This window comes from Vibrio mimicus CAIM 602 (genome assembly GCF_000338875.1).
In the GTDB taxonomy this organism is placed as follows: domain Bacteria; phylum Pseudomonadota; class Gammaproteobacteria; order Enterobacterales; family Vibrionaceae; genus Vibrio; species Vibrio mimicus.
This window is the reverse complement of the sequence record NZ_AOMO01000045.1, coordinates 1-40,689: the sequence shown is the minus strand read 5'-3', so window position 1 is coordinate 40,689 and position 40,689 is coordinate 1. Positions and strand designations below refer to the sequence as shown.

Annotated in this window: 30 protein-coding genes and 3 pseudogenes; 17 read left to right on the top strand and 16 right to left on the bottom strand. The window is 47.6% G+C overall.

What is annotated here, in order from left to right:
• Window positions 1-177: DUF2750 domain-containing protein (locus D908_RS04960; protein WP_005526026.1), on the bottom strand; the 177-nt coding region annotated here is incomplete at its 3' end.
• Window positions 178-314: 137 nt separating this feature from the next.
• Entirely contained in the window at window positions 315-1,220 is a 906-nt protein-coding gene (locus D908_RS04965) for a manganese-dependent inorganic pyrophosphatase (RefSeq protein ID WP_005526024.1), read from the bottom strand.
• Between the two features lie 246 nt (window positions 1,221-1,466).
• On the opposite strand from D908_RS04965, the pseudogene D908_RS0119730 reads away from it, so the two are divergent.
• Both D908_RS0119730 and rsgA read left to right on the top strand, forming a co-directional pair.
• Window positions 1,467-2,676 (top strand): annotated as a pseudogene (locus tag D908_RS0119730) (putative manganese transporter).
• Between the two features lie 329 nt (window positions 2,677-3,005).
• Entirely contained in the window at window positions 3,006-4,067 is a 1,062-nt protein-coding gene (gene rsgA, locus D908_RS04970; protein WP_005526022.1) for a ribosome small subunit-dependent GTPase A, read from the top strand.
• 145 nt (window positions 4,068-4,212) lie between these two features.
• Here rsgA and D908_RS04975 read toward each other — a convergent pair whose 3' ends face one another.
• The 5 genes from D908_RS04975 to focA all read right to left on the bottom strand — a co-directional run bounded on the left by D908_RS04975 (window position 4,213) and on the right by focA (window position 11,635).
• Entirely contained in the window at window positions 4,213-5,949 is a 1,737-nt protein-coding gene (locus D908_RS04975) for a glycoside hydrolase family 36 protein (RefSeq protein WP_005526020.1), read from the bottom strand.
• A 207-nt stretch (window positions 5,950-6,156) separates the two neighbouring features.
• Window positions 6,157-8,619 (bottom strand): trimethylamine-N-oxide reductase TorA, encoded by a 2,463-nt coding sequence (torA, locus tag D908_RS04980; protein ID WP_005526018.1) that lies wholly within the window; start codon window positions 8,617-8,619, stop codon window positions 6,157-6,159.
• Window positions 8,620-8,642: 23 nt separating this feature from the next.
• Complete coding sequence (gene torC, locus D908_RS04985) at window positions 8,643-9,827, bottom strand: pentaheme c-type cytochrome TorC (protein WP_000838526.1); 1,185 nt, start codon at window positions 9,825-9,827, stop codon at window positions 8,643-8,645.
• 46 nt (window positions 9,828-9,873) lie between these two features.
• Entirely contained in the window at window positions 9,874-10,056 is a 183-nt protein-coding gene (gene torE / locus D908_RS04990) for a trimethylamine N-oxide reductase system protein TorE (RefSeq protein WP_001286268.1), read from the bottom strand.
• 736 nt (window positions 10,057-10,792) lie between these two features.
• Entirely contained in the window at window positions 10,793-11,635 is an 843-nt protein-coding gene (gene focA, locus D908_RS04995) for a formate transporter FocA (protein ID WP_000349976.1), read from the bottom strand.
• A gap of 280 nt (window positions 11,636-11,915) precedes the next feature.
• On the opposite strand from focA, the pseudogene D908_RS05000 reads away from it, so the two are divergent.
• The 9 genes and pseudogenes from D908_RS05000 (at window position 11,916) to D908_RS05040 (ending at window position 18,064) form a co-directional block, all read left to right on the top strand.
• Window positions 11,916-12,148: pseudogene (locus D908_RS05000) on the top strand (TIGR02647 family protein).
• A gap of 109 nt (window positions 12,149-12,257) precedes the next feature.
• A complete protein-coding gene (locus D908_RS05005; RefSeq protein WP_005526012.1) occupies window positions 12,258-13,088 on the top strand; it encodes an NAD(P)H-binding protein in 831 nt (276 codons plus the stop codon).
• Complete coding sequence (locus D908_RS05010) at window positions 13,081-13,725, top strand: YdcF family protein (protein ID WP_005526009.1); 645 nt, start codon at window positions 13,081-13,083, stop codon at window positions 13,723-13,725. Before D908_RS05005 ends, D908_RS05010 begins: the two co-directional genes overlap by 8 nt.
• A gap of 79 nt (window positions 13,726-13,804) precedes the next feature.
• The gene (locus D908_RS05015) at window positions 13,805-14,020 is read left to right on the top strand and encodes a hypothetical protein (RefSeq protein ID WP_005526007.1); all 216 of its coding nucleotides are present in this window, start codon (window positions 13,805-13,807) and stop codon (window positions 14,018-14,020) included.
• Between the two features lie 196 nt (window positions 14,021-14,216).
• On the top strand, window positions 14,217-16,094 hold the full coding sequence (locus D908_RS05020) for a sensor domain-containing phosphodiesterase (protein WP_005526004.1): 1,878 nt from the start codon (window positions 14,217-14,219) through the stop codon (window positions 16,092-16,094).
• A gap of 124 nt (window positions 16,095-16,218) precedes the next feature.
• Window positions 16,219-16,764, top strand: coding sequence for a septation protein A (locus D908_RS05025; protein ID WP_005526002.1), 546 nt, complete (start codon window positions 16,219-16,221; stop codon window positions 16,762-16,764).
• Between the two features lie 109 nt (window positions 16,765-16,873).
• A complete protein-coding gene (gene yciA / locus D908_RS05030) occupies window positions 16,874-17,293 on the top strand; it encodes an acyl-CoA thioester hydrolase YciA (protein ID WP_000195246.1) in 420 nt (139 codons plus the stop codon).
• 74 nt (window positions 17,294-17,367) lie between these two features.
• Window positions 17,368-17,664, top strand: coding sequence for a YciI family protein (locus D908_RS05035; protein ID WP_000270412.1), 297 nt, complete (start codon window positions 17,368-17,370; stop codon window positions 17,662-17,664).
• Window position 17,665: 1 nt separating this feature from the next.
• A complete protein-coding gene (locus tag D908_RS05040) occupies window positions 17,666-18,064 on the top strand; it encodes a GspS/AspS pilotin family protein (RefSeq protein WP_005525999.1) in 399 nt (132 codons plus the stop codon).
• A gap of 78 nt (window positions 18,065-18,142) precedes the next feature.
• Here the strand turns inward: D908_RS05040 and metE are convergent, their stop codons facing one another.
• Entirely contained in the window at window positions 18,143-20,428 is a 2,286-nt protein-coding gene (gene metE / locus D908_RS05045; RefSeq protein WP_005525998.1) for a 5-methyltetrahydropteroyltriglutamate--homocysteine S-methyltransferase, read from the bottom strand.
• A 396-nt stretch (window positions 20,429-20,824) separates the two neighbouring features.
• Between metE and metR the strand changes: the two genes are divergently transcribed.
• Window positions 20,825-21,742, top strand: coding sequence for an HTH-type transcriptional regulator MetR (gene metR, locus D908_RS05050; RefSeq protein WP_000571230.1), 918 nt, complete (start codon window positions 20,825-20,827; stop codon window positions 21,740-21,742).
• Window positions 21,743-21,748: 6 nt separating this feature from the next.
• Here metR and D908_RS05055 read toward each other — a convergent pair whose 3' ends face one another.
• Entirely contained in the window at window positions 21,749-21,949 is a 201-nt protein-coding gene (locus D908_RS05055) for a DUF4250 domain-containing protein (RefSeq protein ID WP_000366102.1), read from the bottom strand.
• A gap of 115 nt (window positions 21,950-22,064) precedes the next feature.
• Window positions 22,065-22,751: a hypothetical protein gene (locus tag D908_RS05060; RefSeq protein ID WP_005525995.1), complete on the bottom strand. Its 687-nt coding sequence runs from the start codon at window positions 22,749-22,751 to the stop codon at window positions 22,065-22,067.
• Window positions 22,752-22,984: 233 nt separating this feature from the next.
• On the opposite strand from D908_RS05060, the gene D908_RS05065 reads away from it, so the two are divergent.
• Complete coding sequence (locus D908_RS05065) at window positions 22,985-25,744, top strand: M16 family metallopeptidase (RefSeq protein ID WP_005525992.1); 2,760 nt, start codon at window positions 22,985-22,987, stop codon at window positions 25,742-25,744.
• 63 nt (window positions 25,745-25,807) lie between these two features.
• Here the strand turns inward: D908_RS05065 and D908_RS05070 are convergent, their stop codons facing one another.
• Window positions 25,808-28,267: an EAL domain-containing protein gene (locus tag D908_RS05070; RefSeq protein ID WP_005525989.1), complete on the bottom strand. Its 2,460-nt coding sequence runs from the start codon at window positions 28,265-28,267 to the stop codon at window positions 25,808-25,810.
• Between the two features lie 293 nt (window positions 28,268-28,560).
• On the opposite strand from D908_RS05070, the gene D908_RS05075 reads away from it, so the two are divergent.
• A complete protein-coding gene (locus D908_RS05075) occupies window positions 28,561-30,915 on the top strand; it encodes a YgiQ family radical SAM protein (RefSeq protein WP_005525987.1) in 2,355 nt (784 codons plus the stop codon).
• Between the two features lie 44 nt (window positions 30,916-30,959).
• On the opposite strand, the pseudogene D908_RS0119720 reads toward D908_RS05075, so the two are convergent.
• A pseudogene (locus D908_RS0119720) lies at window positions 30,960-31,545 on the bottom strand (LysE family translocator).
• Between the two features lie 107 nt (window positions 31,546-31,652).
• Here D908_RS0119720 and D908_RS05080 point away from each other — a divergent pair.
• Entirely contained in the window at window positions 31,653-32,096 is a 444-nt protein-coding gene (locus D908_RS05080) for an Lrp/AsnC family transcriptional regulator (RefSeq protein WP_000373561.1), read from the top strand.
• 70 nt (window positions 32,097-32,166) lie between these two features.
• Here the strand turns inward: D908_RS05080 and mukB are convergent, their stop codons facing one another.
• Genes mukB through cmoM form a run of 4 tightly spaced genes read right to left on the bottom strand, consistent with a single transcriptional unit; the run spans window position 32,167 to window position 39,473 of the window.
• Window positions 32,167-36,642: a chromosome partition protein MukB gene (mukB, locus tag D908_RS05085; RefSeq protein ID WP_005525984.1), complete on the bottom strand. Its 4,476-nt coding sequence runs from the start codon at window positions 36,640-36,642 to the stop codon at window positions 32,167-32,169.
• Window positions 36,639-37,361: a chromosome partition protein MukE gene (mukE, locus tag D908_RS05090; RefSeq protein ID WP_005525982.1), complete on the bottom strand. Its 723-nt coding sequence runs from the start codon at window positions 37,359-37,361 to the stop codon at window positions 36,639-36,641. The genes mukB and mukE overlap by 4 nt, the downstream gene beginning before the upstream one ends.
• Window positions 37,342-38,679, bottom strand: a complete 1,338-nt coding sequence (mukF, locus tag D908_RS05095) for a chromosome partition protein MukF (RefSeq protein ID WP_005525980.1) — start codon at window positions 38,677-38,679, stop codon at window positions 37,342-37,344. The genes mukE and mukF overlap by 20 nt, the downstream gene beginning before the upstream one ends.
• 11 nt (window positions 38,680-38,690) lie before the next feature.
• Window positions 38,691-39,473, bottom strand: coding sequence for a tRNA uridine 5-oxyacetic acid(34) methyltransferase CmoM (gene cmoM, locus D908_RS05100; RefSeq protein ID WP_005525979.1), 783 nt, complete (start codon window positions 39,471-39,473; stop codon window positions 38,691-38,693).
• Window positions 39,474-39,589: 116 nt separating this feature from the next.
• Between cmoM and elyC the strand changes: the two genes are divergently transcribed.
• Both elyC and D908_RS20610 read left to right on the top strand, forming a co-directional pair.
• Window positions 39,590-40,426 (top strand): envelope biogenesis factor ElyC, encoded by an 837-nt coding sequence (gene elyC, locus D908_RS05105; protein ID WP_005525977.1) that lies wholly within the window; start codon window positions 39,590-39,592, stop codon window positions 40,424-40,426.
• A 134-nt stretch (window positions 40,427-40,560) separates the two neighbouring features.
• Window positions 40,561-40,689 (top strand): IS4/Tn5 family transposase DNA-binding protein (locus tag D908_RS20610; RefSeq protein ID WP_005525975.1); only part of this gene is annotated, 129 nt, incomplete at its 3' end.

The following is a 40,689-nucleotide window of genomic DNA, read 5'->3' as shown; positions in this document are numbered from 1 at the left end:
TGGCCACACAGGTACACAATCTTCTTCTTCGGTATTGAGCATTACGCAGCCGTGTTCGTCTTTTAAAATCCACACTTGCTGATTGGCTACAATCTCTTTCAAGCAGTAGTTGAATCGTTGCTCTTGGTCATATTGGTTGATGAGCGCCATTTGCTCTGCAGTTAATGGATTGGACATTTTCTTTCCCCATAGGAATTAGCGGCTCTTTTTGAGCGATGGAATTGCAGGACAATACCTACAACCAGAGATAAAAAACGCCCACGGCATACTGACGTGAGCGTTGCTTAAGGAGAATGTTAACCGCGAAGTGGCGATCAAGCCAGTTCCGTTTGCAGCCAAGGCCAACCTTGTTTCTTACGGCTGAGGGTATTTTCCATCATCAGTACGCCGTCTTTTTCATGCTTAGCCAGTTTTTCTGACCATTCACCTTTAAACAGCAGACGAGTTTGTGCTGTGGTGATGTCAGTCAGCATCAGCGCCGCTAACGCGAGTGACTCTTCATCACAACGACGTTGCAGATCAGCTTCGAGAGCATCAATCATATCCGCAACTTGCTCTAATGTGGCAAGTTCAACCTGACCGACTACCAAATCACGACCATTGAATGGGTAAGCTTTCAGATCTTTTTCAACCAGTTGTGCTGCGCTTAAACCTTCAATGTCGGTTTTCGCAATCAACAGCGCTTTGATAAAGCCTTCAAGATCGGTGATACCCGCCAATACTGCTAGCTCAGCAACGGCGTCTCTGTCTTTTTGAGTACAAGTTGGTGATGCAAAGCCAACGGTGTCAGACAGAATGGCTGAAATCATCAGTAGCGCTAGTGGGCGAGTGATTTCTGCGTTTTCCATCTTAAAGAGATTGAACAGAATCGTGCTGGTACAACCCACAGGCCAAATCCACGCTTCCAGTGGATTCACCGTCATCACATCACCTAAACGGTGGTGATCGACAATACCGAGGATCTCAGCTTGGTTTAGGTCATCCGGTGCTTGCGCTAAATCGGTGTAATCCACTAACCACACTTGCTCGCCTGCAACGCTGGTACGTAATTCAGGTTGCTCAACACCTGCAACATTCAGAATGTGTTGAGTTTCACGATTAATCTCGCCTTGGCGTACTGCTTTTGCTTCCAGACCACGCGCTTTTAAAAGTTCAGCGGCGACTAGAGCGCTACAAATACTGTCACTGTCTGGGTTTTTATGACCAACAACTAAAATCATTCTATTACCTATTTTTTCTCTTTTGACATTTTTACCTTTCCTACTTGAGGTGGCAGCGTGTTTTGCTGTCATTTCATGCAGTTTGGCTTCGAAGGCGTAAACAAAGGGTGCACTCTACTCAATTTAATATTTTCTTCATGGTGCTAAATCAAAAAAACCTTTTTCTTCCAATAACTCGCTTGCAGATGAGAACCAATCTCAACTATATTATCGATAATAGTTCTCATTTAATCATTCGGTACTTCTATGAACTCGATAAAATGGCCTTTATCAGAAAAACATCGCGTCATCGCGTCGCAGTTTAACCTGAAATATAAGCGGCTGATTCTACCTATTGCGCTCTTGATGTTGCTGATGAGTGATAACACTCGCCATGTCACCGTACAGACCTTGTCCGATTCCTTTTGGGCAGTCTCTACCTATGTTGCTCTTACATTAGCCATTTATCACGCAGTCTCTCGTTGGTTAGACGGCACACATGCTTTAGTCAGTGCCTATCATAACTCACGTAACCTACAGGTTGGGATAGCGGCATTATTAGGGGCGCTCCCCGGTTGTGGTGGCGCGATTGTCGTTACCACTCAGTTTGTCAGCGGTAAAGTCGGATTCGGTGCTTTAGTGGCAGTATTAACGGCAACCATGGGTGATGCTGCCTTTCTATTACTGGCCAGTCAGCCTGTGACTGGACTGAAGGTGATCGCAATTGGCGTGGTGACAGGTTGTATTACCGGTTTGGTGATTAATGCACTGCATCGCGATGATTTTATGCGCCCAGCAATCACTCAACTCAGCATACAACTTCGCGCCTCTTGTTGCTCAGAAAGAAATGAAATGTCATCCAAAGCCATTAATCTGCAAGGTCAGTTTTGGAAATATCTGTTATTGCCTGCTTCCGTCGTCGCGGCCGCATCCTCACTGCAAATCGACTTAAATCAGGTGTTAAATCTACCAGCAATGACCATTGAATGGCTTGGAGCCATGCTAGCCGTAAGCAGCATGCTGCTGTGGGCGTTGACCAAAGAGATCCAAGATTACCAATCAACCGTGAGTGAGGACGATAAAATCCGCTCATCACACCCCATGCAGAAAGCCGCTCAAGATACCAACTTTGTCAGTGCTTGGGTGATTATGGCGTTTCTCGCCTTTGAACTAACGCTGCACTTCACCGGATTTGAGATTGGAGCCGATTGGGGCAAGTGGGGGGGCTTGGCTACCCGCATTCGGTATTGTGATTGGACTTTTACCTGGCTGTGGGCCGCAAATTCTCGTCACCAGTTTGTATCTCTCTGGCGCGTTACCCTTCTCAGCACAGCTCTCCAATGCCATTTCCAATGATGGTGATGCCCTCTTCCCTGCCATTGCTTTAGCACCAAAAGCCGCATTGATGGCAACACTGTACTCTTCTATTCCAGCCGCTATTGTTGGATATGGTTACTTTTGGCTATTTGAGATGTAAAAAACAGGAATCAGAGGACGTAGAGTCCTCTAATCTCATGTGACTTTGCTATCGAAAGTAGCATCCGACTTTGCTCTTTTGGGCATACAACGTATACTCACGCAGTTTCTATCACTAACTGGAGGAATTCTGATGATTGTAACTAACCAAATTCAAAGGGCATGGTTGGGTTAACGGAAAGTCCGTTTTCAATTCTTTTATCGCAATACGCGACTTTTCCCTTCCCTTCTCAATTTGCCCGGTCAAACCGGGGTAATTCTATTTAATCAACGAATTAAACCCTGAAGCTATTACTTAGTGGGTGCTTTCGCGCGCCGGGAAAATTCGCAATGAACAACAAAATGACTTCTTCTCAGCCTTACACATTGACGCAACTTGGCTGGAAACCATTTTTTCAACAACAACTGACACTCGAAGATTACGAGAATACGCAAATCTGCCGAATCGTCGCTCATCATCGCAGTGGTTATCAGCTTTGCAGTGAACAAGGTCGTTTTCATCTCGCTATTCATCATGCTCAACCGAAAATGACGGTGGGTGATTGGATTTTGCTGGATGAAAAACAACAGTTTAAGCGCCTGCTTGAACGCCAAAGTGAACTGACTCGAAAGGCCGCTGGCAGTAAAGTGGCGGAGCAGTTGATCGCCACCAATGTCGATACACTGTTTATCGTCTGCTCACTCAATGATGACTTTAACCTCAGCCGTATTGAGCGCTATCTCAGCATCGCCAAAGAAGCGCAAATCGAACCTGTGGTGGTACTGACCAAAGCTGATTTATCTGAACAAGCTGACCAAAACATCGCGCAAGTTCAACAACTCAGTGCAACGTTATTGGTGGAAGCAGTGAATGCACTCGAACCTTCCAGCGTAGAGGCACTGCGGCCTTGGTGTGCTAAAGGTAGAACGGTCGCGTTTATTGGTTCTTCCGGCGTCGGTAAATCTACACTGACCAATACCTTGCTTGGTGCAGAAACCCAAGAAACAGGTGGGATTCGTGAAGATGACAGCAAAGGCCGCCATACGACCACAGCGCGCTCCGTTCACATGATCCCTGATGGTGCGCTGATCATCGATACACCGGGAATGCGTGAACTCCAACTTGCCGACTGCGGCGAAGGGGTTAGCGAGACGTTTTCAGAAATAGAAAGCTTAGCGCAGCATTGCCGTTTTAAAGATTGCCAGCACCAGCAAGAGCCGGGGTGTGCAGTTCAACAAGCGATCGACAATGGCACCTTGGAAGCAAGGCGCTTACAAAACTATTTTAAGTTACAGCGAGAGCAGGCTTATAACTCCGCCACACTGGCTGAGCAAAGAAATAGAATGAAGCAATTTGGGAAAATGTGCCGTCATGTGCAAAGTGACAAACAAAAACTCAAAACCAGCTATTAACCTCAACGATACCCAAACGACTTGGAGTTGCAGCTTTAAGTAGGAAGGATATAAAAGCAACCTTTGCATACCCAAATGGATATTCACTCCCTTCGGGTATGCAAAATTGCTGTTTTATCCAATCTTTAGTTTGGCTTCATGATCACTAACCCACAGTGAAAATTGCTCGGCTTTGTAACCCCTTCGCCAGATTAACAATCAACAGCTTGGTAGGTTCAGGGCTGAGTTGCTCGCCACTCCAATAGTCATACCACTGCACCGGATGATTAGCGACCAAGGTAAACTCTTGCTCTTTGCCCTGAAAATTAAACAGACAATGCAGATCATTTTTATCGGTCAGCGGTAAGAAGGCATGGCGCATACTCAATGAAGTGATCTTGGCAGCCTTCTGGCTGTATTGAAAACGCTTGAGTAACCGTTTAAGGCTCTGCTTCGCAAACGGTGTCAGCTTCGGAAGTGGGTCACCCGACAGCAGTAAGCCACCACTGGCTAACAGCAAATTACGATGAAACTCATAACTGGAACGATCGGCACTTTGGTTTGGTAACGGAGTGAGAGTTAAGCAATCCGGGTCAATTTGCCACAGTTGCCTGTGCTGCCAACTGCGCATTAACGTTTCACGGGCAATTTGGCAAAAGCGATCAGCATTGCGCTCAACATCGTCAGACACCCGCATCGCGTCGACCAATCCAAGTGATGGCCACATAGGCGCATTACAACCCAGTAGCCAAGCATCTCCTGCCCCTTCGGCTATCGCTTGCATGCCCATTCGATACGCTTCTACACCCGTAATGCCAGATTGAAAACGCTGACCTTGCAAGGTTCCCCAATAGTTCGCATCAAGCTTAAATAGCTCAACACCCCATTCCTCACGCAGGGTTTTGACCACTTGAGTGAGGTGCTCTTGTACATCAGGATGTGAACCATCCAACACGTACCAAGGCGTACGGCGCCAACCCCCATAAGTGATTTCTTCTGCTTTTAGCGGCTGACCTGCGGCATTTTTCACAAACCAATCAGGATGCTGACGAAAAACCGCTGAATTCGCTTCAGCGATAAAAGGTGCAAGCCAAATGGCTGGCTTTTTGCCTTGCGCACGAATATCGGCAATCACTTGCTGAATACCACAGGGAAACTTTTGTGATGGCGTGAGCCAATCACCCATAAACGCTTGGTAGCCGTCATCCAATAGCACCCATTCCAGCTCAGGGTGACGCTCTGCCAATACCGCCACGTTATCTTTGATGTCTTGTTCGGTGACTTCTGCATAGTAGGCATACCAAGAACACCAACCCATAGGTGCGGGGTCATTAAGGTGTGGTCTTGGCGGATGATGACGAGCAATCGCCTGTGCATACGCATGGTAAAGTTCCGACATTGATTCGCCTTCTAAGCAAATCACTGATTCCAACTGATTGGTGACCCAGTCTTGCGGACGCGTTTCCTCACCATCAATAAAAGCACTTAAGACCCAATGTTGGGGATGACGGTGCACTTCAAAAAAGCCCGCAAAACGCTGACAAGAGGTGAAACCAAACAGCAGATAGCGACCAGCGGCCTCAATCATCAGAGTGTTGTAAAAACGCTTCGGTGCATCATGCGGGTAGATTCGGTAGCTGAGGTTGTTATCCGGACAACGCCCAACTTCTTGGACTTGGTTTAATGTCCCAGATGCTTGTGACAGCATCTGAAAACCATCACCGACCAAGCGCGCATCAGACTCCACATCCAGTAAGGTGCTGAACAGTGGATAACGGCGCTCAAAAGGGCGATTGTGCAACCCGATATACTGCGCGGAAAGCTCATTGCCTGCGATATCCAGCTCAATATCCGTTTGCTGCACGAGGATCTCTCGACCGTTGGCTAATCTTAGGCTACTCATTGACTCTCTCCTCTTTACCCTGAGTGTCTGACCAATCGCTTACGCATTACGTTAGTCGGTTCACGTTTTGCGTTATCCAACAGTGTCCACCTGTTTGATTGGCGACAGATTAATCGGATTCGCAAGAAAAAGAGAAGAAAAAAGCCAGCGACGAGCGCTGGCTTGAGGGTTAACACGCAAATTGTGTTATGAGAAATCTCTTAGTGATTAGATCACTTCGATCGGGCCACCGAATGATGTCACAGGTGGAACTTCACCACGGAATTTCTCGAAATCCACGATACAGGTGTTTGCAGAAGTCGCTTGCGCCAGCTCTGAAGTACCCAGATCCAGTGTTAGTGTGTTTGGATCACCGTAAGTACAGATTGCACCCACTTTCTCGCTCAGAGGACCATACCAAGCACCCTCTTCGATACGAATCACGCCGCGTGGGTAGCTTTCACTCAGCACTGCACCCGCTAATAACTGACCACGGTCGTTGAATACGCGCACCAAGTCACCATCTTTGATGCCTTTCGCTTTTGCATCAATTGGGTTGATGTAAACAGGCTCACGACCTTGTACCGCGTAAGTGGCACGGAACGCTTCAGCTTCACACATTTGTGAGTGCAGACGCTTATCCGGGTGACATGATTGCAACCAGAACGGATATTTCTCAGAGCCTGGACCACCGTGTGAACGTTCAGTTTTCTCGAACCACATTGGGTGTTCTTGGCAGTGTTCATAACCGTAACGACCGATCTTACGTGAGGTAATTTCGATAAAGCCAGAAGGTGTACCCAGTGCATTGATCTCAGGATCTTGACGGAAATCGGCATGGCGAACCCAAGGAGTACCTGTACCGAAATCAAGGAAGCCTTTCTCCCAGAACTCTTCGAATTCTGGCATTTCAAACTTACCTTCGTTGGCTTTCTTACATTCGTCATACAGTGAGCGAACCCACATCATCTCATCCATATCACGGGTGTACTCTTTTTCACGGCCGAAGCGACGAGTCAGCTCAGTCATAATTTCAAAGTCAGTACGTGACTGGAACAATGGGTCAACCAGACGATGCATCGCAATCAGGCCTTTACCCGAGTATGAACCGTAAGAGTCGATGTCGTTACGTTCCCACTGAGTACAAGCTGGCAGTACGATGTCAGAGAAGCGACAAGTTGCCGTCCAGCTGAAATCGATAGTCACAACGGTCTCCAGTTTCTGGAACGCACGCTTCATCTTGTTGCGGTCTTGATGGTGGTGCCAAGGGTTACAACCCGAAATCACCATCATCTTGAAGCCCGGTAGAGTCACCGTGTTACCATTGTGGTTGATCTTCTTACCCGGTTCCATGATGGCATCAATCCAACGAGCTACCGGAATAGTACGGCTGTAACCGTTGAAGTCATTGTTGTCCCACTTTGGTTTCGCACCTTGATCTAGGTTACGCGGGAAACCACCAGGGCCAGCAAAACCGGTTGAAGGCACGCCGATACCTGAATAGTGGTGACCGTAAGAGATACCACCGCCCGGCAAACCGATTTGACCGATCATCGCCGCCAGTACCGCACCCATCCAGTAAGGTTGCTCACCGTGTTCTTGACGTTGGATACACCAACCGAACAGCAGCTGAGTACGGCCATTCACCAGCATACGGGCGAAATCACGAATCGCCTCTGGCTTCACGCCACAGATTTTCGCTGCCCACTCAGGGGTTTTCTCAACTTTGTCTTTGGTCTTGCCTTGTACGTACTGAATAAAGTCTTCAAAGCCCAGACAGTAAGTTTCAATAAACTTCTTGTCATAGAGGTTTTCTGTGTACAGCACATGAGCAACAGCCAGCATGAACGCCACGTCAGTTTGTGGGTTGATGTACAGGTGATCATTTTGCAAGAAACGCTGAGTTTTGTTCTTCACAGGGTCAACAGAAACAACGTTGATCTCGCCTTTAGCCACTTTCTCTTTCAGTTGATCCAGATAGCCGAAAGACTGGTGCGTTTCACAGTTCCAACCTACTTGCAGGTTTTTCACTGGGTCGTTCGCCCACAGAATGATGTTGTCAGAGTTTTCTAAGATCTCAGTCCAAGAAGTACCTTGTGCGTAAACTTCGGTAGAACCCAGTACGTAAGGCATGATGGTTTGACCAGCACCCGTAGAGTAATCCCCTACTTTGGTGATGTAGTTACCATGCATACCCACTGCACGTTGCATCATTGCAGTACAGTTGTGGAAAGCACCTGTTTGGTTCCAACCGGTTTGGCCAGCATGCAGTGCCCAAGGGCCATACTGCTTTTGAACTCGCTCTAACTCACGGTAGAACAGGTCAATCGCTTCATCCCAAGTCACGCGGATAAAACGGTTGTTACCGCGCGTTTCAGCGCTGTATTTGTGCTTTTTCAGCCAGTCCAGACGTACCATTGGGTAACGCACGCGAGATGGGCTGTACAGAATACCTTGAATACCGTTCAACATTTCCGTTGGGTGGGTATCCAGCTCCAACGCTTTAAGTTCTTGAACCTTACCGCCGTAGATGTGGGCGCGGAATGCGCCCCAGTGAGAACCGGATACTTTCCAAGTTCCAGTAGTTTCTGCCGCTTGGGCAGAAACTGAGGTCAGTAAGCTTGGGCCAATAATCGACGCCGCACTGGTGGTTGCGACACCTTTCAGAAAACTTCTTCGTGTAATCGCCATGTTATGACTCCGTATGACGTTGCTTAGTGATGGCCTTCAGCGAAATCTGAAGAGTGTTTTTGCAGGTACTTCAATACCAGCGCTTCACTGTCGGTATCGAAGTTGACGAATGCCAACATACCGTCGAACATGCCAGGCCAAGTGTTCGCATCAAAGTGCGCTTCATCAGGTTGGGTGTGACATACAGAACAGTTGGTTTTGTACGCTTCACGTGCTTTTTCCCAAACTGGGTTGATGTCGTTCAGCATGGCTTCTTTTTTCATCCACACTTTCGCGCTAACTTGCTCCCATGGCAAACCAGTCAAATCATCAACCTTCTGCTCACCTGTAGTCACAATCGCATCAGACATTGCTGCATCTTTTAGAAGCGACGCCACTGCGATGTTCATACCGAAGTCTTCTTGAATCACACGACCGAAACCTTTCGATTTACGCCAGCCGTTGATCTCCACTTGCATCATGTCGCCTTTTTCAGCCAGCACTTTCACTTCAGAGGCTGGATTGAGCAGACCTGCTTCAACTTTGCCTTGTTCATCTTCATACACAGGTAGGAAACGAACGCTGACCAGAGTTTCACCGTTGGAGTATTTGGTGTTCGACGCCATACCTTCCAGTTCACCAATCAAGCCGCTTGAGCTATCCATATTTTTCGGCAAGTTATGCGCAATGCCTTTGTGACAATCGATACAGCTTTGATCGCGCTCTGCCGCTTGCTTCATTTGAATGCGTGCAGTCGCAGACATTTGATCAAAGTCCATCGAGTCGTAGTTGTGACAGTTTTTACACTCAAGGGATTTATTGGCAGCGAAGCGATCCCACTCATGTTTAGCCAGCTCAATACGACGCTCTTCAAACTTCTCAGGCGTTCCTAAATCACCAAAGATTTGGGCAAACACTTCTTTAGATGCCTGCATCTTACGTGCGATTTTCGCCGTCCACTCATGTGGAACGTGACAATCAGGACAAGTAGCACGCACGCCTGAATGGTTTTTCCAGTGCACTGTGGTTTGAAGTTCTTGGTACACGTTGTCACGCATGGTGTGACAACTGATACAGAACTCTTCGGTATTGGTTGCTTCCAAAGCCGTGTTAAAACCACCCCAGAAAATCACCCCGGCAATAAAACCACCGAGAGTCAGTACACCCAAGCTAATGTGTACCGCGGGACGCGTCATGGTGCGCCACATTTTCAGAATTAAAGATTTCATACTTTCTTCTCTTAACTATGTCATTCAACAGTAGAAACGGATGTGGTTAAAAACCGCCATGTACGCCCGGAGGACCGAATACAAACATCTGCAGCATCCACACAATGAATCCATATCCACCAACGAAAGCCACGCTTAAGATGGGAAAGAGAACCACAGTGATGAAGAGGAATGACTTCCACTCCAGAGAGCGTTTTTCACCGCTTTCGACTTTATTAACATCACTCATACATTTGCCTACTATAATTGCCGGATTTTTCGCTAACCCTGTTCCCCAGAGTCACCACAAATCAAGTTTAATTAAGACAAATGTTAGACCATACAATTAATAGGGTTCAATCGAAATACGCATTACAACCCTTGTTATCCAACACTTTTTTGAGTTAGAACGGAGATGTGTCTGATTAAAAAATCAGATGAAAAAATATGAACAGTTATGACAAATTAATATTGTTTTTAGAGTGTTAAAATAAAACAATTTATAAACAAATATCCATTTTAGTGATGAGAACATTTTCCATTCAGCAATAAAACGGCCCACGAAATGTTAATGACTGGCAGGAGTAATTGATCGCACTTTGTAAACGAGTTGATATGCATTGTTTTTTGACTCAAAGCACACTTGCACATTCCAACTCATTATCTTTATGTGGATTTTCTTAACGGTGAAACAGATCCATAAGTGTTGCATTTCAGCGTTTTGAACTGTTCCAAAAACACGCAAGCTGCACAATAAACGTGCACCAATCATCAAACAATTCAATCTGATAAGGTTACACACGGCGTTTGCTCTGAGTTATCCACAGAAAATGTGGATAAGGCTATGACGATCCAAAAACCACTGCACCAGTAATGAGAGCCCCTTCGCTCTATGCTGGCTAATGAAAAAGAGGGATAAAAAAATCCCCGAGCAAAGCTCAGGGATGATTGGAAATCTTAGATTGGTCAGTTTGTGTTATTACCCATTAATCTTTGAGGTAGATAAGCCAGTACCACATTCCCACAAACACGCCACCGCCAACAATATTACCGAGAGTCACAGGGATCAGGTTATTGACGATAAAGTTGACGAAATTGAGATCGGCATAGCTGGCAATATCAGCGCCAGTCATCGCCCAAAAGCTTTCTGGAGCAAAATACTTGATGCCAATCGCCATCGGCACCTGAAACATGTTAGCAATGCAGTGCTCGAAGCCTGAAGAGACAAACATAGCAACGGGCAGAATCAACACCATGACTTTGTCTGTTAATGAACGAGCGCTAAAGGTCATCCATACAGCCAAGCAAACCAGAATGTTACACATCAAACCCAATGCAAAAGCCTGAATAAAGGTGTGATGCAGCTTATGTTGCGAAATCGCCATCGCATTCAAACCAAGCTGGCCACCATCTTCCATAAACTGACGTGTGGCGAGCATGATGAATACCAAGATGATCGAGCCACAGAGGTTACCGAAGTAAACCACTGTCCAGTTTCGTACCAACTCTCTCCACGAGATCTTGCCACTCGCTTTCGCAACCAGGATCAAAACCGAACTGGTAAACAGTTCACCGCCTGTGATGACGACCAGAATCAAGCCTAAGCTGAACGCCAAGCCACCGAGCAGTTTCGTCACCCCGTAAGGCATATCATGCCCACCTGTGGTTACTACGGTATAGAAAACAAACGCAATACCAATTTGAATGCCTGCTGAAATCGCAAGCAAGAAAGATTTGTACGCGGCTTTTTTGGCTTTGCCCTCACCCGTAATCGCAGCACGTTCTGCCATTTGTGGAGGGAGTAAAGAATCGAATTGGTTATGATCCATGAGTTTGTTACATTTTGACACACAACGGAAGAGGTGGCGGATAATCGCTCTATTTCCTCTTTAGTTCAAGGGCTATTTGTCATGTTCACGAAAAATGTTTATAGCGCGAGCAAGAACCCATCCTCCTTCGATTTAAGCGCTTTCACTTAAACATTTTTGTCACCTTTGCGCTGAAAAAAGCACCAGATCGGGTGAAGCTAACAGTTCTGCTCGCATAACGTTGCTTGTTGTATCGGCACAGCTATTGTTGCGACAACAATAGCTTAAAAAGGTAATGGCCATGAAATTCACTCAACAACATATTGATGAGCTTAATTTACTGCTGCAATTTGATTTGAGCAGCGCAGCCACAGGAATCAAAGTGCGCCACGATGCATCAGAAGCCGTGCAAGCTGCAGTGACCCGCTTGTATAACAAAGGCTTATGTACACAACCCGATGGCGGTTACCTCACCGATGAAGCATCGAAATCGCCGAACACGCAGACCGCGTACTGCGCGTATTAAACGCTTAACCCTCCTTTCAATGAGCGCTTTTCAGCGCTCATTGCATTTCTACCCCTAGTTTAACTGTGTTACGGTAGCAGTCCTCAATCGCTCTTATATTGAATAAAGGATGGATCGATGAAAAGAGTCGCTGTGATTGGTGCAGGATGGCTAGGCTTACCACTGGCACAATGGCTTAAACAACAAGGCCATGTTGTGTACACGACGCGCACTACCCTTGAGGGTACCAAATCGGTTCAGGCGCAAGGGTTAGAAAGCTTTGTTTGCCAACTGGATCAACCGGAAGGTTTAAGTGATGCGTTACTTGAGCGGCAATGCGATACCTTGATTGGTTGCTTCCCACCGGGATTTCGCCAAGGTGCAGGTGAGCAATACGCTAAACACTGGCAATCTCTAGCTCATCAGGCTAAGCAAGCCAACATTAATAAACTGATTATGATCAGCTCTACCTCGGTTTATCCTGACATTGCCAAGCCGATGAATGAAAAGGATGCTTCTTTAGCACTCGCTCTCGATAACTCGGCGTTTGATGCAAAAGCTCGCACCTTGCTGAAAGCGGAACAACATGTCATCACTTCCGGTATCGATTACACCATAGTGCGTTGCAGTGGTTTGATTGGCCCCAAGCGCCATCCGGCACGTTTTGTCAGCAAGATGTCGCAAGTCAGCCGACTCGCTCCTGCCAATATGCTTCATCTTTATGATGCCATCGGCATTGTGAACTTTGCTCTGGATCACCTCTCCTGCTCGATTGTGAATGCCACAACGCCAAACACCGTAAGCAAAGCAGAATTTTATCAGGCCGCACTGGATGCCGTAGGCAGTGAGGTATCACTCCCCGCAGTTTGTGATATCGAAGACAAACGCATTTTATGCGACAAATTATTGGCATCGGGTTATCGCTTTCACTTCACTCATACATTAGAGGCTCTGCACGGCGATGAGTAAGCGCTTATATCAACATATTGAAACCCTGTGGCACTACTTGCAGCTCCATCAGCAACCTGAATCGGCGGATGTGATTTTAGTATTGGGAAGCAATGATGTGCGCGTGGCAGAACATGCGGCAAAACTCTACCACCAAGGCATAGCGTCTTGTGTGCTGTTCTCTGGCGGGCTTGGGCGCTTTACTCAAGGCGTATTCCAGCATACTGAGGCGGAGACTTTTGCCGCTATCGCTAAAGAAGCGGGCGTACCTGAACAGGCGATTTTGCTTGAGACACAATCCACCAACAGTGGTGAAAATGTACGTTTCAGCCACCAACTGCTAGCGCAAAAAGCTCAACCAATCAAACGGATCCTACTGGTACAAAAACCTTACATGGAGCGTCGCGCTTATGCGACTTTTATGAAACAGTGGCCAGATTCAATCGAAAGTGTGCAGATCACCTCACCCGCTAGTAGTTTTTTTGACTATTTAACATCGGAACTTACTAGTGATTTTGTATTGAATGCCATGTTGGGTGATTTTGAACGTATCCGGGATTATCCCGCGTTAGGCTTTCAAATCGCTCAGCCGATTCCTGAACAAGTCACGCAAGCGTATCAAGCATTACAGTCATTCAAAATCGATCCTGAAATGTGATTGCTTTGGCATCAAATTTGCTTATTCATCAGGGTTGGAGTGACCTCCGTTTTCCCATTTGCAAGATAGGAGTCTGATTATGGAATTGCAACGTCACCACTGCTACGACCTAATTCACATTGGTATGCGTGAATTACTTGAAGATCGTATGGGCTACTACTCTGCACTCGATTATCAGCAGACCTTATATGGTATGACAGGGAAATCCAGTTGCTTAACCATGTCGGATGATGAACTAACTTCAACTTTAGAGGCATTAAAAAACGAAGGATACTTAGTCGATTTAGGCACTTAATTGCTGCGTTGATTAGACTTTTTTCGAAACACCATCCCCATATTGATAGGCGTTCGTGGGAAGAACCAGTGATGGTTGAGCTATTTTTATTCAACACCTTAAGGTGCATTTCAATTCGTCATCTATAATCAAGACTATCACTAACGCCGTTAGTGAAAAAACAAGAATTGAATAACCCAAAGGTGGAACAAAATCTATGCCGCCTATCAATACTCAATTGATTGATGTCCCTCAGAATATGTTGGACTCTTGGCAAGAGATCGTCGACCTCATTGCCGACATTACTCAATGCCCTGCTTCTCTTATCATGCGAATTCATGAACATGATATTGAGGTCTTTACTAGCAGCCGTTCTGCTGGAAACCCATACCCCCCAAAGGCAAGAGACAATTTAGGCCACGGTTTATATTGCGAAACGGTGGTCAGAGAGAGGCGTATGTTGGATGTGCCTAACGCGCTTGCCGATCCAGATTGGGATCACAACCCAGACATAAAACTAGGAATGATTTGCTACTGCGGTCTGCCCGTGTTTTGGCCGGATGATTCCGCCTTTGGCACCATTTGTATTCTGGATAGCAAAGAAAGGCACTTTGACGACAGAGTTCACTCACTGCTTTCGCGTTTTCAATCGGCAATAGAAGGACAACTCGAAACACTGTATCACAAAGCAGAATTACGCAAGCTTAATCAAGAGCTGGAACAAAAAGTTGTCGAACGTACTCAGACTCTTGCAGATTTGAGTACCAAATTGCTCAAAGAGATTGAGCAACGTACCGTGGCGGAAGACTATCTGGATTTTCACCGCCATTATGACCCGCTGACTAAACTCCCCAACCGAGTAACCCTGAGTGAACGCCTGCAACCGGAGTTGAAGAAAATTTCCGATGACCAACAAATCACGTTGATTTACTTCAGCCTGCGGAACTTTAAATCCGTTAACGACAGTTATGGCTATCAAGTTGGTGACCAAATTTTATCCGCCTTATGCCAACGTTTAAGCCATAACTTGCCCGAAAACTGGCTATTAGCTCGAATCGTGGGCTCTGAGTTTGTTTTAGTGGCTCGCCATAAACGCAACCAAGCAGAAACGAAAAAAGTCATCTCTCGAGTGGTTCAGGCTTGTACTCTGCCTTTCAACACCAACAACTTGAACATTACGCTGCAATGCCATTTGGGCATAGCTTTGGCCCCCATGGATGCGACCGATTCACTAAGCTTCATTCAGCGTGCCAGTTCCGCAATGAGCTTGGCGAAAAAAGAAGGCATTCAAGTCTCCTTCTTCAATCTGGCGGCACAAAAAGCAACGGAAGAACGCTTACAGCTGGAATCACACTTGCTACACGCACTGCGTCTGGGTGAGCTTGCCGTCCACTTCCAACCGATCATCGACTTAAAACAAAATGGCAAAGTGATTGGAGCGGAAGCGCTATTGCGCTGGCACAATCCACAGCTTGGGAATATTCCGCCAGATCATTTTATTCCTTTAGCCGAAAGTAATGGCCAAATTATTGAGATTGGTTATTTCGTTCTTCATCAAGCACTTAAGAATGCCTCCGAATGGTGTAAATTGACCACCAGCCCGTTCAAAATTGCGATTAACATTTCACCAATCCAATTTCGTGAACACCGCTTCGTTGAGTACCTGAAAGACTTAATGACCCTGTACCAATTACCTCCCGGTGCTATTGAGCTTGAGCTGACTGAAGGCATCTTGCTACAAGATGAACACTATGCACAGGGCGCATTAGCCCAGCTACGCCAGCAAGGCATCAGCATTTCACTGGATGATTTTGGTACCGGCTATTCGTCACTGAGTTATCTGCAAAAGTACTCATTCGACACCTTAAAAATTGACCGTAGTTTCATCAATCAGTTGGAGTATAACGAGCAAAACCGAGAGTTAACTCGTGCGATTATTGCCATGGCGCATAAACTCAACATGGCAGTGATTGCCGAAGGCGTCGAAAAAACCTATCAAGAGGACTTTGTAAGGACTGAAGGATGTAACTTCGCGCAAGGCTTCTTATATGGTAAAGCGATGCCTGTCGATGAGTTTACCAAGTTGCTAACCTAAACTTCATAGCGCCACAAAATGGGATCGTAAAAGGTAGAGTTAATTGCTTCCCGAAATGTTATGTCTATTCAGCTATGACAACTTTGGTTAGACTGTCGCCACTCATTTGACTGGACGTAACAAAATGAAACAACTGCTCGACTTTATTCCGCTGATCATCTTTTTTGCCTTATATAAGTTTTACAACATCTATGTGGCAACAGGTGCCTTGATTGTGGCCACAGCAGTACAAGTGGTCGTCACTTATGCCATGTACAAGAAAGTGGAAAAAATGCAGCTCATCACCTTTGTCATGGTGGCTCTGTTTGGTGGTATGACATTAGCGCTGCACGACGACAACTTCATCAAATGGAAAGTCACGATCGTCTACATCGTTTTTGCTCTGGGCTTAACCATCAGCCATATCATGGGCAAATCAGCCATTAAAAGCATGTTGGGCAAAGAGTTGACGTTACCCGAAGCGGTATGGTCGACAATAAACTGGGCATGGGTTGGGTTTTTCAGTTTCTGCGCTGCACTAAACCTCTACATCGCATACCGCCTCCCTCTCGATGTGTGGGTTAACTTTAAAGTGTTTGGCCTGCTTGCTGCGACACTGCTCTTTACTCTGCTAACAGGCGCGTACATCTACAAACACCTTCCAAAAGAACAAAAAGAGAAAAACCAGTAAATTCCACTGGTTGCAAAGGGGTGATCCTCGGTTCAATTTTTGGTTATAATCCGCCCCCTAATCCACAGCGACCGTATTTGGTCGCTGTTTCGTTTGCTGTGGATCCTAAATGACTCAGACCGTTAATTCCCCTAAAGGCCAGCTTCTGCTGCGCACTCTCGCTATGCCCGCTGATACCAACGCCAACGGCGATATTTTCGGGGGCTGGATCATGTCACAACTTGACTTAGCTGGTGGCATCCTTGCCAAAGAGATTTCCTGCGGACGGATTGTTACCGTTTCCGTGTCCAGTATCACTTTTAAAAAACCAGTCAAAGTGGGCGATGTGGTATGTTGCTACGGCGAATGCACCAAGATCGGCCGAACCTCAATGTCCATTAATCTTGAAGTTTGGGTAAAGCCGGTCAAAGAAGATGGTGTTGGTGATCGCTTCCAAGTCTGCGAAGCGACGTTTAACTATGTGGCGATTGATACCAATGGCCGCCCAAGAGCGATAAGCTTAAGCAACGGATCACAGAAATCATCTTGATAAGCTGTGTTTACTCACCGACTTGCGTAGAGTATTGGCTTTGCTTTTCGTCAGTTGATAAGGAATAAAGTGTTATGTGGTATGTAATTTTTGCGCAGGATGTCGAAAACTCACTAGAAAAGCGCCTCAGCGTGCGCCCACAACATCTTGAGCGTTTGCAACAATTGCAAGATGAAGGCCGCCTGCTCACCGCGGGACCGATGCCAGCGATTGATTCAGATAATCCAGGACAAGCAGGCTTCACTGGCTCAACTGTGATTGCCGATTTTGCATCACTCGCCGAAGCACAAGCATGGGCAGAAGCCGATCCTTATGTGGCAGCAGGTGTTTATGCCAACGTGATTATTAAACCTTTCAAAAAAGTATTCTGATATGAAAAAAATTGTCCTGAGCAGCTTGATTGCATCGATGCTTCTTATCGTCGGTTGTAGCTCTGGCTCGGCAGAAAAGCAGCGCAATTTAGAGCTGTTGGCAGGCAACCGAGCCAGCCTACTTTCCACTGAACTGCCACTAGAGTTTGGCCCGCTGAATATCTTACGTGCAACGGCACAAGGCGCGAGCATTGAATTAATGATGGTGTACAACACCGATTCGCAAAATGCCAAACCGACCGAACAGGTACTACAAAGCGCGGTTAAGAGCTTCTGCACCAATAAAGACATTCGTTCGAATCTGGATGTTGGGATCAGCTACCGCATCAAAATGCGCAATACACGAGGCCAATTGATGGTTGATCAGTTGGTAACAAAAGAGACTTGTACCAAGGGCTAAGTTCCTCATCGCACAAAGTGTACGCGTAAAAATAAAGGCCTCTTGATGAGGCCTTTATTGTTTTCAATGAAAACGAGATTACGCTTGCCACTCGTTACGCAGAGTTTTCGCCGCGTTCACCATGTTGGTCAGTGCTGCTTCCACTTCTGGCCAGTTACGTGTTTTCAGACCACAGTCAGGGTTCACCCACAAACGCTGTGCTGGAATTTTCTCTGCTGCTTTGCGAAGCAGATCTTCAATCCATGCTTGCGCGGGAATGTTAGGCGAGTGAATGTCGTACACACCTGGGCCAATTTCGTTCGGGTAATTAAACTCTTCAAACGCCTTGAGCAGTTCCATGTTTGAACGTGACGTTTCAATCGTGATCACGTCTGCATCCAATGCCGCAACGGATTCGATAATCTCGTTGAATTCGCTGTAACACATATGAGTGTGGATTTGCGTTTCAGGGCGCGCGCTACCGGCGGAAATCTTAAACGCTTGTACAGCCCAATCTAAGTAAATTTGGTGATCGCGTTTTTTCAGTGGTAAACCTTCACGAATCGCTGGTTCATCGATCTGGATGATATTGATGCCGGCATCTTGCAGATCCGCCACTTCATCACGCAGTGCCAACGCCAATTGCTGAGCAATCTCTTGGCGGCTGATGTCTTCACGTGGGAAGGTCCAGCACAGAATGGTCACAGGCCCCGTCAACATCCCTTTCATCTGCTTAGAGGTCAGAGATTGCGCGTAAGTTGACCACTCCACCGTGATTGGTTTTTCACGTTCGATATCTGCCACCACAATCGCAGGTTTTACACAGCGTGAACCATAGCTCTGTACCCAACCAAATTGGGTGGTTTGGAAACCTGCGAGGTTCTCAGCAAAGTATTCCACCATGTCGTTACGTTCCGCTTCACCGTGTACCAGCACATCTAGCCCTAACGCTTCTTGGCGTTTCACCGCATCCGCAATGTGGCCTTTCAAGGCTTGCACATAATCTTGCTCGCTCAGTTTGCCTTGGCGATACGCGCTACGCTCAGTACGGATCTCACCAGTTTGTGGGAAAGAGCCGATGGTTGTGGTCGGTAAGAAAGGCAGACCCAACACTTCCGCTTGGTGATGAGCACGCTCAATGTAAGGGGCACTACGCTCTGCCAACACAGCAGTAATATTGTTGATGCGCGTTTGTACTGATGCCTTGTTCACGATGTGAGAAGACTCACGCGCAACTATTGGCTGACTATAGGTATCACAAGCCAAAATCGCCGCCGCATCCCCTTCCAATGCACGTCCCAGCAAGGCAACTTCCGTCACTTTCTGCTTAGCAAATGCAAACCAGCTGCGTGTTTCTGCACTCAGATCGCCTTCCAGATCCAGATCGACTGGGCTGTGCAGCAGTGAACATGAGCTCGCCACCCACAGGCGCTCACCTAATAAGGTTTTCACTGGCTGTAGACGAGCCAGAATGGAACTCAAATCTGCACGCCATACGTTACGGCCATTGATCACACCCGCAGAAAGCACCCAATCAGACGGCAAGCGGTTAACTATGGTATCTAGCTGTGCAGGTGCAGCAGAGACATCTACATGCAGGCCATCAACCGGTAGTTCAACGATCTTATCGAGAGTGTCTAGCACTGAATCAAAGTAAGTGGTCAGCAGCAGTTTTACGTCACCACGAATCACTTGATAAGCCAGTTTAAATGAATCTTGCCAACGTGGTTCTAATTCTAAGGCCAGAACAGGCTCATCAATTTGTACCCACTTCACGCCTTGCTTCGCCAGCTTGCTCAGAATCGCTTGGTAAGCGGTCAATAGACGTGGCAACAGAGTTAAACGATCAAACCCTTCTTCCACTTCTTTACCTAAATACAGGTAACTGATTGGGCCAAGCAGCACAGGTTTTACATCGTGACCCGCTTGCAGAGCTTCATTCACCTCTTCAAACAATTGTGGCCAACTCACATTAAACGTGTCGTTAGAGCTGAACTCAGGCACGATGTAGTGATAGTTAGTATTAAACCACTTGGTCATATCAGAAGCCGCACTACCCGTTCCACAACCACAAGCATTTTGTGACTGACCACGACCGACACGGAACAACGTATCTAAATCAGGAAAACCGTGACTGTGACGTTTAGGCACATGACCCAATAATAGTGTGGTGGTGAGGACATGGTCGTACCAAGCGAAGTCACCAGCGGTCACAAAATCCAGTCCTGCTTCTTTTTGCAGTGCCCAGTTTTGCTGGCGAATTTGGCTACCAACTTGTTTTAAAGCAGCCTGATCAATGTCACCACGCCAGTATTTTTCAAGGGCGAATTTGAGTTCTCGTTTTTCACCAATACGTGGGTAGCCAAGAATGTGAGTCGTTGTCATGTGAAAATCCTTTGTCTGTTCTTAATAGGTCGTACAAGTTCTGAAGCCGATTCAGTACATCTCAAGATGTCTGGATGGCTAAACTATCTCGTTGTACGTCGATAAGAACAAGGTTCATTTATTCAACTTGTTTATTAGTAATTTTCATGTTGGTACTGGCGATTATCAATTTACCTTTACTATTTATAACCAAACTGCTTGGAGTTGCAGGTAGGCGGCAAGTGAGTTCATCCCCATGAACATAGACACACAATGTGATTGGGGTGAGCGAACGTAGCCAACACCGCTGCGGCTTCAAGCAGGAAGGTTATAGCCTTCTAGATGTTTACAGCTCCGTAAAATCGGCGTAACTTAGCTAAAAATTCATGTTGGCTTAGGGATAAGTGAGGAGAGCTCATGATAGAGCTGAAACATTTGAAAACGCTGATCTCGCTACGCGATACAGGTTCACTGACCGCAACCGCGACTTCATTGCATCTCACCCAGTCTGCGCTCTCGCATCAGATTAAAGACTTGGAAGCTCGAATTGGCGGGCAGCTTTTTTTACGCAAAACTCGCCCTGTGCGTTTTACCGCAGAAGGCGAAATTCTATTGCGTTTAGCTGACGATATTTTGCCTAAGATGGCGCGAGCAGAAAATGAACTGGCAAGCTTGAAGGAAGATGTGAATGGACGTCTGCACATGGCAATTGAGTGCCACTCCTGCTTTCAATGGTTGATGCCGGCCTTGCGTGAATATCAGGTCGGCTGGCCAAGTGTGGCGCTGGATTTTTCTTCTGGTTTTGGCTTTGAACCTCTGCCCGCACTATTAGCGGGAGAACTGGATTTGGTGATTACCTCCGATATTTTGCCGCGCTCAGAAGTGCATTATGAGCCACTGTTTGATTTTGAAATGCGCCTTATCACCGCCACCAATCACCCATTGGCAGAAAAAGCCTTCATTGAGCCGCAAGATTTAGCCGATCAAACCATGCTCACCTATCCGGTGCAAAAGCAAAGGCTGGATGTGGTAAAACACTTTTTGCACCCCGCAGGTGTCGAACCCGCGCGTTGGAAGCAAGCCGACAATACGTTAATGCTTGTGCAAATGGTGTCTGCAGGATTAGGTGTTGCGGCTCTACCGAATTGGGCAATCAGCGAGTTTTCACGCCAAGGATTAATTACCAGTAAACCGTTAGGCAAAGGCTTATGGCGTAGACTGTTTGCGGCAACTCGTCACAGTGAAAAGGATAAACGCTACCTGCAAGCCTTTTTCGCTACCGCACGCCAACAATGCAAAAGCCACCTTGATGGGATCAAGATGGCTTCGCTTTAGAAATCATTAACGTGCATAAGCTTTGAATTGATTGGTAAGGGGATCGTATTGGTAACCCAGCACATCCAACTTACCGATCAAATGTTCGATATCCATCTCATACGTGCTGATCAATTCATCCAAACTGTCACATTCCAAACGCAGTTTTTCATTGACGATGCCCAGCAAAATGACGCTATCGATATTTCGTACGTTGCTCAGATCCATCACATCACTCCTGATTGAATGTCCACCTGCAGCATTTGCTGCCCCATTCCACCAAGCATAGTCGCTATTTGGGTAACGAAAAGTGATCTGCGCGACGCACTTCACCTTCGCTACGTTAGAGCGGAATGTGATAAAGGCCGTGGAAACCCACTGCTGATGCGAGAACCAAAAGTCCTGCCACCACCAATTGCCATTTGTTCACGGTTTTAGCGGAGATCAAATGCCAGCACCACACCACAACACCCGCAATCAGCAAACCAAAGCTAATCACAATAGGCATAAGCAGTGTTTGAAGTTGCTCGTCACTCAAGCCTGAAACATAAGGCAAGAGACACAATGCGGTGAGCATGGCAGACACAATACCTACCACAGGCAAGATTCGATGAAATGCTTGTAAGCGTGAGCGAGCCAGTGTAAGTAACAAATGCCCGAACATCGCACCAATCAGGAAAATCGCCGCAAAAATAGTGAGCGACGCTGGCCATGCTGGCGCTTCGCTGATCAAGATCCCGACATACGCCAAAGCCAAACCATTGGCTAAATACAACACCCACAATGGGCCTTCGTCACGAGTCTTTTTGGTCTGTACCTGTGAATAAAAGTAAAACAGAGCGAACACCACCAGAAACGCTTCAATTTTGATCGAAGCGACGGCCAGCCACAACACTGCCAGCGCTGGCAGCACCTTATGGATGCGTCCACGCTGTCCTGGGCATATTTCGCCCTTGACCAGCACCAGAGTCAAAATGATTTGCGCGCCCAACAACATGGGAGCGAATACAGAAATCAGAGAATAAAGCATAGTTTGCCAAATCAAAGAGCTATAGAAGGCGCCGATAATAGCAAACCTATGCCAAGAACCCCAAGCGCACACATCATGATTTCACTGAGCAAAGGATGAAGAGAGCAAAGAGCCTCACACTGAACTCTGACCAGATCGCAAAATGGCCAAAAGTTCAACAAGCAAGACAAATGATGGACGACAAAATATCACAATGAGTTATAGTTAAATCCTAACTATAATCAGAGGCTTATATGAAGAATAAATATTCCGTCGGTATTTTATGCGTTTTGTTGGCCGGTTGTGCAGCACAGCAAACCAATCGCCCATTACAGCCAGATCAACGTTGGGTGACCCAAACCTTGCCTAATGGCCTGACTTATCACCTCTATCCAGACAGTGAACAAGAGGTGTCGATACGCTTGTATATTCATGCTGGCTCAATGCAAGAAACCGCACAACAAGCGGGTTACGCTCACTTCGTCGAGCACATGGCTTTTAACGGTACACGCAATTATCAACACAATGATGTGATCCGCATGTTTGAACAAAGCGGAGCGCAGTTCGGCGCAGATTTCAACGCTTTTACAGGCTACGATCGCACCATCTACCAACTCGATCTGCCCAACCCACAAAACATTGATAAAGCACTGCTCTGGTTCTCTGATATTGCCGATGGTTTGAATTTCGGCGCCGATGAAGTAGAAAAAGAGAAAGGCGTGATTTTGGGTGAGTTTCGCGCTTCACGCTCTGACAACCTCAATATCAATCAGCAGTTTTATCAACACATGATACAAGGCACGTCTTATGCCAACCGTGATCCACTAGGCACTCGTGAAATCGTACAAGCCGCAAACTCGATGAGCTTAAATGCTTTCCATGAACAGTGGTATCAACCGCAATTAGCCGAGTTGGTGATTACGGGTAATTTTACCCTTGAGCAAGGACAACAGTGGGTAGAAAAGTATTTCTCCGCATGGGAAAAAGGTAACACTGCGCGCCCTGCTTCCATTCATAATCAACAGCAAAACCAACAGGACTTAGTCACACCTATCATTGCGGGTGAATCGCCAAGCTTAACCTTAGTGTTTCCACAAGGTTCTGCGGCCATTACAGATTTAGTCAGCCAGCAGGAATTCTGGCGGGATGATGTGGTAGAGCAGCTGTTACAAGCACGCCTGAATGCAGCATTCAGTGATGCAGCTCAACCAACTGCCGGAATATACTCAACACGATATTCGGTTGAAGATCAGCGCTACAGCATTGTCAGTGTCGGCTTTGCCACCGAGCAACGAGACAAAGTGCAAGCGTTGTTGCTACAAACTCTCGCATCATTTCGTGATTATGGTGTCACTCAAACAGAACTCGACATCATTTTGCGTAGCTACCGCGAACACTTGACCTTCTTACAAGACAATCGCGAATCAATGACTCCGGTCGAACATGCCAATCAAAAAGTGTTTGCCATCGCTGTCAATGAGCCTATTCAGTCAACGCTCGATAATCTCGCGAGCTTGAGCGAATTTTTGAGCACTGCCGATCTCGATAGCATCAATCGACATATCAATAAGCAGCTTCGTCAGAAGCCTCTATTGATTGTGGGTGCGGCAGCAACTGAAGAAGTTTCGGTTCTAAAAGGTGCTCTTCCACAATTGCGTAAAGACTTGACGCAGAAAGGCATTGAGCCTATTGACCCACAAGTGAATAGCCCATTTAAACTACAAACTGCTGCTGGCGATATCATCGAACAACTCGATATGAATGAAGAGCCTCAGGTGACATATTGGCAATTAAGCAACGGGATTGATGTTTATTACCTGCGTAACCCAGAAGCAAAAGAACAGGTGTATGTACAGTATTCGAGCGCAGGTGGCCAAGCCGCCTTACCTTCTCACCTATTACCTGCCGCTGAAATTGCACCGTATGTGGTGATGCGCAGTGGGGTTGAAGGACTAAACGGTTCTCAGTTTGACCAATACCTACGCCAAAAAGACATCGGTTTCTTCAGTTATATCAACGCGACCAGTCACGGCATTGAAGGAGTCAGTAAAATTCAAGAGTTACCAGAACTGCTTGAAGTACTGCATATGCTGGTCACTACTGTAACGGTGAATCCTGAGCAGTTGAATGCAGCCAAAACCGAGTTCATCCAAAATCGTACCGCTTACTTTGAATCTCCAATCGGGGCGTTCTTCCGAGCTGTGACTGATCAAAGCTTTATTGAAGGCAGTCGCTATCGCTTGCGCTCACCTGAGCAAATCACACAAGTGAATGCACAGCAAATTGAGCAGGTTCATCAAATTCTGTTTGGTAAAAAACGCAATAATACACTCGTCATTGTCGGTAACGTCGCCAGTTCACAAATCAGCCCGATGTTGCGTCAGTACGTGGCGAACTTACCACTGGCTCAAAGCTCATTACCTTTGATGACGAACCAGTTGATCAAGCCTGTAGCACCACGTTTAGAGCTGGCATTAAACAATGAAAATGCAACCGAATACTCGCTACGCATGTTGTCAGAGACTTCTGCGCACACCGCAAAAACAGTCTTTATTGATGATATTTTGCAGCGAATCGCCACTCAACGCATGCTCGCAGAAGTACGTGAACACCAGAGTTTAGACTACACACCACAAGTGCGTTATTACAGTGTGGACGGTGAAAACCTCAATGATTGGGTGCTCTCAGCGTTAGTGGATCCGAAAGACCAAGAGAAAATCGCGCAGGTGACTCATGAAGTGGCGCGTGAACTGGCTAAGGGTGTAACTCAACAAGAGCTGGATGTCGTGAAACAGAAGTTCCTTATCGACATGAAACCGCTCTACAAATCGCCTGCTCAACAAGCGTTTTTCATGCAGCGCTACGCGATTCATCAATACGGAATTGAAGCGACGTATAAGATTGAGGAGATGACACAATCCATCACACTCAATGATGTGAATCAACGTGCTCAAGCGCTTTTTGGCCAGCAAGCGATTCAACAAGAAGTGATTTTTAAACCCAAAGCGAAATAACCTGCATCACTTTCTATTCGTTTACCAAAATCAACAAAGCCCGAACATCGGGCTTTGTTTTTTCTACTGATTGGCTAAATACGCCAACAGCCGCTGTGAAGTAATAATGCCTTTGTAGGTTTTACCCGACACCAGCACCCAAGGCGGTGGTGAATGAGTTTTTAGCAGTGAAGGTAATAACCGAAGATCCGTATCATGCGGGATCTTAACCCACTGATGCTGCATAACTTGATTCACAGGCTTGCGCCACATCGCAGCTTCGCGCGCGGTTTCCAACTCTGTGCCCATTGTAGGGGTGAGATGTAAATTCAGTGCTGCCTTATCCACTAATCCAACACACTCTCCTTTTTCCACCACAGGTAACACTTCTGCCTCCGTTGCGTTGAAATACTCGGATGCCAGCGAAATGGGATCGCCGGGATCAAGTCGATATTGGGTAAACGTCGCTAAGCTTTGTAATGTCGTCAGCTCTTTTTGAACTTTTTCTTCCTCACGCGTTGTTAGCCTGAAGTTTTTTCGGTAATCCAACGCATGGATAAGCTGGCTCATCGGTAAAGGTTTAGCAAAGAAAAACCCTTGCAGTAAATCCACACCCAAGGATTTGAGTACATGCACCTCGTACTCAGTTTCCACCCCTTCTGCGACCACTTTTACTCCGAGCGTGTGCGCTAAGTCGGTCATCATTTTAACTATCGCGTAGCGCCGAGAACCCGCTTCGATACCGGAAATAAATTCACGATCAATTTTCAAATAATCAAACTGACACTCGGTTAAATAAGAGAAAGAAGAAAAGCCCGTCCCGAAATCATCAATCGCAATCGTCACGCCACTCTCACGCAAGGTTTGTAATATCCGGCAACCATGGAACTGTGAATTGAAGTACGCACTTTCCGTCAGTTCAACCGTGACATTTTTAGCTTGTTCGGGATGTTCCGCGATAAGTGCAGAAGCATTTAACAGGATCTGCTCAGCATTCAGGCCACTGTTTAATGAACGATTAAAGGTAATACCGATATGGTGACCAAACAGCGCCTGAATTTTCGAGAGATCATTGAGCGCCTTGCGCCCAACTAACGCATCCAACTGGTCAATTAAACCGAGTTCTTCTGCAATGGTAATAAGCTCTTGAGTCGAGGCATGTAGCACCTCAGGTGCATGAAAACGACACAAGGCTTCAAATTTAACCACTGACCATGTTTGACCATCAACAATCGGTTGATAGAAAACTTCAACATCTCCATTTTCTATCCACTTTTGTACCCATTTCTCCAGCGTTTTGCGGCGCTCAATTTGTTGATGAATGGCGCGATCATAAAAGTTGATATGGCGAGTTTCGCCCGCATGGTGCTCCAACATCGCTTGTAGCGCATGCGGAACTAAGCGATCCAACCTATCCGTATCACCACCCAATACCGAGACACCAAGCCGTCCTTTAGCAATCGCTTGATGAATTGCCTGACCACCGCATTGATGTAATTCCGCAAAGAACTGGCGCAGTGTCCGTTGCAAACCATTGAGAGATTGATTCCCAGCCACATTCTCCGCATCCAATTGGCATAGGAAAATCCCTTCACCATGATAAGCGCATAACTTCACCTGTCGGTTTTGCGCCAAACAACCTGCTAATTGCCGAATTTGGGCGTAGTGTTTATCACTACTGAATTGTGGCTGTATGGCAATGACAAAACATGTTGTCGCAGTCGAAGAGGTCGTTTGACTTTTTAACTGTTCAGAAAATTTCGCCAACGTCGGTAACTGCGTCAGCAGCTCAACATCTCCCGCTTGTTTATCAATCACACGTTCCAGATGTTGAGCAAGGTCGGTGGTAAAACCGATATAGAAAGTTTGGTCTTTTTGTGGATTCAGCCGTTTAACCGCTAAATCTTGCGGCCAAATTTCGCCAGAAGCGCGTTGAGAGAGAATAGTGCCATTCCACCAACCTTGTTCCTGTAGCTGACGCCACATATCAATATAGAAATGCTGGGAATGCTTACCAGAGTTAAACATGCTGGTTTTTAAACCCAGCAGTTCACTTTGCTGATAGCCCGTCTGCTGCTCGAAATAGCGATTACAGGCCAAAATTCGAGTTTTATCGTCGGTAATCACCACCCCATGGTGATCATTGTCGAACAAGGCATCAAATGCGAAAGCTGATTCCATACCAGAATGAAAAATTAGCAGTGGCGTTATGTTGCCTCTGATCATTTGGCTATTCACTTCTTCAACCGCGAAGGCGACTAAGGCGACCAATTTTTCCGCGCTGAGCAGCAAGCTGTTCACGGTTTGCTTTTGCGTGGTTGCAGTGCTTAAAAACTGCAACACCTGTTCACCTTGAGTCAGTGGCAGGTATTCAAGAAACTCATCCGGCTTGTGAATTGAACGCGTATCACCAACCAATGACTGCCACATGGCCGCATCATAATCCATTTGCTGACTGGCGATCTCATAACGCCACTCCAATGCCGCATAACGGGTTTGTGAGCCAGAAGCCTGAGGTTCTACGGTTAATACATTCACACTCATCCTGCATCCCTAAACTGATGACGTACGTTTTATCCTATGCTCACCATAAAACAGCTTGCTTCTTCATACCATGAGCTCTAACGCAGAACCTTGGCTAAACCCTAACTAAAGTATTATTTGGATAAAATAATGCTGCCAGTTTTCTCTATCATGTCGAAACTGCGAAAGAAAATGCCTACATACGCATCCTGCTAAGATAGAAATAAATCCCTAACAATTTCGGGGCGATGTTGCGGTAGATACTGAACTTGCAAGCCGCTATAATGCCGCCCTCTTAATCTTGAGGCTCCAATATGCACAGCGAAGTTACCCCCATCCACCACTATAAAAAATACTGGGCTGAATGTTTCGGCACAGCACCATTTTTACCGACCAGTCGTGAGGAAATGGATCAATTAGGCTGGGATAGCTGTGACGTTATTATTGTGACAGGTGATGCTTATGTCGATCACCCAAGCTTTGGTATGGCAATCATCGGTCGTCTATTAGAAGCACAAGGCTTCCGTGTCGGTATCATTGCGCAGCCAGAATGGCAGACCAAAGATGCATTCATGTCATTAGGCAAGCCTAACCTGTTTTTCGGTGTGACCGCCGGTAACATGGACTCAATGATCAACCGCTACACTGCGGATAAAAAAATTCGTCACGATGATGCATACACGCCAAACAACAAAGGCGGTATGCGTCCTGATCGTTGTTCATTGGTTTACTCACAACGTTGTCGTGAAGCCTATAAAGATGTGCCGATTGTGCTTGGCGGTATTGAAGCCAGCCTGCGTCGTGTCGCGCATTACGATTACTGGTCAGACAAAGTTCGTCGTTCCATCCTGCTGGATGCGAAAGCCGATATTTTGCTGTTTGGTAACGCAGAGCGCGCGCTGGTTGAAGTGGCTCACCGCTTAGCCAATGGCGAATCGATAAATAAGATGATTGATGTACGCGGTACAGCAGTGAATCTGGCTCAGGTTCCTGAGCACTTTAAAGTGATCGATTCAACCCGAATTGATCAGCCAAACAAACCGTTTGTGCCAAGCAACCCGTATGAAGTGGAAACGCAGTGCGCGACCAAAGGTGATGAAAAAGAAGAAGCCAAACCCATCACTATTCGTCCATCACGCCACGATGCGAAAACCACTGCAGTGCGTCTACCTTCGTTTGAAAAGCTGGTCAATGACCGTATTTTGTACGCGCACGCCAGCCGCGTATTGCACTTAGAAACCAACCCTTATTCTGGTCGTGCGCTGGTTCAGCGTCATGGTGACCGTGAACTGTGGGTAAACCAAGCGCCGATTCCACTCACGACTGAAGAGATGGATTTCGTGTTTGGCCTGTACTACGCCCGTGTACCGCACCCTAAATATGGCGATGCGAAAATTCCGGCGTACGACATGATCAAAACTTCGGTCAACATCATGCGTGGCTGTTTTGGTGGCTGTTCATTCTGTTCTATCACTGAGCACGAAGGACGCATCATCCAAAACCGTTCGCAAGAGTCGATCATTAATGAACTGAAAGAAATCCGCGACAAAGTCCCGGGCTTCACTGGTGTGATTTCGGACTTGGGCGGCCCAACAGCGAACATGTACCGCCTCGGCTGTTCAGATCCAAAAGCCGAAGCGAACTGCCGTCGCCCAAGCTGTGTATTCCCGGGCATCTGTCATAAGCTCAATACCGACCACAAACACACGATCGATCTGTATCGTGCAGCACGTGATGTGGATGGTATTAAGAAAGTGGTGATCGCTTCTGGCGTACGTTACGACTTGGCGATTGAATCGCCTGAGTACGTGCGTGAACTGGTTACCCACCACGTTGGTGGCTATTTGAAGATTGCTCCTGAGCATACTGAAAAAGGCCCACTGAGCATGATGATGAAACCAGGTATGGGGACTTATGATCGCTTTAAAGAGCTGTTTGAAAAATACAGCGCTGAAGCAGGCAAAAAACAGTATCTGATCCCTTACTTCATCGCCGCTCACCCGGGTACTGAAGATGAAGACATGGTCAACCTCGCGTTGTGGCTGAAATCCAACAACTACCGTTGTGACCAAGTACAAAACTTCTACCCATCGCCAATGTGTAATGCTACCGCGATGTATCACGCAGAAGTGAACCCACTGAAACGCGTGAAATACAAGAAACCTGAAAAAGTGCCAGTGGCGAAAGGTGAAGCGCAACGTCGCTTGCATAAAGCACTGCTACGCTACCATGATCCTGCCAACTGGCCGATGATTCGCGAAGCACTGATTGCGATGGGCAAACGTCATCTGATTGGCGATCGCCCTGAGTGTCTGATCCCAGAAAAAGATTCAGACCTAGTCACCCCAGCACAAAGCCGCAAATCAGGTCGTCATGGCGCGAATCGTTTTGCGACCAAGCATACTCATAGCCAACCGGGCTTTGATGCGCTGCGTGGTAACAAATCTGGCGGCCAAGGTCGTCCGAACAGCGGCAATAAATCGAATCAGGGCAAACCAGCTGGTGGTAAGCCAACGGCGAACAAGCCTGCGAGCAACCAACCTGCTCGCGGTGAACAAAACCGTGGTCAGCAAGGTCAACGCGGTTCAGCCACAGGCGGTAAACCACAAGGTTCTGGCCGTCCTGCTAGCCGTGGAAATACTCAACGTCAGCCGCAACGCGCACGTTAAGTTTATACCTCTTTCAGCCTCCCATTTGGGAGGCTGAACTCCCCTCAGAGCATCGGTACCACCGAAAGCAGTAACAATCCCCCCATCGCTCCATTAAACCAGCGCACATAATTGGGATGATTCATCCAGTAGCTCAGTTGCTTGCCTGCGGCAGTCCACACACTGACTGAAGGTAAATTCACTAACGCAAACACCAACGCAATCAAACCGAGCTGTAGCCAACTCGCATTCGGGTTAAATACACTCACCGCCGTCAACGCCATTGACCAACCTTTTGGGTTCACCCACTGAAACAGCGCTGCTGCCACAAAAGACATCGGCTGATACTCTTCGCCCATCTTTGGATGGTCGGCTCAGAGCAATTTTGATCGCCAGATACACTAAATACAAAGTGCAGAGAATTTGTAGCCCTTGCTGGATGAGCGGATAGCGCTGAAACAGTTCCGTCAAGCCCACTCCCACCAGCAAAACCATGATGCTAAAACCAAACGTAATCCCCAACATGTGCGGGATGGTGCGCAGAAAGCCGACATTGGCTCCCGATGTCATTAGCATGATGTTGTTTGGGCCCGGCGAAAAGGTAGAAACAAAAGCAAATGCCAACAGCGGCCCGAATAAGGTGTAATCCATAACGATGTTCTCGATTAATGTCAGATGCAAAAATATTAATCGCTCCCTGACGCAATTTTGTGTTTATATGAGCGAACAAAACACTGAATGCATAACAAAAGAGAATCATGGATAGGTTTGACGAAAGAATATTGCAAGAGCTGCAACTCGATGGCCGAGTTTCCAATGTGGAGTTGGCCGAGCGCGTGGGGTTATCGCCCTCCGCCACCCTGCGTCGAGTGCAAGATTTAGAGCGTAAGAAAATTATCAAAGGCTATCGTGCGGTATTGGATAAAAACCAGCTTGAGGTGGGTTTTATCGCGTATGTGGCGATTGGCTTAAACAGCCATACCAAGCAGTCACAGCTCAGTTTTGAACAGCACGTACGCTTTGCCAAAGAAGTAGTGGAATGCCACAACATTACCGGCATGAACGAATACTTACTGCGCGTGGAAACCAAAGATTTGGTGGCTTACAAACGCTTCCATGCCGATGTGCTTGGCGAATGTGCGGTAGTCAAATCCATTACCACCATGGTGGTGATGGATTCGCCCAAAGATGAGCGACAGTAAACTCACCTACAAGCACAGCTGCAAAAAGAAACGCCTTCCACATGGAAGGCGTTTCTACATCAATCACAGATTAATCTGTTAGCTCACCAGTCAATTCTTCGGCGAACTTCTGCTCAGCCGTTTTTGGCTTTTCAGTTTGCGCAAAACCGCGTAGCCCCACAACATGCACGTGTTCGTGATCTTTAAATACTTTACGTACCAGTTTGTAAGTGGTGCCCTTCTCTGGGCTGATGTTCTCTGGCGCAGCAATCAGTAACTGCATATCCAGACGCTCACACAGCTCAAACAAGGTGGCGATGGATTTGGCATCCAGGCGCGCGGCTTCATCGAGGAACAACAGGCGACACGGCACAATATCTTTACTGCGCAGACGACGCGACTCTTCTTCCCAGCTCTGCACCACCATCAGCAGGATTGACTGACCGGTACCGATCGCTTCACCAGTCGATAATGCGCCCGATTCCGCTTGCAGCCAACCATCCGAACCACGGTTTACTTCAACACTCAGCTCTAGGTAGTTACGGTAATCCAGCAGCTCTTCACCCAGCACTTGTGGTGAACGTTGACCCATATCGATGTGTGGGTTCACACGTTGGAACAGCTTGGCCATCGCTTCTGAGAAGGTGTAACGCGCACTTTCAAAGAGATCTTTGTGTTGCGCTTGCTGCTCAGACAATCCTGCTAAAAGGATTTCATGGCTTTCACGCACTTTCACATTCAGGCGCACGCCATTCACCTGACCAAAGGAGATGTTCGACAGCCCTTGGTTGAGCATGCGAATTCGGTTCTGCTCACGCTGAATGGTTTTGCGGATGATGCTGGCTACAGAATCCGAACTGATCGCCAAACGCTGTTCACGTTGAGTCAACTCTTCGGTCAAACGAGCCAGTTCCACTTCCATCTCTTCAATCGCTTCGACCGGATCGTCGGTGCGAATGATGTCTTGACGAATACGCTCACGCAGATGCTGATACACCGCAATGTAGAACAACACTTTACGCTCAGGACGCGAGTTATCTTCCGACTGGCGCAGTGCATCACGCAGATCTTCATTGTTGGCGACCGCTAGACGCAGCGCACCCAAGGATTTATCCGACATTGAACGCAGTTCATCGGCAGACAGGTAAGCCAGCTCACGCTTGTGCAGACGACGCTCAACATCATTTTGGCGCGCAAGGCGCAGTACCGAGCACCAACCCGCTTTCGCGTTCACCACGAAAGTGCGCAGATCTTGATAATCTTTCTCGACTTTCTTCATGCGCTTGACCAGCGCTTTCATTTCCAGCTCGGTGGAGGTAATAGTGCGTTCGTATTCACTCTTACGGCTGCGTGAGGTGTGTAGACGTTCTTGCAGCTCATCGCGACGACGCTGAGCACGTTCAATCGCACCTTCGTCGGCATGCACGCCAAACTCTTGCAGCTCTTGTTTAAACTCTTGTACCGTTTCCAGCTTAGCTTGGTGTGAACTTTTCAGTGACGCCAATAGCTGATTGTATTGGCTGAGCTGAGCTTGCGCCTGTTTCAGCTCTTCACGGCTGCGGGTACGTTCACTTTCCGCCTGCACCAATTTCGCTTTGAGCTGTTCACTCAGCTCACTGCTTTGGTTAAGCAGATCCACCGAGTCGGAATAGGCGAAGTGGTGACGACGTTCAAGCAGATCCGACAGTGCAAAAATTTGCGCTTTGAGTTGCTGCAGTGCTTGGTCAGCTTGCTGGTATTGCTGCTCCAGCGCATCAAACTGCTCTGGGTCGGCATCGAGTACCGCCGCCACTTTTTCCAGCTCGCTGATGGTGCGGCCATGCGCAGCGATAAAGGCTTTTGCCTCACTCAGCTGTTGCAGTTTCTCTTCAAGCTCGTGGTAACGCGCTTCTAGTGACTCTTCGTCAAGTAGACCCATTTGCGGCGCAAGTTTGTCCAACAAAGCTAAAGCTTGCTTGCTCGCTTGCAACTGGCTACGCAGTTGCTGTTCTTGCGCTTCAAATTCTCTGATGGAACGCAGCAGTTGATTACGCTTATCGCGCGCATTCGCTAAGGCTTGCTCAGGATCGGCATCAAACGCCACTTGCAAGTGCATCGCCACAAACTGGTTGAAGCTGGCGTACAGACGTTGCAGCTTTTGCGAATCGAACGAAGCTTTGGCGTGTTGCTCAACCACGTCATCACGCTCTTCACGCAGCAGCTCTAAACGCTGCTCACGCGCCGCGCGGCCAAACAGTGGAATGGCCGGGAAGCGCGAGTAGCGCATTTGGCGCTGGTTAAGCTGAACGCACACCGCACCTTCCAGCTCTTCGGCATTGAATGAGCTGTCATCAAACGCATCTACATCGCCTTCGATGAGGTAGAGATCTTCCGGACAGTCATCCAATTCAACCAGTTTTTCTTTAATGCCAGAGAGATCCGACACCACAATCGCGTGACGCGCAGGACCGTACATCGCGCTGAAATACGGCGCATCATCAATGGTGATGTCGTCATAGATTTCCGACAGCAGCACACCGCCTAGCGTATCCGCCAAACCTTTCAGACGCGGATCGTTAGAGCCACCTGGAGAAGCTAAACGCTCAATTTCGCTATCGAGTTTAGTACGACGCTCGGCGAGCTTATCTTTCGCCATGGATTGGGCTTTTTCCAGCTCCAACACTTGCTGCATGTGCGCCATGACAGACTGACTATCCGCCAGTTCTGCACCACTTTGCTCGCGTAGCGTTTCTAATGCATCGTTGGCTTTGATCCATGCTGGCGCAATCGACTCAAAACGGGCGATTTGCGTTTGCAGTTCTTGCTCTTGATGGCGCAGCTGACCACGCTGTTCACGGCAGTTTTCCTGCTCGGTTTCCAGCTCTTCCAACAGCGCGGAGTGGCGTTCACGCTCTAGCTCGACTGTCGCAGCATCATCCAACGCCACCATATGTTGTTTGTGGTATTGGGTTGCCAGCTCACGCACGCTGCGTTGCTGCTCAAGCTGACGCTCAAGGTCACGTTGTTGAGCTTGCCACTGCGCTTCGTTTTGCACCACATGTTGAGCTTCACGCGCTTGGCGGATCACTTGCTGTGCTTGATGAGGTGCTTCACTGCGTGCTACCTCACCCAGTACGCGTTTCACCAGTTCAAACGCATGGTTGAACTGCTGCGCCGCTGCCGAAGACATATCCAGCTTGTGCTTGAGTGCCAACAGTTCGCTGGTGCGAGTTTCCTGCTCCGCTTTAAGCTGAGTGGCCAACGCTTGCGCACTTTCCGCACTGAGTTCTGGCTTATCCAGTAAGCGACGCGCTTTATCGAGCGCTTGCACCGCTTGTTGATATTGCAGTGCACGGGTTTGCTGCACATCGAGGGCTTGCTGATAATCGGCCAATTGCGATTTGAGGCTGTCGACTTCCTCTTCACTGATGGTGGCGCGCTCTTCGGCCATCATCACTCGCTCATTGGCTTCTTCCACCACCATCATCTGTTCTTCGAGGCGGAAATTCAGCTCTTCGAGATCTTCTTGATAGCGTTCAATTTTTTCCTGCTGACGCAGCGCGTTTTGCACTAATTGCAGGTGGTCAGACGCACCTTGGTAATCTTGCTCCAGCGCAGACTCTTGCTCAACCAGCAGTTCTAGCTCTTCATGAACACGGTTCAGCAAGCTGTTTTGCTCAATCAGGGTTTCACGAGAAGAGAACAACTCACCGCGCAGAACCAAAGTTTGTCCCACTTTGTTGCGACGATCATTGGCGTGGCGCATGTAGTCCGCAGCCACATAATTGGTCGATTCGGTGATCAGGTGTTTGAACAGATCTCGATCCGCTTGCGTGGTCTTGATCGCTTCCAGCGTCATGCGGTTTTCACGCAGCGCGGATTCCATATCTTGGAACGCTTTCTTCACGCCGCCATTTTGTGGCAGCAGGTAATCACGCAGTGAACGGGTGATCGCACTGGAAATACCGCCGTAAAGCGAAGCTTCAATCAAACGGTAGAATTTTGAACGGTCTGAACTGTTACGCAGTTTTTTCGGGATCACGCCAAATTCAAACATCTGCGCGTGGTAATCGACAATCGACGGGAAAGATTTGAAGTGTGCGCCTTCAATTTGACCCACGGCATCTTTCACTTCATTGATTTGGCGAACACGTGCGTGTTTGTCGGACACGGTTTCAATCAGCACATCCGTCGGCTTAATGTGACTAGGCAGACCTTGGATCAAGAAAGGTTTGATATCCACTTTCTTATCACGTCCCGCCACTTGTTGCAGCTTAACCGCAAACAGTAAACGTTGGTTACGTGAGTTCACGACATCCAACGCCGCGTAACAAGCACCCGCTTGCAGCTTACCGTACAAACCTTTATCACGAGAAGCTTGCGAGCTCCCCGCTTCGGTGGTGTTACGGAAATGGAGCAGGCTTTGGTCTGGGATCAAAGCGGTGATAAACGCCGCCATGGTGGTAGATTTACCAGCACCGTTACCACCGGATAAGGTGGTCACTAAATTATCAATGTCAAAGGTACGCGCAAAGAAGCCGTTCCAGTTGATCATGGTTAGCGATTGATATTTACCTCGTTCAATCATGCTTCATCTTCCCACTCGGTTTGCTCTTCGTCGTACTCGGTTGCTGGGTTTTCCAACAGGCTTTGCTGGCTTGGTTCTGGGGTATGCACCACTGCTTCACCATCACGGATTAGGCGCAGTTGCGCTTCACGCACATCACCACCCAAACGCACATCCGCACCAAAACGGAATACCGCTTCAGTGATACGGAATTTGCCCGTATCACCAATGGTGATCACCATACCGAGGCGACGTAAACGACGTAGTGAGGTTCGTACTTTTTCAAACAGCTTTTCGCGATCCAGATCCGAGCCGCTTGCGCGGTTGGTCACCAGCTTCATCAGCTTCTTCTCTTCCACCAACGTCAATAGCTCATCGTACAGCTCTTGGTTGGTAAAAATGCCTTCGTGCGCTAAACGCTCAGGGCTTAAATAGAGGAAACAGAGGACTTTACCCACCAGCATATCCAGCTCAGAGAGCACACTGCGGTTGATAAGCGAAGTGGAACGTGGACGCAGATAGAAGAAGCCTTCCGGCGCGCGTACTAGTTCGGTGTGGTAGCGTTGATAAAACAGCGCCAAATCCGGTTCAAAATCCGACAGGAAGGCGTGGTTATCCAAATCGTCACTGGAAACATGACGACCTGCGCGCAGCAAACTGTCTAGCGCTGGGAATAGCGGGTTCGCAATCGCTTTGGCCAGATTCTCTGGCATGTATTCATTAATATCGGTCGATGACATTCGCTTGTACCTTTGCGCCAAAATCGTTGATCGCCGTCCAGTCAGGCTGGATAGCGCGGTAGTCGGACTCGGAGTAACCCAGTCTTACCGCTTGGTCGACAACCATTCGGGCTAAATCGAAATGATGGGTTCGTGGATGGCTAGCTAGGTAATCACGCAGCACAAGTGCTAAATCAATCGCTGCGCCCTGCTCTTTATGCACTTTCAGCATGTCGCCAATCCGCTGCGCAAGTTCATCATTCACTTGTTGCAGCTCTTCGTATTCCACTTCCGTCGGTACCTGACCGGTGACTTCTTCGTCACGCAGGGTCAAAGTTTCATCACGCAGATCGGATAGACGTTCTGCATCGGCGAAAGTGAGATACCAAGGTTGTTCAAAATAGTCGTTCATTGACTGACGCAGACGTTGGCTGAACGCGCGGTTCTGGTCCATATCAATCGCGGTACGAATAAACTTGTGGACGTGGCGGTCGTAACCGATCCAAAGATCAATCGACTGCTGACCCCAACTCGTAATGCGGTCGAGCTTCATTTGCAGCGCAAACAGCGTCTCTTCGATGAAATCCAATTCCAGATCGCCATACACGCACTCCTGAATATCGAGGATTTGCGTTTGCAACTCATCGCCTGCCGCTTGCAAGGTATCTTGCAGCTCACGCAGTGTGGCGGAAGTTTCGGACAGCAACGCTTCACAGTTGTTGATCGCATCGCGCCAATCTTTATTCAGCAGGTCCGCAATCTGTTCTTTGACCGATTGTTGCTGCTCATCCATCACACGCTGGTTGAGATCGATGCGGTCAAAGATTTCACTGACCGAATATTTGAGCACGCCAAACACGTTTTTGCGCCAATGAGCGACACTGCCACCCTGCTGCGCAGATTCCACGGCTTTCGCCATCTCATCCGCGACCATAGAGAGTTGGATGGATAGTTTGAGTTTGGAAAATTCGCGATGACGAACGTAGTAATCGGTAATGCCGATCGCTAAAGGAGTCAGACGGTAGATGCTGGCACCTTCCGTCATTTCGCTGGTAAAGCGGCTTAGTAAGCGCTGCTTGACCAGATCATTAATCGCATTGTTAGCCCGAAAGGCTGAGGCTTCTCCCGATTCTGCAAACAAGCGCGTGACTATCGCGAATGCATCGTGAAGTTCCCCTTCTCCGAGCTCTTCATCAAATCTTTCATTGCTGAGCACAGCAATTGCCAACAAAAATGCCAGCCGCTCAGTAGGCAGATTCAATGAGAAGTCATACTGTTTTACCCAAGTGACGAGTTCGTCGATAGGCTTTTGCACAGTATCCTGAGTAAACTCACTCATTGTGTTTCCTGTTATTGTTTTTTCTTAGCCCATACATGAATGTATCGGCCCAATGAGAGGTAAGGCTCTTGGCGGCAGAATTTGCGCTCCAGAGCCACCAAATCCTCATACTGGTATTCGCCCATGTTTTTCATGTTTCCGATGTAATCACTGAAACAACGAATACCGGATTTTCCGCAGATCTCAAAACCTGATTCTTCGATCCATTGGTAGACCTCTTCAGGTAACAAGCCTTTCTGCGGTTGTAATTTAAACCGTTTGCGATGCGGCATATCTTCTAGCACGTGCGGAATGTTGCCACACACGGCGTTTTTGTAAACCAAACCGTGGTAGTTGTAAAACATCACCGACACCATGCCACCGGGTCTGACTTGCGCCAGCAAATTTTGCAAAGCAGGTTTTGGCTCCGCCAGCCACTCCATGACTGCATGAAACAGTACCAGGTCAACGGGCTCATCAAGGTGTTCTTGAATCGTCTGCACTGGAGAATGAACCAGGCGATACTGCTCAAGCAGGCCATTGTTTGCAATATCCTGCTCGGCCAATTGCAACATTTCCGAAGAAAGATCACACAGCGTAACCCGGTGCCCAAGGCGAGCGATTTTTTGCGACATTTGCGCCAATCCCCCTCCAGCATCGAGTACATGCAAGGGAACTTTTTGCGTGTCTAATTGACTGAGAAGCTGCTCCAAATCTTCCCAAACAATGACTTGGCGGATCTCACCTTTGTCAGAACCGTATATATTTTTTGCAAATTTGTGGGCAATATCGTCGAAATTGCGATCTTCTGTCACAGTAGCTTGAGTTATGATAACGAACCGTGCCCGCTATTCTGTCATAGGAATGGCAGGAATAAAGAGGCTTCGACTCTTTTTGTACTCAAGTGCTGTTTTTTCGGACTGTTTTCTCTATGTTTGAGCTGAAAAAAATTTTTTCTTCACTGTTGATGCCTCTGCCAGCGTTGCTGATCATTGGTTTCGTGGGCCTGATGCTGATCATGTTCACGGCAAAACGTAAAACTGGATGCCTTGTGGTTTTGTTTTCTCTCACAGGCCTCTCCCTAGTTTCCTTTCAACCCGTGGCGACTCGTTTACTCATGCCACTTGAACGAACCTACACGGCTTTTTTACCTGTAGAAGGCACCGTCGATTACGTTATGGTGCTGGGGAATGGACACGTCGTTGATGACGATATTCCACCAACATCGGAGCTTAGTCGTGCTGCCTTAATGCGCCTTACTGAGGGGATTCGTATCAGCCGTATGTATCCGGGTTCTAAAATGATCCTTTCCGGTTATGCCGGAGGAAGTGAATTTAGTCATGCCAGAATGATGGCGCGTGTTGCACTCGCATTAGGCGTGCCTAAATCCGACATTATTTTGCTGGAAACCGCGAAAGATACATGGGAAGAAGCGCGCCAAGCTGCAGCGTTTGTGCAGCAAAAACGTATGGTGTTAGTGACATCCGCTAGCCACATGAAGCGTGCAATGCGCGAGTTTGAATCGGCTGGCTTAACCCCAATCCCAGCTCCAACCAACTACTTGGGTCACCTCAACATTGCTCAGCCTTGGGATAAGTACATTCCAAAGGCACGCTATCTTGAGCAGACAGAACAGTATTGGCACGAAACCTTGGGGTTATTGTGGCAAAAGCTGCGTGATACGGTAGCGGGTGATGTTAATACAGCGCCGGCCGACCCAGTCATTAATGTGCCTGAGGTTGAAGAGGCTGCTCCGGTCACACCTTAAGCTTTCCACAAGCGATAAAAAACCGGCAAACTGCCTGTCTCTTATACACAAATCCCCCGTCAAGTACGGGGGATTTTTTTGAACTCTGTTTGATGTGGTCGATCTGATCTTCATTACAACATCAGGCAAGCACTATGAACTTTATATCAAACTCTGCACAATGGGCTAAACATGTCTTTCAACATGCCAACTTAGGTGATAGCCGACGCGTTAACCGCTTGATTAAACTCTCGGCAACTCTGGCAGCTCATTCGGGGAAAATC

Excerpts from the sequence above, each read along its gene's own strand:
- D908_RS05015 (WP_005526007.1), top strand. The coding sequence starts at position 13,805 with ATGGAATTGCAACGTCACCACTGCTACGACCTAATTCACATTGGTATG.
- torC (WP_000838526.1), bottom strand. The coding sequence starts at position 9,827 with ATGAAATCTTTAATTCTGAAAATGTGGCGCACCATGACGCGTCCCGCG.
- torA (WP_005526018.1), bottom strand. The coding sequence starts at position 8,619 with ATGGCGATTACACGAAGAAGTTTTCTGAAAGGTGTCGCAACCACCAGT.
- D908_RS05040 (WP_005525999.1), top strand. The coding sequence starts at position 17,666 with ATGAAAAAAATTGTCCTGAGCAGCTTGATTGCATCGATGCTTCTTATC.
- D908_RS05005 (WP_005526012.1), top strand. The coding sequence starts at position 12,258 with ATGAAAAGAGTCGCTGTGATTGGTGCAGGATGGCTAGGCTTACCACTG.
- D908_RS04965 (WP_005526024.1), bottom strand. The coding sequence starts at position 1,220 with ATGATTTTAGTTGTTGGTCATAAAAACCCAGACAGTGACAGTATTTGT.
- elyC (WP_005525977.1), top strand. The coding sequence starts at position 39,590 with ATGTTTGAGCTGAAAAAAATTTTTTCTTCACTGTTGATGCCTCTGCCA.
- mukB (WP_005525984.1), bottom strand. The coding sequence starts at position 36,642 with ATGATTGAACGAGGTAAATATCAATCGCTAACCATGATCAACTGGAAC.
- D908_RS04975 (WP_005526020.1), bottom strand. The coding sequence starts at position 5,949 with ATGAGTAGCCTAAGATTAGCCAACGGTCGAGAGATCCTCGTGCAGCAA.
- D908_RS05035 (WP_000270412.1), top strand. The coding sequence starts at position 17,368 with ATGTGGTATGTAATTTTTGCGCAGGATGTCGAAAACTCACTAGAAAAG.
- D908_RS05065 (WP_005525992.1), top strand. The coding sequence starts at position 22,985 with ATGAAGAATAAATATTCCGTCGGTATTTTATGCGTTTTGTTGGCCGGT.
- metE (WP_005525998.1), bottom strand. The coding sequence starts at position 20,428 with ATGACAACGACTCACATTCTTGGCTACCCACGTATTGGTGAAAAACGA.
- D908_RS05025 (WP_005526002.1), top strand. The coding sequence starts at position 16,219 with ATGAAACAACTGCTCGACTTTATTCCGCTGATCATCTTTTTTGCCTTA.
- mukE (WP_005525982.1), bottom strand. The coding sequence starts at position 37,361 with ATGTCATCGACCGATATTAATGAATACATGCCAGAGAATCTGGCCAAA.
- torE (WP_001286268.1), bottom strand. The coding sequence starts at position 10,056 with ATGAGTGATGTTAATAAAGTCGAAAGCGGTGAAAAACGCTCTCTGGAG.
- D908_RS05010 (WP_005526009.1), top strand. The coding sequence starts at position 13,081 with ATGAGTAAGCGCTTATATCAACATATTGAAACCCTGTGGCACTACTTG.
- D908_RS05070 (WP_005525989.1), bottom strand. The coding sequence starts at position 28,267 with ATGAGTGTGAATGTATTAACCGTAGAACCTCAGGCTTCTGGCTCACAA.
- focA (WP_000349976.1), bottom strand. The coding sequence starts at position 11,635 with ATGGATCATAACCAATTCGATTCTTTACTCCCTCCACAAATGGCAGAA.
- metR (WP_000571230.1), top strand. The coding sequence starts at position 20,825 with ATGATAGAGCTGAAACATTTGAAAACGCTGATCTCGCTACGCGATACA.
- D908_RS05060 (WP_005525995.1), bottom strand. The coding sequence starts at position 22,751 with ATGCTTTATTCTCTGATTTCTGTATTCGCTCCCATGTTGTTGGGCGCG.
- D908_RS05080 (WP_000373561.1), top strand. The coding sequence starts at position 31,653 with ATGGATAGGTTTGACGAAAGAATATTGCAAGAGCTGCAACTCGATGGC.
- D908_RS05055 (WP_000366102.1), bottom strand. The coding sequence starts at position 21,949 with ATGGATCTGAGCAACGTACGAAATATCGATAGCGTCATTTTGCTGGGC.
- mukF (WP_005525980.1), bottom strand. The coding sequence starts at position 38,679 with ATGAGTGAGTTTACTCAGGATACTGTGCAAAAGCCTATCGACGAACTC.
- yciA (WP_000195246.1), top strand. The coding sequence starts at position 16,874 with ATGACTCAGACCGTTAATTCCCCTAAAGGCCAGCTTCTGCTGCGCACT.
- D908_RS05075 (WP_005525987.1), top strand. The coding sequence starts at position 28,561 with ATGCACAGCGAAGTTACCCCCATCCACCACTATAAAAAATACTGGGCT.
- rsgA (WP_005526022.1), top strand. The coding sequence starts at position 3,006 with ATGAACAACAAAATGACTTCTTCTCAGCCTTACACATTGACGCAACTT.
- D908_RS05020 (WP_005526004.1), top strand. The coding sequence starts at position 14,217 with ATGCCGCCTATCAATACTCAATTGATTGATGTCCCTCAGAATATGTTG.